This is a genomic window from Streptomyces colonosanans (genome assembly GCF_001866645.1).
In the GTDB taxonomy this organism is placed as follows: domain Bacteria; phylum Actinomycetota; class Actinomycetes; order Streptomycetales; family Streptomycetaceae; genus Streptomyces; species Streptomyces colonosanans.
This window is the reverse complement of sequence record NZ_MLYP01000050.1, coordinates 113,569-160,123: the sequence shown is the minus strand read 5'-3', so window position 1 is coordinate 160,123 and position 46,555 is coordinate 113,569. Positions and strand designations below refer to the sequence as shown.

Genomic DNA, 46,555 nt, shown 5'->3' with positions numbered 1-46,555 from the left:
GACTGTGGTTGGGCGAACTGGCCGGTGGAGGACTGTGGTTGGGCGAACTGGCCGGTGGAGGACTGTGGTTGGGCGAACTGGCCGGTGGAGGACTGTGGTTGGGCGAACTGGCCGGTGGAGGACTGAGGTTGCGCGAACTGGCCGGTGGAGGAGGGGTCCTGGTGGTGTCCGTACCCCGGGGCGGCGAACTGGCCCGTGCCGGAGCCGTCGTGGCCCTGCGTGGGGAACTGGCCGCGGGAGGAGGGGTTCTGACCCGGTCCGGGCTGCGCGAACTGCCCGGTGGACGACGGGTCCTGGACGTGTCCGGGGGCCGCGAACTGGCCGGTGGACGACGGGTCCTGGACCTGTCCGGGCTGCGCGAACTGACCGGTGTCCTGGAAGTGTCCAGGGGCCGCGAACTGACCGGTGTCCTGGCCGTGTCCGGCACCGGCGCCCGGATACCCGCCCGCCGGGCTGCCCGGGTGCGAGCCGCCGAAGCCGTCCTGGCGGGCGAACTGCCCACCGGCCGCGGGCACACCCGCACCGGGATGCGGGGCGTTGACGTCCAGGCGCGGGAACTCGGAGGTGGACCCGGGACCCTGGTGGTCGTCGATGCGGGGGATCTCGGCGGTCGAGCCCGGCCCCTGGCGGTCGTCGATCCGCGGCATGGGCGAGGTCGAGGACAGGGCGTTCGGCTCGTCGTGGCCGCGCGGAGCGTCCAGCGAGGCGCGCGGCACCGGGGGCTGCGCGTTCTCGTCGCTCCAGCTCGGCGTGCGCTGCTGGGGGCTGCCACCGGGCAGTTCGGCGCGCTGACCGCCACGCCCGGGAAGCTGCGGCCGACGCCGGCCGCGGCCTTCCTTGGGCTGCCGCTCCTGCGGTGCGGGCGCGGAGGCACCGTCGCCGAAGCCGCCCTGACGGAAGCCCGCGCCGCTGTCCTGGAAGGCCTGGCCCGCCTGCAGCCCCTGAGGAGCGCCCGGCGCACCCTGCCCGAAGGCACCGGCATTCGGCGGGGCCGGCCGGCCCTGCTGACGGGACGGAGGCGCCCCCTGCTCGGACGAAGCCGAGGGCATGGAGGCGGGAGCCTGCTGACCACGGGGAGCACCCGGGCCGCCGGGACGGCCACCCGGGGCGCTGCCGGGCAGTGCGGCGCGCGGCCCCTGACCGGCGCCCACCTGTCCGCGCTGCGGGGCGGCACCGAGTCCCGGCCCCCCGGAACGGCCGCCCTGCTGGGACTGGTGCCGGGCCGCGGCCGCGCCGACGGCGGCCTGTGCGGCGCCCGAACCACCGGACTGCGGGGCGCCCTGGCCGGGCTTGCCCCCGGCGGGCTTCTTGCCGCCCTGGGCGATGTCGACCGGGAGCATGACCAGCGCGGTCGTACCACCGGAGTCGGACGGGCGCAGCTGGATACGGATGCCGTGGCGCTGGGACAGACGGCCGACCACGAACAGACCCATGCGGCGGGAGACGGAGACGTCCACCGTGGGCGGCGCGGCGAGCCGCTCGTTGATCTGGGCGAGGTCCTCGGGGGACAGGCCGATGCCGGTGTCGTGGATCTCGATCAGTACACGCCCGTCGGGCAGCGCATGACCGGTGACCTTGACCTTGGTCTGCGGCGAGGAGAACGAGGTGGCGTTCTCCAGCAGCTCGGCGAGCAGGTGCACGAGGTCGTTGACCACGCGGCCGGCGACCTCGGTGGCCGGGACCGCGGCCAACTCGATGCGCTCGTACTGCTCCACCTCGGACGCGGCGGCGCGCAGCACGTCGACCAGCGGGACCGGGCGGGTCCAGCGGCGGCCGGGTTCCTCACCGGCGAGGACGAGCAGGTTCTCGCCGTTTCGGCGCATACGCGTCGCCAGGTGGTCGAGCTTGAACAGCGAGGAGAGCTGGTCCGGGTCGGCCTCGCGGGACTCCAGTTCGGAGATCAGCGACAGCTGGCGCTGGATCAGGCCCTGGGAGCGACGCGAGAGGTTGGTGAACATCGCGTTGACGTTGCCCCGCAGCAGGGCCTGCTCGGCGGCGAGGCGGACCGCCTCGCGGTGCACGTCGTCGAAGGCCGCGGCCACCTGGCCGATCTCGTCCCGGGAGTGCACACCGACCGACTCCACGGACGTGTCGACGTCCTGCGGGTCGGACTCGGACAGGTGCTTGACCAGCTCGGGCAGGCGCTCCTGGGCGACCTTGGTGGCGGTGTCCTGCAGCCGGCGCAGCGAGCGGATCATGGAGCGGGACACGACGAAGGCGCCGACGAGGGAGACGCCGAGGACGAGCAGGATCAGCGCACCGGAGATGATCGCCTCTTGCTGGGAGGCGTTCTTCAGCTCGCGGGCCTTCTGCTCCATCTCCTCCAGGAGCGAGCCCTCGATGCTCTTCATCTGCTGGAGCTTGGCCGAGTCATCGTCGACCCAGTCCTTGTACGAGCGCTTGGGCTGGGTCGCGAGGCCGGAGGTGCTCTTGAGGACACGGCCGGCGTAGGAGTCGGCGGCCTCGATCGTCGGGCTGCCCTGGTCGATCGGCTTGGTCAGGTCCTCGGCGCCGTCACCGTAGATGCTGCGGAAGCTGTCCAGCCCGGAGTCCTGGCTCTCCAGCGCGGAGAGGGCGTACAGGCGGTCGTTCTCGGAGAGCGTGCCGGACGTGCTGTTGTTCGCGGGCAGGGCCGCCGCGATGACCGCACGCTGAACGGACGCGTACTCCTTGGCGGTGGAGAAGGCCGACAGGGCGCGGGTGCGCTGGATCATCTCCGGGTTGCTGGTGGCCTGCGCCATGTCCTGGGACAGGCCGAGCAGCTGGGTGATCAGACGGTGGTAGGCCTCGACCGTCTGCGTGGAGTTCTTCGCGTCCTTGTAGGCGCTGGCCCGGATGGCGCTGAGGTTGTTCAGCTCGCTCGCGATACCGACGACGCTGTCGCGGACACCGGAGAGCTTGCCGCTGTCGGAGGCGTCGCCGATCTCCTGGGTGCCCTCCAGGAAGGCGGAGCGGGCGCGGTTGGTCCTCTCGCGGACGCCCTTGACCGTGTAGTCGTTCGCCGTCGCACCGTGGGCGAGCGGACCGGCGGACTGGTCACGCTCCTCCTGGAGTGCCGCCGCGAGCTGCGTCGCCTGCCTGGTCATGTCGGTCAGCAGCTTCATGTTGTCGAGCTGCTGCATCTGGTCCATGTTGTCGCTGATGCGCATCGCGCCGAGCGTGGTCGCGGCGACCACGGGGAGCGCGAGCAGCGACACCAGACGCGTGGAGATGCGCCAGTTGCGCAGGGCTACGCGTGAGCCCGAACCGACCGGAACGCTGCTCTGCGGCGCTGCGGGGGCCGCAGCCGCGTTCGCGCCGGTGCGGCCGGGGTGCTCAGCGCCTGCACCGGACGGCGCGGGTCCCGGGTTCTGAGCGTGCTGGGGCGAGGATCCGCGGTCGGTCCCGCCGTGCGGCTCCGACTCCGCCGAAGCACTGCCATCCCTCTTGAAACGTCCCTGCACTAGCGTCGCAACCTCTGGACCAGGCGTCCCTCCGCGAGCGGCGGGACGCTGTCGGCGTCGTGGGGGGCGCCCTGAATACGCCCCCCGGGTGGTCGTGAGTGACCGGCGCTGGCTCCCCCTCCCCGCCGCTGCCCGGCGCTGCGTTGCGCCCCTGAGCGCCGGTGCGGTCCCGCGGCGGTCCGTGGAATTCCAGCACAGTGCCGGATCTCCAACAAGGCCAACGAGCCAGTCCACGACAAGCGTGACCCGTCGTGAGGGCAGTGTTACGAAGCGTGGAAAATGATCTTGTACATAACGGACTTATATCCACGATCCATTGAGGCTCGCCTGGTGTCCCAGTCGCCATGTTCGGGGGCGGAATGCGAGCTTCAGTGGGCTGATGTCCGTTTCGCCGGAGTGGATCGGCGGCCGGAATTGACCCTTTTGCGTGCCGGTTCGTGATCAAACTCACATGAAGATCATGGCCCGTTCATGACTTCGGCGGGAATTGCATGTTTAGCCTGGCGCTTTACAGGGATGGCGAATCCGACAAACCCGCGCCCCGGCGGCAGCCCCCTTGAGGCCCACCCGGCGCCCGCAATGACAAGGTCGATGACACCAGTGAAGACCACGATGATGTTCCGCAACATAGCCAACCCGCGGCGGACGACGCTGGCGCACCTCGCCGACGCCGAGGCGCTGCAGGTGGCGGCGACGCCGGAACACTCCGTCGACCTTCCCACCCAGACCGCCAACCCCAAGCGCACGATCCTCATGGAGATCCCCGCGCAGGCATCCGCAGCGGAGTAGCACGCACACTGCGCGCCTCCCTTCACGGCGCGCCCGTGAACACGGCCTGACCGCCGACACAGGGTGGCCGGCCGCGGACCCGTGCGGCGGCCGTCTCCCCGCGGAGGTGGTCGGCCGGGTGTGCCCCCGCGGCGTCCGACGCCGTGCGCGGGGCACCCGCCCCCTGCCGCGTTAGCCTGGAGCGTCAGACTCCAGCCAGCTCAGTGAGGGGCGCAAGGATCCCGTGCGCATCGCCAGATTCTCCATCGACGGGAATGTCGCCTTCGGCGCGGTCGAGGGTGACAAGCCGGACGAGCTCGTCCTCGACATCATCAAGGGCGTCCCGTTCGCGGACTTCGAGCTTTCCGGCACGAAGGTGCCGCTGAGCAAGGTCAGGCTGCTGCCGCCGGTGCTCCCCAACAAGGTCGTGGCCTTCGGCCGCAACTATGCGGAGCACGCCAGGGAGCTGGGCAACGAGGTGCCCGAGGCCCCGTTCGCCTTCTTCAAGCCGTCCACCTCCGTGATCGGCCCCGGCGACGCGATCGCCTACCCCTCGTTCTCCCAGGAGCTGCACCACGAGGCCGAGCTGGCCGTGGTGATCGGCCGTATGTGCCGTGAGGTCCCGCGCGAGCGCGTGAAGGACGTGATCCTGGGCTACACCTGCGCCAACGACGTGACCGCGCGCGACGTCCAGCGGCGCGAGAAGCAGTGGGCCCGGGCGAAGGGCTTCGACTCCTCCTGCCCGCTCGGCCCCTGGGTGGAGACCGACGTCGACCCGAGCGACCTCACCATCCAGCTCACCGTCAACGGTGAGCAACGCCAGCTCGGCCGCACCAGCGAGATGATCCACCCCATCGAGGATCTGATCGTGAACATCACCGAGGCCATGACGCTGCTCCCCGGCGACGTGATCCTCACGGGCACCCCCGCGGGGGTCGGCCCCCTCAACGTCGGCGACGAGGTCGCCGTCACCATCGAAGGCATCGGCACTCTCACCAACAAGGTGATCAAGCGTGGCTAACGCGAACGTCCGCGTACGTTTCTGTCCGTCCCCGACCGGCAACCCCCATGTGGGCCTGGTCCGTACCGCCCTGTTCAACTGGGCGTTCGCCCGCCACACCGGCGGGACGTACGTCTTCCGCATCGAGGACACGGACGTGGCCCGCGACTCGGAGGAGTCCTACCTCCAGCTGCTGGACTCGCTGCGCTGGCTGGGCTTCGACTGGGACGAGGGCCCCGAGGTCGGCGGCCCCCACGTGCCGTACCGCCAGTCGCAGCGGATGGACATCTACCGGGACGTCGCCCGCAAGCTCGTGGACGGCGGATACGCCTACCACTGCTACTGCACGACGGAGGAGCTGGACGCCCGCCGCGACGCCGCCCGCGCCGCCGGCAAGCCCTCCGGGTACGACGGCCACTGCCGCGACCTGAGCGCCGAGCAGGTGGCGGCCTACGAGGCCGAGGGTCGTACGGCCATCGTCCGCTTCCGCATGCCCGACGAGACGATCACCTTCACGGACCTGGTCCGCGGCGAGCTGACGTTCACGCCGGAGAACGTGCCGGACTACGGGATCGTGCGAGCGAACGGGGCGCCCCTGTACACGCTCGTGAACCCGGTCGACGACGCCCTGATGGACATCACCCACGTCCTGCGCGGCGAGGACCTGCTCTCCTCCACACCCCGCCAGATCGCCCTCTACAAGGCGCTGATCGAGCTGGGCATCGCGAAGGCCGTGCCGGAGTTCGGTCATCTGCCGTACGTGATGGGCGAGGGCAACAAGAAGCTGTCCAAGCGCGACCCGCAGTCGGCGCTGAACCTCTACCGCGAGCGCGGCTTCCTGCCGGAGGGTCTGCTCAACTACCTCTCCCTGCTTGGCTGGTCGCTCGCGGCCGACCGCGACATCTTCAGCATCGAGGAGATGGTCGCCGCCTTCGACATCAAGGACGTGAACCCCAACCCGGCCCGTTTCGACCTGAAGAAGGCCGAGTCGATCAACGCCGACCACATCCGCCTGCTGGACGTGAAGGACTTCACTGAGCGCTGCCGGCCGTGGCTGAAGGCTCCGTTCGCCCCCTGGGCGCCCGAGGACTTCGACGAGGCGATGTGGGCGGCGATCGCCCCGCACGCGCAGACCCGCGTCAAGGTCCTGTCCGAGATCACCGACAACGTCGACTTCCTGTTCCTGCCGGAGCCGGTGTCCGACGAGGCGTCCTGGACCAAGGCCATGAAGGAGGGCAGCGACGCGCTGCTCCGCACGGCGAAGGAGAAGCTGGAGGCGGCCGACTGGACGTCCCCGGAGTCCCTGAAGGAGGCCGTCCTGAGCGCCGGCGAGGCCCACGGCCTCAAGCTCGGCAAGGCCCAGGCCCCCGTCCGCGTCGCCGTCACCGGCCGCACGGTCGGCCTGCCGCTCTTCGAGTCCCTGCAGGTCCTGGGCAAGGAGAAGACGCTGGCGCGCATCGACGCGGCGCTGGCGAAGTTGGCCGCCTGACCTGTCCGTACGTGAGGGGCGGCATCCGGACCACCGGGTGCCGCCCCTTCGTCGTAGGCGTCGTACCGCCGCCGCGGAAGCCGCCGACCCCCAGACGCGCCCGCGGCCCCCGCGTTACCGTCGGACCATGAGCATCAGCGCCGTGGTCTGGGACGTGGACGACACCCTCTTCGACTACACCACCGCGGACCGGGCCGGCATGCGCGGGCATCTGATCGCCGAGGATCTGCTCGACCGATACGGGAGCGCGGAGCGGGCGCTGGCGCGGTGGCGGGAGGTCACCGATCAGCAATGGGCGCGGTTCGCCGCGGGGGAGGCCGACTTCGAGACGCAGCGACGGGACCGGGTGCGGGCCTTCCTGGGCGAGGAACTGACCGATACCGGGGCCGACGCCTGGTACGACCGCTACAAGGCCCACTACGAGGCGGCCTGGGCCCTCTTCCCCGACGCCCTGCCCGCCCTGGACGCCCTCGCCACCAGCCACCGGCACGCGGTGCTCTCCAACTCCAGCATCCACGTCCAGGAGCGCAAGCTGCGGATCCTCGGCGTCCACGACCGCTTCGAGGCCGTTCTGTGCGCCGCGGAACTGGGCGTGTCCAAGCCGGAGGCCCGGGCCTTCCACGCCGCGTGCGAGGCCCTGGAACTCGCGCCGCACCAGGTCGCCTACGTCGGCGACCACCCGGAGATCGACGGGCGGGGCGCCGCCGAGGCCGGGCTGCTGTCCGTCTTGATCGACCGCGACGGTCTGTACGCGAGCGCCGACACGCCCGACGGCCCACACCGGATCTCCACCCTCGCCGAACTGCGCGCCGTGCTCGGCGCGAATACCCGTTTTGGAGCCAGGTCAACCTTCAGGTAATGTTCTTCCTGCGCCGCCGGGGAGCGGGCCGAAAGGCCGGGAACCGGAAGCGCAAACTAGAACAAAACCCCCTCAGGGGCTTGCGTTCCAGTGGCCTATGGTGTAATTGGCAGCACGACTGATTCTGGTTCAGTTAGTCTTGGTTCGAGTCCAGGTAGGCCAGCTCGCAGAGCTTATCTGCGCCGCGGATCTCATCCGCAAGCCCCCGTTGTGTAGCGGCCTAGCACGCTGCCCTCTCAAGGCAGTAGCGCCGGTTCGAATCCGGTCGGGGGTACAGATCCTTCCCGCGAGGACAGTTCGGGTAGCTCCCGCTGTCATCGATGCAGGATCGCTAGGGCCCCCGTTGTGTAGCGGCCTAGCACGCCGCCCTCTCAAGGCGGTAGCGCCGGTTCGAATCCGGTCGGGGGTACGGTCTGGTCTAAACCACATTGGTCTATGGTGTAATTGGCAGCACGACTGATTCTGGTTCAGTTAGTCTTGGTTCGAGTCCAGGTAGACCAGCTCGGATCTGCGGAAACGCAAGATCCTCGCCCCCGTTGTGTAGCGGCCTAGCACGCCGCCCTCTCAAGGCGGTAGCGCCGGTTCGAATCCGGTCGGGGGTACGAACAGGAAGGCCCTTCGCTTCGGCGGAGGGCCTTCGTCGCGCCCGGCGCCGGCTACCCGAAGCCGTACCACCGCGTCGACTCCTCCTCCTGGGCGAGCCGGTGCAGCGCCTGCAGCACCGGCTCGTTGAGGATCGCCCCCAGGACCGCGAACTCGACCCGCTCCGCCTCTGACGGGTGCGTCTCCATGTTGTCCAGGTCGAGGACGGCCGTCCGGTGCATCAACTCGGCGTATGGTGCGAGCTGTTCGGCTCCCCAGCCGTAGCCGAGCCGGCGGAACGCGGCCACCGCCACCACCAGCGAGCGGTACGCGGGGGAGATGGTCGCGAGCAGCTTGGCGTTCTCCCAGCCGAGCCGGTCCAGGAGCGCGGCGACCTCCTGGCGCGCGGCCTGGACGTACTCGTCGTCCTCGACCGGCTCCGGCACCTGCGGCAGTGCCCACGTCGCCGCGCCCAGGCGGATCGCGCGGCCCAGGGAGTCGTCGTCCACGTGCCCGAGCACCTCGCGCACCTTCGCCACCGGTACCTGGCCCACCTGGATCATCGCCCGCACCAGCCGCAGTCGGCGCAGATGCTCCTCGTCGTACTCGGCCGTCGTGGCGTTGACCTGGCGGCCCGGTGGCAGCAGCCTTTCGCGCAGGTAGTACTTGATCGTCGCCGTGGACACACCGCTGCGCTCGCTCAGCTCCGCCAGCCGCATCTCTTGCGCCTTTCCTTGGGAAGTGCCACTATCCAAGCTCGCCAGAAGGATAGTGGTGCTATCTGATGAGGGCGGTCGGCATGTTCGCGAAGCCTGTGCGGGGCAGTACGACCGCCGCGGCCGAGGATGACGTGGTGGTGCTGCTCATCGGCATGCGGATCAACCACTTCTGGGCGGTGCACCAGTGGCTGCCGGTCATGCTGTCGATGTTCCGCATGCTGGGGGAGCTTGGGCGGGACCATGACCGGGGGCTGCTGGGGCACGTGCTGCTGACGGCCTCGCCGCGTACGTACTACGTCGTCCAGTACTGGCAGTCCAAGGAGAAGCTGTACGCCTTCGCGACCTCGCCGGACATGTTTCACCATCGGGCCTGGGCGGTCATCAACCGCAAGAAGCGCCAAGGCAAGGCTCGCGGGCACGTGGGTCTGTGGCACGAGACGTACATCGCGCCCGAGGGCTCCTACGAGTCGATCTACTTCGACATGCCGGTCTTCGGCCTCGCGAAGGCGCACGGCCAGGTGCCCATCGAGCGGCGCGGCCGGTCTGCGAAGGACCGGTTCGCGCACCGGTCGGCGGGGGCGGCCGGCGAGGCGGGGTGACCTGAGGGGCAGCGGAGCACGGGGGCTCGGGGGAGCGGGGAGGGCCCGCCGCGGCGTTGAGGCGGGCCCTCCCCGGTGACGGACGAAGGTCAGCCGGAGCGGCGCAGGGCCTCCGAGAGCCGCATGGCGGCGTCGATGACCGCCTGGGCGTGCATACGGCCCGGGTGGCGCGTCAGGCGCTCGATCGGACCGGAGACGGACACCGCGGCCACCACACGGTTGGAGGGGCCGCGCACCGGCGCGGAGACGGAGGCGACACCCGGCTCGCGCTCCCCGATGGACTGGGCCCAGCCGCGGCGCCGCACGCCCGAGAGGGCCGTCGCCGTGAAGCGGGCTCCCTGCAGGCCGCGATGCAGGCGCTCGGGCTCCTCCCAGGCCAGCAGGATCTGCGCCGAGGAGCCCGCCTTCATCGTGAGGGTGGAGCCCACCGGGACCGTGTCCCGCAGGCCCGAGAGGCGCTCCGCGGCGGCGACGCAGATACGCATGTCCCCTTGGCGGCGATAGAGCTGCGCGCTCTCGCCCGTGACATCGCGGAGGTGGGTCAGCACCGGGCCCGCCGTGGCCAGCAGGCGGTCCTCGCCCGCCGCCGCGGCCAGCTCGGCCAGCCGGGGGCCGAGGATGAAACGGCCCTGCATGTCGCGCGCCACCAGGCGGTGGTGCTCCAGTGCCACGGCGAGGCGGTGTGCCGTGGGTCGTGCCAGTCCGGTGGCGCCGACCAGACCCGCGAGGGTGGCCGGACCGGACTCCAGGGCGCTCAGGACAAGGGCCGCCTTGTCCAGAACGCCGACGCCGCTACTGTTGTCCATGCAACGATACTTGCGTCTCACTCTGTGAAACGCAAGTTCAATTTTCCGTGGAACACGCCACTCTGGAAGTCACAGCGGCCCGCGGACCAGCGGGCCTGGCGGCAGACGCCCGGGAACAGCGCGCCGCTTCCTCAAGATCTCTAGTTGGGTCGGCGCACTCGCGCCGACCGGAGGGAAAGCGATGGGTAGGACACTCGCGGAGAAGGTCTGGGACGACCACGTCGTCCGGCGCGCCGAGGGCGAGCCCGACCTCCTCTACATCGATCTGCACCTGCTGCACGAGGTGACCAGCCCGCAGGCCTTCGACGGGCTGCGCAAGAGCGGTCGCCGGGTGCGCCGGCTCGACCTCACCATCGCGACCGAGGATCACAACACCCCCACCCTCGATATCGACAAGCCCATCGCGGACCCGGTCTCCCGCGCCCAGCTGGAGACCCTGCGCAAGAACTGCGCAGAGTTCGGTGTGCGGCTGCACCCGCTGGGCGACGTCGAGCAGGGCGTCGTGCACGTGGTCGGCCCGCAGTTGGGTCTGACCCAGCCGGGCACGACCGTCGTCTGCGGCGACTCCCACACATCCACGCACGGCGCGTTCGGCGCGCTCGCGTTCGGCATCGGCACCTCCCAGGTCGAGCACGTGCTGGCCACCCAGACGCTGCCGATGGCCCGCCCGAAGACCATGGCCATCACCGTCGACGGCGAGCTGCCCGAGGGCGTCACCGCCAAGGACCTGATCCTGGCGATCATCGCGAAGATCGGTACCGGCGGCGGTCAGGGCTACATCCTGGAGTACCGCGGCTCGGCCATCGAGAAGCTCTCGATGGAGGCCCGGATGACCATCTGCAACATGTCGATCGAGGCCGGTGCCCGTGCGGGCATGATCGCCCCGGACGAGACCACCTTCGCGTATCTCAAGGGCCGCCCGCACGCCCCCGAGGGCGCCGACTGGGACGCCGCGGTGGAGTACTGGAAGACTCTGCGCACCGACGACGACGCGGAATTCGACGCCGAGATCCGCATCGGCGCCGCCGAGCTCGCGCCGTTCGTCACCTGGGGCACCAACCCCGGCCAGGGCGCGCCGCTTTCGAGCTGCGTCCCCGACCCGGCTTCGTACGAGGACGCTTCGGAGCGCCTGGCCGCCGAAAAGGCCCTGGAATACATGGGGTTGGAGGCCGGTCAGCCGCTGAGGTCCGTCAAGGTGGACACCGTCTTCGTAGGTTCCTGCACCAACGGCCGCATCGAGGATCTGCGCGCGGCCGCCGCGATCATGAAGGACCGCAAAGTCGCCGACGGCGTACGGATGCTGATCGTCCCGGGCTCCGCGCGGGTGGGTCTGCAGGCCGTCTCCGAGGGCCTGGACGTCGTCTTCAAGGAGGCCGGCGCCGAATGGCGGCACGCGGGCTGCTCGATGTGCCTGGGCATGAACCCCGACCAGTTGGCCCCCGGCGAGCGTTCCGCGTCCACCTCCAACCGCAACTTCGAGGGCCGGCAGGGCAAGGGTGGCCGGACGCACCTGGTGTCGCCGCAGGTCGCCGCCGCCACCGCGGTCCTCGGCCACCTGGCCGCCCCGGCCGACCTGTCCGACGCCCCTACGCCCGCTGCAGTCTGAGAGTCGCTGAACGTCATGGAAGCATTCACCACGCACACCGGCCGGGCCGCCCCGCTGCGCCGCGGTAACGTCGACACCGACCAGATCATCCCCGCCCACTGGCTCAAGAAGGTGACCCGGGACGGGTTCGAGGACGGGCTGTTCGAGGCCTGGCGCAAGGACCCGGAGTTCGTGCTCAACCGCCCCGAGCGGCAGGGTGCCACGGTCCTGGTCGCGGGCCCCGACTTCGGCACCGGCTCCTCCCGTGAGCACGCCGTCTGGGCCCTGCAGAACTACGGCTTCAAGGCGGTCGTCTCCTCCCGCTTCGCCGATATCTTCCGTGGCAACTCGCTGAAGAACGGCCTGCTCACGGTGGTGCTGGAGCAGAAGACCGTGGACGCCCTGTGGGAGCTCACCGAGCGGGACCCCGAGGCCGAGGTCACGGTCGACCTGGTGGCGCGCGAGGTACGTGCCGAGGGCATCACCGCCGCCTTCGAGCTGGACGAGAACTCCCGCTGGCGGCTGCTGAACGGCCTCGACGACATCTCCATCACCCTCCAGAACGAGGCGGACATCTCCGCGTACGAGACGACGCGCCCCTCGCACAAGCCGCGGACCCAACAGGTCTGACCCCGGCCCGCAAGGGCGGGTTTCGGCCACCGCTGCACCTCTCTGTACCCCCAATCGTGGACGGTTGGGGGTACAGCCGTATCTGCCTCCGGGCGGGTCGCGCGCGCCGCTGCGAAGTCGCCAACTCGCGTATTTACAAAGGTCATTGCCTGTGTGCACACCTGTGGGCGGCGTGACGTGCCGAGGAGCCCGGATGGCTGCGGGGAGGCGGCAGTTGCCCCCAGCGCAGGCGACAACTCGCCCCAGATGGCACAATCTGTGCATGGACAACGACGGCCAACTCGAGCTCTATACGGCGGTCGCGGTCCAACTCAAGGAAGCGCACGCAAGAGTGCGCGCACTGCAAGTCCCGGAGGGCGTACGGATGGCGCTGACCCGGAAGCTGCTGGTCATTACGGCCGTGGCCAAACACGATCTCGCCGAAGCGGCCAGGCGTCTCGAGCGGTTCATGACCGACCTCGACGAGGAGCGAATCCCCGAAGAGGAACTCTGAGGCGGCCGAGTCCGTTGCGGCACAAGGGTGATTAGCCCGTTTCGTGTTTGATTTGCGGTATATATCTGCCTAACGTGCGAAAAAGCTTGAACACTTTCGTTCTGGTGATGTCTCCGAAGGGGAAGACGTGAACAAGGCGCAGCTCGTAGAAGCGATTGCCGACAAGATGGGTGGTCGCCAGCAGGCCGCCGATGCTGTCGACGCGGTCCTGGACGCCATCGTCCGCGCGGTCGTCGGAGGCGACCGGGTTTCGGTCACCGGCTTCGGTTCGTTCGAGAAGGTCGAGCGTCCGGCCCGGTACGCCCGTAACCCCCAGACGGGCGAGCGGGTCCGGGTCAAGAAGACCTCTGTGCCGCGCTTCCGTGCGGGACAGGGCTTCAAGGACCTGGTGAGCGGCACGAAGAAGCTCCCGCGCGGCGGCGAGGTCGCCGTCAAGAAGGCTCCCAAGGGCAGCCTCACCGGTGGCGCCGCGGTCACGGTCAAGAAGGCCGCGGCCAAGAAGGTCACCGCGAAGAAGGCGGCTGCGAAGAAGGTCACGGCGAAGAAGGCCGCGGCCAAGAAGGCGGCGCCCGCGAAGAAGGTCACGGCGAAGAAGGCGGCTGCGAAGAAGACCACCGCTGCGAAGACGGTCACGGCGAAGAAGGCCGCCGCCAAGAAGACCACCGCGAAGAAGGCTCCGGCGAAGAAGGCCCCCGCAAAGAAGTCCACGGCGCGCAAGACCACCGCCAAGAAGGCCACCGCCCGCCGTTGACCGAAGCGTACGGACACTCACGCGCCGGGCCGGGCTCCCAGCAGGAGCCCGGCCCGCGGTTTGTCCGGAGCGTCCTCAGAAGGTCTGCAGGGTCACCAGCGTGATCCGCCGGGCCTCACCCTCACCCTCGATCTCGATCCGTACCCGTTGCCCCGGGCGCAGCAGCCTGAGCCCGCCCGCGTCGAACGCGGGCGCGTCGAAGGGGAGAGGGGTGCCGTCGTCGAGCAGCACCTGGCCGGTGCGGGTCTCGGGGTCGTAGGTGTACGCGGTCGCCTGCATGGGGAAAGCCTATCGACCGGCCGCCGACCTCCGTGCCCCGTATCAGCCGCCGGGCTGTCCCGGGATGAGCAGGCGTGCGGCCGCCGCTGCCGTGCGGGGGCCGACGCCCAGGGTCAGGGCCGCGCGCAGGTCGTCGCCGGTGTCCACGTCCTGGCGTACGGAGTCCACCGCGTCGAGGGCGAGTTCCATGGCGCCCGAGGCGCGATGCCGCACCCGTGAATCCACGCCGAATGCCGGTCGCAATTCCCTGCCCCGGGTTGCGGACAGCAAGGTTGTGCCGATTCCGGCGGTATCGGGCAGAAATGCGCGCGGGAAATCGGCGGCCGCATCGAGTACCCGGGTCAACTCCCAGGGGCGCAGCGCCGGAAGATCGGCGTTGAGTGACGCCACGGCGCCGTCGGGGCGCAGCCGCCGTACGACCGCCGCCGCGTGCGCGAGCGCGGCGTTCAGGCCGCCCGCCTGCTCCTCCGGCACGATCCGGGCCCCCAGGGCCGCCAGCTCCCGCCCGGCGAGCGGGTCGTCCGTGACGACCGCCACATCACCGACCGCCGTGCAGGAGAGCGCGGCGGCCACCGTGTCCTGCGCGAAGGCGAGGGCGAGCCCCGGACGCAGCCCGTCCGTCGCGGTGTCCGAGAGCCTGCTCTTGGCCCGTGCAAGGGCTTTCACAGGTACGACCACAGTCCACTGCACGCGCGCTCCGTCCCGATCTTGTCGCGTCCATTGTCACCCGACCCACGCACAAGATCCCTGCGGCCCGTCCTGCGACTTGTGGTGAGGCGTACCGTGTTCTCGACAGACAGGCGGCCTGGGGCCACACTTGTGCGGCCCACAGCCCCCCGTGCCAGGCCCCGTGCCGGCTCCCTAGAGGAAGGTGTCCGCGTGCCCCGCCGCAGAATCGGCTTCTGGTACCGCTTCGCAGCGGTCCTCTGCAAACCGCCGCTGGTGGTTCTGCTCAAGCGGGACTGGCGCGGAATGGAGAACATTCCGGCCGAGGTCGGATTTATCACCGTGGTGAACCACAATTCCCATGTGGATCCTTTCGCCTACGCGCACTATCAGTACAACACCGGGCGTGTTCCGCGATTCCTCGCGAAGAGCGGCCTTTTCAAGAAGGGATTCGTGGGTGCCGCTATGCGCGGCACCGGTCAGATCCCCGTCTACCGCGAGAGCACGGACGCGCTCAGTGCGTTCCGAGCCGCCATCGACGCCGTGGAACGTGGCGAATGTGTCGCCTTCTACCCCGAGGGCACTCTCACCCGCGACCCGGCCGGCTGGCCCATGACGGGCAAGACCGGCGCCGCCCGCGTCGCCCTGCAGACCAAGTGCCCGGTGATCCCTGTCGCGCAGTGGGGCGCCAACGAGCTGCTGCCGCCGTACGCCAAGAAGCCCAACCTCCTTCCACGCAAGACCCACCACGTGCGCACGGGCCCGCCCGTGGACCTCACGCGCTTCTACGACAAGGAGATGACGCCCGAACTCCTGAAGGAGGCGACGGAGGTCATCATGGCCGCCATCACCCGCCAGCTGGAGGAGATCCGCGGCGCGAAGGCGCCCGAGAGGCGCTACGACCCGCGCGAGGTGCGCATCGAGCAGCGCCGGCGGAGCGCCCAACAGGAGAAGGCACGGCAGAAAGAGGGGCAGGGCCAGTGAACAAGCCGGTCAAGGTGGCTGTGTTCGGCACGGGATCGTGGGGGACGGCCTTCGGTATGGTCCTCGCCGACGCCGGATGCGAGGTCACCTTGTGGGCGCGCCGCCCTGAACTCGTCGAGGCGGTCAACTCCACCCGTACGAACCCGGACTACCTGCCGGGCGTCGAACTCCCCGAGAACCTGCGCGCCACCACGGACCCCGCCGAGGCCGCGCGCGCCGCCGACTTCGCGATACTCGCGATCCCCTCGCAGACCCTGCGCGGGAACCTCGCGGAGTGGACGCCCCTGCTGGCGCCCGACACGATCCTCGTCTCCCTGATGAAGGGCGTCGAACTCGGCTCCGCCATGCGGATGAGCGAGGTCATCGAGGACGTAGCCAAGGTCGGACCGGAACGCGTCGCCGTCGTCACCGGGCCCAATCTGGCCCGGGAGGTCGCCACCCGCATGCCGGCCGCCGCCGTGGTCGCCTGCACCGACGAGGCCGTCGCACGGCGGCTCCAGGCCGCCTGCCACACGCCGTACTTCCGGCCGTACACCAACACCGACGTCGTCGGCTGCGAACTCGGCGGCGCGGTCAAGAACGTCATCGGTCTGGCGGTCGGCATCGCGGACGGCATGGGCCTGGGCGACAACGCCAAGGGCTCGCTCATCACGCGCGGACTCGCCGAGACCACCCGCCTCGGACTCGCCATGGGCGCCGACCCGCTGACCTTCTCCGGGCTCGCGGGCCTCGGCGACCTGGTGGCGACCTGTTCGTCGCCGCTGTCGCGCAACCACACCTTCGGTACCAACCTCGGCAAGGGCATGACCCTCCAGGAGACCATCGCGGTCACCAAGCAGACCGCGGAAGGCGTCAAGTCCTGCGAGTCCGTGCTGGATCTGGCCCGTCGGTACGGCGTCGACATGCCCATCACGGAGACGGTGGTCGGTATCGTCCACGAGGGCAAGCCGCCTCTGGTCGCGCTCAAGGAGCTGATGTCGCGCAGCGCGAAGCCGGAACGACGCTGAGCGACCGCGCCCGCGGCGCCCGGTTCGCCTCAGGGGTGCCAAGGGGGCGCTCCCGAGAAGCGATCGCCCGGCCCCTCGGTACCGGCCTGTCCCCGCGGCTCACTCGGGTGCCCCTCGGCGCTGTCTCCCCGCAGTACCACCGGGTACGCTCAACGCGATATGAGCACCGAGAACCTCCCCCAAAGCCCTGAGCAGCCGCTTCGCAAGCCGCGCGTTGCCGTCGTCTTCGGCGGCCGCAGCTCCGAACACGGGATCTCCACGGTCACCGCCGGCGCCGTGCTGCGTGCCATCGACCGGACCAAGTACGACGTCCTGCCGATCGGTATCACCCGGGAGGGCCGTTGGGCGCTCACTGCCGACGCCCCCGAGCGCATGGCGATCACCGACCGCCGTACGCCGAACGTCGAGGACCTCGCCGAGTCGCACGAGGGCGCCGTGGTGCTGCCCGTCGACCCCTCCAGCCGCGAAGTCGTCTACAGCGAGCCCGGTTCGGTGCCCAAGGCGCTGGGCGAGGTCGACGTGGTCTTTCCCGTACTGCACGGCCCGTACGGCGAGGACGGCACTCTTCAGGGCCTCCTGGAACTGTCCGGCGTTCCGTACGTGGGCGCGGGTGTGCTCGCCTCGGCCGTCGGCCAGGACAAGGAGTACATGAAGCGGGTGTTCACCTCGTTCGGGCTCAAGGTCGGCCCGTACGTGGTGATCCGGCCGCGCGAGTGGGAGCGTGACGAGTCCGCCGCGCGCAAGAAGATCATCGACTTCGCGGGCGAGCACGGCTGGCCGTTGTTCGTGAAGCCCGCGCGCGCGGGTTCGTCGATCGGCATCACCAAGGTCGACGACCTTGCGGGCCTCGACGAGGCGATCGCGGAAGCCCAGCGGCACGACCCGAAGATCATCGTGGAGGCCGCGGTGCGCGGCCGCGAGATCGAGTGCGGCGTCCTGGAGTTCGAGGACGGGCCGCGCGCCTCGGTGCCCGCCGAGATCCCGCCGCCGGACGCGCACGCGTACTACGACTTCGAGGCCAAGTACATCGACTCCACGCCCGGCATCGTGCCCGCGCCGCTGACCGACGAGCAGACCGCCGAGGTCCGGCGGCTCGCGGTGGAGGCGTTCGAGGCCACGTCCTGCGAGGGGTTGGTGCGCGCGGACTTCTTCCTCGCCGAGGACGGGGAGTTCGTGATCAACGAGATCAACACCATGCCCGGCTTCACGCCGATCTCGATGTACCCGCAGATGTGGCAGGCGACCGGGGTCACCTACGGTGAGCTGGTGGACCGCCTGATCCAGGCGGCGCTGCGGCGTTCAACGGGCCTGCGCTAGCAGGTCCGCGCGGTGCTCAGGAGGCGATCCCCTTGGGGATCGCCTCCTTGATGGCGGGAGCCAGACCGACGAGCGGCGCCATGCCGTCGTCCGTGCGCGCCTTGGGCAGGCTCACCTCGACGTACGCCGTGCGCAGCGTCGTGGTGAAGCGGAACGAGCCGTCGTTCTGCTTCTGCAGGAGCCAGCCGACGCCGTTCACCTCCACGCCGTCCGCCTTCGGATCGTCCATCTCCGCAGGCTTCGCCACCCCGCAGCGCAGTATGATCGCCGGGCTTCCCCAGCCCGCCGTGAGCGCGGACCGGGGCTCGGGATCGTTCCGGTCGAGGCCGACCACCGTGCGCGGCAGCACCTTGTCCAGGTTCTGGCACAGCTTCGTGACCTTCGGGCCCGGGCTGGGAACCGCGGTCGGGGGGCTGCCGTCACTTGAGGAACAGCCCGTCACGGTGATCAGCAGGGCGAGAACGGGCAGACCGAGCGGTCGGTGGCGGAAGAAGTTCACCGGCCAAGCGTAGACGGGGGCTACAGATGCACGACCGGGCAGGTCAGGGTGCGGGTGATCCCGTCCACTTGCTGGACTTTCGCCACCACCATGCGACCGAGTGCGTCGACGGTGTCGGCTTGGGCGCGCACGATGACGTCGTAGGGGCCCGTGACGTCCTCGGCCTGGACGACCCCAGGGATCTTGCTGATCGTCTCGGCGACGGTCGACGCCTTGCCGACCTCCGTCTGGATCAGGATGTACGCCTTTACCACGGAACCTCCAAGGCGGCCACGAGGATCATGTGGGGAGAAGAGACGCCACGGTATCGCGTCGCCGCATGCCGCGGGGAGACCCACGGGGGCTGTGGCGTGAGTGCCGGGGAACACCGGCAGCACAAGTTGACGGTCGACTCGTATCCACCGAGGACCGTACCCAGAACGATGACAGCTCGCGACCGGGCGCGGCAGGCGAGAGAAGGGGACGAACGACGATGAAGGGCACCGTGGGCGAGCTGGGCGAGTTCGGGCTCATCAGGGAGCTCACCTCCCGGCTCACCACCACCCCGGCGGTCCGGCTCGGCCCCGGCGACGACGCCGCGGTGGTGGCCGCACCCGACCGCAGGGTGGTGGCGAGCACCGACATCCTGCTGGAGGGCCGGCACTTCCGCCGTGACTGGTCCACGGCGTACGACGTCGGGCGCAAGGCGGCCGCGCAGAACCTCGCGGACATCGCCGCGATGGGCGCCGTGCCGACCGCACTGCTGCTCGGTCTCGTCGTTCCGGCCGACCTGCCCGTGGCCTGGCCCACCGAGCTGATGGACGGCCTGCGCGACGAGTGCCAGGTCGCGGGCGCGGCCGTGGTCGGGGGCGACGTCGTAGGCGGCGACACGATCATGATCTCGATCACCGCGCTCGGTGATCTGCGCAACCACGAGCCCGTCACCCGGGCCGGCGCCCAGCCCGGCGACGTGGTCGCCGTCACCGGCTGGCTGGGCTGGTCCGCGGCCGGGCACGCGGTGCTCTCCCGCGGTTTCCGCTCGCCCCGTGCGTTCGTCGAGGCGCACCGGCGCCCCGAGCCGCCCTACCACGCGGGTCCGGCCGCCGCCGGGCTCGGCGCGACCGCGATGTGCGACGTCAGCGACGGGCTCATCGCCGACCTCGGGCATATCGCGGAGGCGAGCAAGGTCCGGATCGACATCCGCTCGGGCGCCATCGACATCCCGTCCCAGATGAACGACATCGGGCAGGCCGTGGGCGTCGATCCGATCCAGTGGGTGCTCACGGGGGGAGAGGACCACGCGATCGTGGCGACCTTCCCGCCGGACGTGAAGCTGCCGGCGCGCTGGAAGGTGATCGGCGAGGTGCTCAACCCGTCGGCGCTGCCCCAGGTGACGGTCGACGGGGCGCCGTGGACCAGCAAGGGCGGCTGGGATCACTTCGGGGGCATCGAGTCGTAGGACGCCGAAGAGGGACGCCGCGGGCGGGGCGCGGCGTCAGCGGTCTGCGCGAAGGGGGCTGCGAGCGGTGGTGCCGTGCTCCTGGCGGTGCCGTCGCGCGGACACAGCAAAAAGCCGGTCCACACTCGGTGGACCGGCTTAGTGCAGCGAACCAGCGTGGCCGCGCGCTTAACTGGACGTCAGCGCGAGACCTTGCCGGCCTTGATGCACGAGGTGCAAGCGTTCACGCGCTTCGGCGTCCCGCCCACCACGGTACGCACACGCTGGATGTTCGGGTTCCAGCGGCGGGACGTACGGCGGTGCGAGTGCGAGATGTTGTTGCCGAAGCCCGGCCCCTTGCCGCAGACGTCGCAGTTGGCAGCCACGGGTCACTCCAAAGACTTCAGATGCACTTACGGTTGATCCCGGCATGCCGGGATCGAGATCGTAGGATCTGAGTGGCACTGCCAGGGGGAAATGCCCGATCTGGATCGGGCAACCGGGGCAGCATACAACGACTGCGCCCGTAGAACGAAACTACCACGGCCGCCCCGGACCCCGCTCCGGCCCCCGGACGAGTCCCGGAGCCTTCGGCGGGGCGTCCGCCCGGCCCACCTCCAGCCCGGACCCGCCCCTGGGTCTACGCTGCCTGACACGTCCAGCAGCTCAAGGAGGCACAGGTGGCGCAGGTGCCGCAGCCATTGGATGCTCTCGCGGTGCGCACCTGGTGCGGTCTCGCGCTTCGGGCGTTGGGACGGGCCCGCGAGGAGATCGACGCGATCAACGTCTATCCCGTGGCCGACGGCGACACCGGCACCAACCTCTATCTGACCGTGGAGTCGGCCGCCGCGGCCGTCGAGGCGGTATTCGAAGGTCACGAGGCGGGCGCCGAGGCCGGTGCGCAGCGGCCGACGCTCGCCGACGCGGTCCAGGCCATGGCACACGGCGCGCTCATCGGGGCGCGCGGGAACTCCGGGACGATCCTCGCCCAGCTGCTGCGGGGCATGGCCCAGGTGCTCGCCGCCGACGCCGGGAGCGCCCACACCGACGCACAGGGACTGCGGCTCGCCCTCCGGCAGGCGGCCGACTCCGCGCGGCAGGCCGTCGCACACCCCGTGGAGGGCACCGTCCTGAGCGTCGCCTCGGCCGCTGCGGACGCGATCATCGGCACCGAGGGCGACTGCGGCGCCGTCGCACGGGCGGCGTACGAGGGGGCGAAGGCGGCCCTCGCGGCGACACCTGGGCAGCTCGCGGCCCTGAAGCGGGCCGGTGTGGTCGACGCGGGCGGCCTCGGGCTGGTGGAGGTGCTCGCGGCGCTGGTGGAGACGTTCACGGGAGAGGTGCCGCGGCTGCCCGAGGGGTCGAGGCAGAACGTCCACGCGCGCGTGGACGGCGTCACGCCTGCCGCTGCCCAGGAGCGCGCGGACACCTGTGCGGAGGAAGGCGGTCCCGCGTACGAGGTGATCTACCTCCTGGAGGCCGGCGACGCGGCCGTGACGCGGCTGCGGGAGCGGCTCGACGCGCTCGGGGACTCACTCGTTGTGGTCGGCGGGGACGGGCTGTGGAACGTCCATGTGCACGTCGACGACGCAGGCGCCGCCGTCGAGGCGGGGGTCGAGGCCGGGCGGCCGTACCGGATCCGGATCACGCACTTCGCCGCCGGGGACGTGCACACCGCGGGCGCCGGACGGCCGCCGCGCGAGCGCGCCCAGCGTGCCGTGGTGGCCGTGGTGCCGGGGGAGGGGCTGGCCGGGCTCTACCGGGAGGCCGGGGCGACCACCGTGCTCGCCCGGGCCGGGGAGCCGCCGGCCAGCGGGGAGCTGGTGGCGGCGGTGCGGCGGGCGCACGCGCGCGAGGTGGTGCTGCTGCCCAACGACGCGGACCTGCGCCACACGGCCGCCGCGGCGGCCGAGCAGGCACGGGCGGAGGGCGTCCGTGTGGCGCTGATCCCGACCCGGTCCGCGGTCCAGGGCATCGCGGCGCTGGCCGTGCACGAACCGGATCGACGCTTCGACGAGGACGTCGTGGCCATGACGTCGGCGGCCGGCGCGACGAGGTACGCCGAAGTCGCGGTCGCGGAACGGCAGTCCTGGACGATGGCCGGCGTCTGCCAGGCGGGCGACGTCCTCGGCCTGATCGACGGCGATGTCGCGGTCATCGGCTCGGACGTCACGGCGACCGCCGAGACGGTCCTGGACCGCATGCTCGCGTCCGGCGGCGAGATGGTCACCCTGGTCCTCGGCGACGAGGCCCCCGAGGCCGTCGCGGCGCACCTGGAGGCCCGGGTGCGCGAGTCGTATTTGGCGGTCGACACCGTGGTGTACCGCGGCGGCCGGCAGGGGCCGCTGCTGCTGATCGGCGTGGAGTGAAACGGTGCCGTCGGCTCCCGGCCCGGTCCCGGTGGCGCGATGACCGTCGAAGGCGGACCGCCCTGGGCTGCGAACAATGCGTCTGACCAGCGGATTTGCAGGACGCCTACGGCGTTGTCGGTGTTGTGGTGTGCAATGGATCCCGTGCCCGCACTGCAAGAACCACTGAAGAAGGTGCTCGGCCCCGCCACCGCGAAGGTGATGGCCGAGCACCTCGGCCTGCACACGGTCGGAGACCTGCTCCACCACTATCCGCGCAGATACGAGGAGCGCGGGCAGCTCACCCACCTTGCCGACCTCCCCATGGACGAGCACGTCACGGTGGTGGCCCAGGTCGCCGACGCCCGCCTGCACACCTTCGCCTCGGCCAGGGCCCCGCGCGGCAAGGGCCAGCGGCTGGAGGTCACCATCACCGACGGCAGCGGCCGCCTTCAGCTCGTCTTCTTCGGCAACGGGGTGCACAAGCCTCACAAGGAGCTCCTGCCGGGCACCCGCGCGCTCTTCGCGGGAAAGGTCTCCGTCTTCAACCGCAAACTCCAACTGGCCCATCCAGCATACGAGTTGCTGCGCGGCGAGGATGTGACGGAGACGGTGGACAGCTGGGCGGGCGCCCTGATCCCCCTCTACCCCGCCACGGCCAAGCTGGAGTCCTGGAAGATCGCCAAGGCGGTGCAGACCGTGCTGCCGAGCGCCCAGGAGGCCATCGACCCGCTGCCGGACTCCCTCCGTGGCGGAAGGGGCCTGGTGTCCCTGCCCGAAGCCCTCCTGAAGATCCACCGTCCGCACACCAAGGCGGACATCGCCGAGGCCCGCTCCCGTCTCAAGTGGGACGAGGCATTCGTCCTCCAGGTCGCCCTTGCCCGCCGCCGCCACGCCGACGCCCTGCTTCCGGCGGTGGCCCGCGTCCCGGGCCCGGACGGCCTGCTGAAAGCCTTCGACGCCCGACTTCCCTTCACCCTCACCGAGGGGCAGCAGAAGGTCTCCCAGGAGATCTTCGACGGCCTGGCCACCGAGCATCCGATGCACCGGCTCCTGCAGGGGGAGGTGGGTTCGGGAAAGACGATGGTCGCCCTGCGCGCCATGCTCGCGGTGGTGGACGCGGGCGGGCAGGCCGCCATGCTCGCTCCCACCGAGGTGCTCGCCCAGCAGCACCACCGGTCGATCGTCGAGATGATGGGAGAGCTGGCCGAGGGAGGCATGCTGGGCGGTGCCGAGCAGGCCACCAAGGTGGTGCTGCTCACCGGCTCCATGGGTGCGGCCGCGCGGCGGCAGGCGCTGCTCGATCTCGTCACCGGAGAGGCCGGAATCGTGATCGGCACGCACGCGCTGATCGAGGACAAGGTGCAGTTCCACGACCTCGGGCTGGTCGTGGTCGACGAGCAGCACCGGTTCGGGGTGGAGCAGCGGGACGCGCTGCGTGGCAAGGGGAAGCAGCCGCCCCACCTGCTCGTCATGACGGCCACACCCATCCCGCGCACGGTCGCCATGACCGTCTTCGGTGACCTGGAGACCTCCGTCCTCGACCAGCTCCCGGCCGGGCGCAGCCCGATCGCCAGCCATGTGGTCCAGGCCGCGGACAAGCCGCACTTCCTGGCCCGCGCCTGGGAGCGGGTGTGCGAGGAGGTGGCGAGCGGGCACCAGGCCTACGTCGTCTGCCCGCGCATCGGGGACGAGGACGAGGCGCCGAAGAAGAAGTCCCCCGAGGATGAAGCCGAGAAGCGCCCGCCGCTCGCGGTCCTCGACATGGCCGAGCAACTCGCCAAGGGGCCCCTCCAGGGGCTCCGGGTGGAGGTCCTGCACGGGCGTATGCAGCCGGACGACAAGGACGCGGTGATGCGCCGGTTCGCCGCCGGCGAGACGGACGTCCTGGTCGCGACAACGGTCATCGAGGTCGGCGTCAACGTGCCCAACGCCACCGTGATGGTGATCATGGACGCCGACCGTTTCGGGGTCTCGCAGCTCCACCAGTTGCGCGGCCGTGTCGGCCGGGGCTCGGCGCCGGGGCTGTGCCTCCTGGTCACCGAGATGCCCGAGGCGAGCGCGGCACGCCAGAGACTGGGCGCCGTGGCGTCCACCCTCGACGGCTTCGAGCTGTCACGTATCGATCTGGAGCAGCGGCGCGAGGGCGATGTCCTCGGCCAGGCCCAGTCCGGTGCCCGCTCCTCGCTCCGCGTGCTCGCGGTCATCGACGACGAGGAGATCATCGCAGAGGCACGGGAGGAGGCCACCGCGGTGGTCGCCGCTGATCCGGACCTGGAACACCTCCCCGGCCTGCGCACGGCACTCGAGGCACTCCTGGACGAGGAGCGGGAGCAGTACCTGGACAAGGGGTGAGCGAGGCGATCAGGAGGAGCATGGAGGGCAGGTGCGCTCCGCGGTGCTTTCGGCTGAGAGACTGGAGGCGTCACCGCACGCGCACACCGACAAGGACCGAAGAGATGACCCGCGTGATCGCCGGCCGAGCCGGCGGGCGCCGTCTGGCCGTCCCGCCGGGGAACGGCACCCGTCCCACTTCCGACCGGGCGCGCGAGGGGCTCTTCTCCACCTGGCAGTCCCTCCTCGGCGGCCCGCTCGACGGCGAGCGGGTCCTCGACCTGTACGCGGGCTCGGGCGCCGTCGGTCTGGAGGCCCTGTCCCGCGGGGCCGGGCACACCCTCCTCGTCGAGGCCGATGCCCGGGCCGCCCGGACCGTCCGTGAGAACGTCAGGGCGCTCGGCCTCCCCGGTGCCGAGGTCCGGGCGGGCAAAGCGGAACAGATCGCCCAGTCGCCGGCACCGGCCCAGCCGTACGACATCGTCTTCCTGGACCCGCCGTACGCGGTCTCCGACGACGATCTTCGCGAGATTCTGCTCACACTCCGTACCGGGGGCTGGCTCGCGGCCGAGGCCCTCGTCACCGTGGAGCGCAGCACCAGAGGCGGAGAATTCCCGTGGCCGGACGGCTTCGACGCGATCCGGGCCCGTCGCTACGGCGAGGGGACGTTTTGGTACGGTCGCGCCGCCTCTACGTGCGAAGACGCACGATGACCGGACCGGAGAGCGAGGGATCACAAGTGCGCCGCGCCGTTTGCCCCGGGTCGTTCGACCCGATCACCAACGGACACCTCGACATCATCGCCCGTGCTTCCAAGTTGTACGACGAGGTGTACGTCGCCGTGATGGTGAACCAGTCCAAGAAGGGCCTCTTCGGCATCGAGGAGCGGATGGACCTGATCCGCCAGGTCACCGCCGCGTACGAGAACGTCGTCGTGGAAGCCCACCACGGCCTCCTCGTCGACTTCTGCAAGCAACGCGACATCCCCGCCATCGTCAAGGGCCTGCGCGCCGTCAGCGACTTCGACTACGAACTGCAAATGGCGCAGATGAACAACGGCCTCTCCGGTGTGGAGACCCTCTTCGTCCCCACCAACCCCACCTACAGCTTCCTGTCCTCCTCGCTGGTGAAGGAGGTCGCGGCCTGGGGCGGCGACGTCTCCCACCTGGTGCCGCCGGTCGTCCTGGAGGCCCTCAACAGGCGCCTGAGCAAGGGCTGAACGAGCCCGCGCCGGACCCCTCGGAACCTGACAGTCCGTCACCCGGTGTCGGGCTGGGCGGGAGTGGTCGTACAGTCGACCCGACCGTCTCCAACCCAGCTGTAGAGAGTGGCGAGCACACGGTGGACGTGCAGAACAAGCTCGACGAGATCGTCGCGATGGTCTCCAGCGCCCGGGCCATGCCCATGTCGGCCTCGTGCGTGGTCAACCGCGCCGTACTGCTCTCGATGCTCGAGGAGGTACGCGCGGCGCTGCCCGACTCCCTGGCCCAGGCCCAGGAGATGATCGGCGACCGTGAGCACATGGTCGAGCGGGCCCGTCAGGAGGCCGAGCGGATCATCGAGAACGCGCACACCGAGCGCGGCTCCCTGATCTCCGACACGGAGGTCGCCCGCCGCTCCCAGGGCGAGGCCGACCGCATCCTCACCGAGGCCCGTCAGGAGGCCGAGGAGGTCCGCGTGGAGGCCGACGACTACGTCGACTCCAAACTCGCCAACTTCGAGGTCGTCCTCACCAAGACCCTCGGCTCGGTCGGCCGCGGCCGCGAGAAGCTCCTCGGCACCGGTCCCGGCCTCGACGAGCAGGGCCGCGAGGACGAGGACGCCCCGGAGCGCAGCCACGACCCCGAGACCCTGCGCCGCGACGCCGACGCGTACGTGGACGCCAAGCTCGGCGCCTTCGAGGCCGTTCTCGCCAAGACCCTGGAGGCCGTCGGCAAGGGCCGCCAGAAGCTGCAGGGCCGTATCGCCACCGATGACCTCGGCGCGCTCGCCGACGACACGACGACCATCCAGCACTCCAGCGACGCCGACTACCTCGCCGATCTCGCGGCCCTCGCCGATCCCCCGGCCCGGACCCCCGCCGCCCCGGCCCAGCAGATTCAGCCGGCCTACGCGCAGCAGCAGGACCCGTACGCGTACCAGCAGGCCGACCAGTACGGCTATCAGCAGCCGTACGGCCAGCAGGACGCGTACGGCTACCAGCAGGCCGACCCGTACGCCGTCTACCCGCAGGCGCAGCCGTACGACCAGCAGGCCGCGTACGACCAGGGGCAGGGGCAGCAGCAATACGCCCAGGACAACAGCCTCGACGAGACCAGCCTCTTCGACACCAGCATGATCAGCGCCGAGCAGCTACGGGAGTACGAACAGGGACGCGGCGGTCACTGAGCGTCCCGGACGCGCGGGGCTCCGGCCCTCCGGGTGCACCGGATTGGGCCGAGAGCAAAAGGTCCAGTATCCTGGCTCTTCGGTCGCGCGTACCCTCCGCGATCAGCGCTGCCCGGAACACCGCGGGACGGCGTCCCTCTGCGAGTTTTGAAGACCGAAAGCAGGAATGGCCCTGAACGCCCACCTTGACCACCGCAACCCCTTCGTGTTCGACACGCACGAGCTGGGTCGGCGTCCTGGTGCGCTGCAGCGCCTGAACCGCACGGTCGACGCCCCGAAGAACTTCGGTATCCAAGGGGTCGTCGGAGTGCCCGAAGGCGCACCGGTGGAGCTCGAACTCCGACTCGAGTCGGTCATGGAAGGGGTGCTCGTCACGGGTACCGCCCGTGCATCGGCCGAGGGGGAGTGCGTAAGGTGTCTGGAGCCGCTGGAGCTGGAGCTCGACGCGGACTTCCAGGAGATGTTCTCGTACCCTGACGCCGACGACCGGGGCCGTCCTGTGACGGAACCCGGCGACGACGCCGAGGACGACGAGGGCAGGCTCTTTCTCGAGGACGGCCTGTTCGACCTCGAACCTCTGCTGCGCGATGCGGTGGTGCTCGCACTGCCGATGCAGCCGGTGTGCCGGGAGGACTGCCCGGGCCTGTGTTCCCAGTGCGGGGCACGGCTCGCGGACGACCCGGACCACCACCACGACGCCGTCGACATCCGTTGGGCGGCACTGCAGGGACTCGCCACTTCACTCGAAGCAGGCGATAAGGACGAGATGAGCGGCGCCGAAGCGGGCGTCGACGAGAAGCAGGAGAAGTAGCCGTGGCTGTTCCGAAGCGGAAGATGTCGCGCAGCAACACGCGCCACCGCCGGTCGCAGTGGAAGGCTGCGGTCCCCACCCTGGTTGCGTGCGAGCGCTGCCACGAGCCCAAGCAGCAGCACATCGCGTGCCCCTCGTGCGGCACGTACAACAAGCGTCAGGTCCTCGAGGTCTGAGCGGCTGGTGAGAGGTCTGATGTCTGACGCCAAAAGCAGTCCCCGCAGCGGGGGTCCGGCGGACAACATGGCCTCGTCCCACACGCTTCTGGAAGGGCGGCTCGGCTACAAGGTCGAGTCCGCCCTTCTGGTGCGTGCGCTGACTCACCGTTCCTACGCATACGAGAACGGCGGTCTGCCGACGAACGAGCGCCTGGAGTTCCTCGGGGACTCCGTCCTCGGCCTCGTCGTCACCGACACGCTGTACCGCACCCACCCCGATCTGCCCGAAGGCCAGCTGGCCAAGCTGCGGGCCGCGGTGGTCAACTCGCGTGCGCTGGCGGAGGTGAGCCGCGGGCTCGACCTCGGCGCCTTCATCCGGCTCGGCCGGGGTGAAGAGGGCACGGGCGGCCGGGACAAGGCATCCATCCTTGCCGACACCCTCGAAGCGGTGATCGGCGCTGTCTATCTCGACCAGGGACTGGACGCGGCGGCGGAGCTGGTGCACCGCCTGTTCGACCCGCTGATCGAGAAGTCCTCGAATCTCGGTGCCGGCCTGGACTGGAAGACCAGCCTCCAGGAGCTGACCGCGACGGAGGGGCTCGGCGTGCCCGAGTACCTGGTCACGGAGACCGGCCCGGACCACGAGAAGACCTTTACTGCTGCCGCCCGCGTCGGAGGCGTCTCGTACGGCACCGGCACCGGCCGCAGCAAGAAGGAGGCGGAGCAGCAGGCCGCGGAGTCGGCCTGGCGCTCCATCCGCGCCGCCGCGGACGAGCGCGCGAAGGCGGCGGCCGAGGCGGAGAAGTCCCCGAACGGGGGCGTCGGCACCGCTTCGGCCCCGACGAGCGGCCCGGCCACGGCCTGAATCCTTCACTTTGGACCCCGCCCCGGCGACCGCGCCGGGGCGGGGTCCGTTTCATGAGGTGAGCGAACCTGGTCTGCCGCTGCCGCCCGGTCCACCACTTCGGCCTCACCTGGTGGGGAGGTACCCTGCGCTCGTCGGCCCCCGTTCACCCCTCCGAAGGAGCCCCGTGCCCGAGTTGCCCGAGGTCGAAGTCGTGCGGCGTGGTCTGGAGCGCTGGGTCGCCCACCGGACCGTCTCTGACGTCGAGGTGCTTCACCCGCGCGCCGTCCGCCGGCACATCGCGGGCGCCGAGGACTTCACGCACCGGCTGAAGGGGGAGTGCCTCGGCACCCCGAGCCGCCGCGGCAAATACCTCTGGATCCCGGTCGAAACCACCGGTACGGCGATCCTGGCCCACCTCGGCATGAGCGGTCAGCTCCTCGTCCAGCCGCACGACGCCCCCGACGAGAAGCACCTGCGCATCCGTGTCCGCTTCGACGACGACCTGGGCACCGAACTCCGCTTCGTCGACCAGCGCACCTTCGGCGGTCTCTCGCTCCACGACACCGCCCCCGACGGACTGCCCGACGTCATCGCGCACATCGCCCGCGACCCCCTCGACCCGTCCTTCGACGACGAGGCCTTCCATCAGGCGCTGCGCCGCAAGCGCACGACCATCAAACGGGCCCTGCTCGACCAGTCGTTGATCAGCGGCGTCGGCAACATCTACGCGGACGAGGCCCTGTGGCGCGCCCGCGTGCACTACGAGCGCCCGACCGCGAACTTCACGCGTCCGCGCACGGCCGAACTCCTCGGCCACGTAAGGGATGTGATGAATGCCGCGCTTTCCGTCGGCGGTACCAGCTTCGACAGCCTCTACGTCAACGTCAACGGGGAGTCGGGCTACTTCGACCGGTCGCTGGACGCGTACGGCCGCGAAGGACTGCCCTGCCGACGCTGTGCCACGCCCATGCGCCGCCGCTCCTGGATGAACCGGTCCAGCTACTTCTGCCCGAAGTGCCAGCGGGCGTCGCGCATCACGCCGTAGGGCGCTGGGCGGGCGTCCCGCCCTGCCGCGTGCACTTGCCGCCGGCGGCCTGCCCGCTCGGCGGCTCCTCCTCGTCAGTAACCGAAGTCCTGCGTCCACCAGGGGCCGCCGGTCTCGAAGTGCACCCCGACACCCAGCGTCGTGAAGTCGCAGTTCAGTATGTTCGCCCGGTGGCCGGGGCTGTGCATCCAGGCGTCCATCACGCTCTGGGCGGTTGCCTGGCCGCGGGCTATGTTCTCGCCGCCCAGGCCGGTGATGCCGCGTGCCTTCGCACGGTCCCAGGGGTCGTTGCCGCTGGGGTCGGTGTGGTCGAAGAAGTCCCGCGCGGCCATGTCCGCGCTGAACGCCTCTGCCAGTCTGGTCAGGTCGCCGTCCGCGGACACCGGGCGGCAGCCCACCTTGGCCCGCTCCTGGTTGACCTGCATGATCACCTGGCCCTCGACCGTGGTCGCGGCGGACGACCTCCCCGTCGGGACGGTCTTCGGCTTCTTCGTGGCCGCCTGCGTCGGCGGTGCGCTCGTCGTCTTCGATGCCGTCGAAGACGGGGTCCGCGAGTGCCTCTGCGCCGGTATCGCCGGGGAGGCCGAGGCCGAGGCCGAACTCGAGGCCGACATCGACGGGGTCGCGGTTGGCGTGGCCGTACGGCCGGAGTGACGGCTGGTGGACGTGGACCCGCGGTCGTCCGCGGTGCCGTTCGTGCCGCCCTGCTCGGTCTCGGAACCCGACGCGGTGATGCCCCCGGCCCGTGTGTGGCCGGGGTCGCCGCTCACCTTGAAGTGGTTGCCGCCGGGCAGCACGCCGGTGGCGACCGCCACCGTGCCCAGCGCGACGGCCGCGGAGACGCCCAGCAGACCCGTGCGCACCGGGGCGGCGGCCTTCTTCCTGCGGCGCGAGCGGGTCGCGCGCCGCTCGTCCTCCAGGACCGCGGCGAAACCGTAGAGATTCTCGGGTCCGTAGCGCTCCGTAGAAGTGTCACGCTTCTGCGTGCCCCCCTCGGCGCGGCCTGCGTCGGCGCGTCGGTGGCGTCCCATCTGCCGGCCTTCCTGGTCTTGCGATCAGCGCCACTCACTCGATCGAGTGAGTTCCCCTATGAGATGTATGGGTCGGGACGGTACCGCATGACGCAGGGGGAGGAAGTGCCCGCAGGCGCATTGGCCGGTTAGCGTGCAGCCATGAACGACGATGCACGGCTCGTCGCGTGGGTACGCGGATGTGTTCAAGGTGTGGGCTTCCGCTGGTTCACACGGGCCAAGGCGCTGGAGATCGGCGGCCTGTGTGGTTTCGCTCTCAACTTGGACGACGGACGGGTCCAGGTGGTCGCCGAGGGCTCCCGGGAGGGATGTGAGGGGCTGCTGGAGTGGCTCCAGGGCGACGACACACCCGGGCGGGTGGATGGAGTCACTGAGATTTGGGGCACGCCTCGCGGCGGTTACGACGGTTTCGGGGTCCGCTGAGCCGGGGCCGTGACGCCGTCCCGCGGAGGCGGAGGGGCATGCCGTCGGCACCTGCCCGGATCGGAAAGGCCCTGGTGGTTGCCAAGAACAGCTCGTCATGGAAGGCTCCGCGGGTACGGATGATCCCCACGCCCGCAGGAGTCGCAGCGCCGCCCGTCCAGGGCCGCGTGCCCCCGGGCCGCCCGCCCACACAGGGCGTGATCGTGTTGACCGTCAAACTTTTTGGTGAGACGCTGAAAGCCCCGCGCACCTTAGCTGTTTGGCATGTGAGAACGGCGGCAAGAACCCAAGAGTGCCAAGCACCGCGGGTGCGAATCCCTCACGACCCACACCGCTTCGGTCGGTCACTCAGTGTGGAGGACCATCCATCATGGCAAAGGCGCTTCTCGGTTACGTCGGCGGCTCCGACCCGCGACTCCTCGCCGAGATGCGACGGCTCCAGCAGCGCGTTCAGGAACTCGAATCCGAGCTCGTACGGATCCAGGCGGAGAACGACGCGCTGACGGCTGCCGCTTCTCACGACAGGATCATGGAGAGCATCGACGCACACCAGGCGGAGCCTGCGCTCACCTGATCACTGCATCGCTCCACGACAACAGAACAAGCAGTGGTTGGGCTGCCCGTATCAACCGCTCAGTTGTCAGAGTTGCAAGGGACGCCTCGGCGTCCCTTCTTTCTTGCCCCCGCGCACCCCTCCTCCTTAACGGATGGTGTGCCCTGCACGTTCATGGGCGAAACCGCGGGGTTGCCGGGGTTCACAGTGCGAGACAGGGGTGGGAGGTAGAGTCCAGCCGCGTGCACCTCAAGGCTCTGACCCTCCGCGGGTTCAAGTCGTTCGCCTCGGCGACCACACTCCGGTTCGAGCCGGGGATCACCTGCGTCGTGGGGCCGAACGGCTCGGGCAAGTCCAATGTCGTGGACGCGCTCAGCTGGGTCATGGGCGAGCAGGGGGCCAAGTCGCTGCGCGGCGGCAAGATGGAGGACGTCATCTTCGCCGGCACCACCGGACGCCCGCCGCTCGGCCGCGCCGAGGTGTCCCTCACCATCGACAACAGCGACGGCGCACTGCCCATCGAGTACGCCGAGGTCACCATCACGCGGATCATGTTCCGCAACGGCGGCAGCGAGTACCAGATCAACGGCGACACCTGCCGCCTCCTCGACATCCAGGAACTCCTCTCCGACTCCGGCATCGGTCGCGAGATGCATGTGATCGTCGGCCAGGGTCAGCTCGACTCCGTCCTGCACGCCGACCCCATGGGCCGCCGCGCCTTCATCGAAGAGGCCGCGGGCGTGCTGAAGCACCGCAAGCGCAAGGAGAAAGCGCTGCGGAAGCTGGACGCCATGCAGGCGAACCTCGCCCGCGTCCAGGACCTGACCGACGAACTGCGCCGCCAGCTCAAGCCGCTGGGACGGCAGGCGGCGGTCGCCCGCCGGGCGGCCGTCATCCAGGCCGACCTCCGGGACTCGCGACTGCGCCTGCTCGCCGACGACCTCGTACGGCTGCGCGAGGCACTCCGGGCCGAGATCGCGGACGAGGCCGCGCTCAAGGAGCGTAAGGAAACCGCCGAGGCCGACCTGAAGAAGGCCCTGCAACGCGAGGCGCTCCTGGAGGACGAGGTGCGGCAGCTGACGCCGCGTCTTCAGCGAGCCCAGCAGACCTGGTACGAGCTGTCGCAGCTCGCCGAGCGGGTACGCGGCACGATCTCGCTGGCCGACGCGCGCGTGAAGAGCGCCACCTCCGCACCCCCGGAGGAACCGCGTGGGCGCGAACCCGAGGACCTGGAGCGCGAGGCCGCCCGCATTCGCGAGCAAGAGGCCGAACTGGAGGCCGCTCTGGAGGCGGCCGAGCGCGCGCTGGAGGACACCGTCGCGCACCGGGCGGAGCTGGAGCGCGAACTGGCGGTCGAGGAGCGGCGGCTGAAGGACGTGGCCCGTGCCATCGCCGACCGCCGAGAGGGCTTGGCCCGGCTGAAAGGGCAGGTGGGCGCCGCCCGCTCCCGCGCCGCCTCCGCCCAGGCCGAGATCGACCGGCTCGCCGCAGCCCGGGACGCGGCGCAGGAGCGTGCCGCCCTGGCCCAGGAGGAGTACGAGGCTCTCAAGGCCGAGGTCGACGGACTGGACGAGGGAGAAGCGGACCTCACCGAGCAGCACGAGGCGGCGAAACGGGACCTGGCCGGCGCCGAGGCGGCCCTGTCGGCGGCCCGGGAGGCGGCCACCGCCGCCGAGCGCCGGCGCGCCGCGGTCGCGGCCCGGCACGAGGCCCTCGCGCTGGGCCTGCGCCGTAAGGACGGCACGGGTGTGTTGCTGGGAGCGACGGATCGTCTCTCCGGCCTCCTGGGCCCGGCGGCCGAGCTGCTGTCGGTGGCCCCCGGCTACGAGGTTGCGCTGGCCGCGGCCTTCGGCGTAGCCGCGGACGCCATTGCCGTGACGGACCCGTCCTCGGCGGCCGACGCGATCCGGTTGCTGCGCAAGCAGGACGCGGGGCGCGCGGCACTGCTGCTGGCGGGGCCGCCGGAGAGCGAGTCCCGGTCCGGTGGCCTCGGCGTGGTCGTCCCCTCGGGGGCCGAGGTGTCCGAGGTGGCCGAGGACCTGCGGGGGCGCGGGTCCGGCGACGGGCGGGACGCCGCGCCTGCCGGGGGGCAGACGTTCGGTCCCGGCGGGCGGCCCTGGGTCGCGACGCGTGACGGCGAGCCCGCGCAGACACCGGACCCTGTGGGCAGCGCTCTCCGGTGGTCCCGTTCCGGCGTGCCCCTGTTCGCCTCCGACCTGGTCCGCGGTCCCGAAGAGCTGATGCCCGCCGTCCGGCGGCTGCTGCGCGGCATCGTCGTGGTCGGCGCGCTCGAAGACGCCGAGGAACTCGTCGATGCGCGCCCCGACCTGACCGCCGTCACCGCCGAGGGCGATCTCCTCGGGGCGCACTTCGCGCACGGCGGGTCCGCCGGGGTGCCGAGCCTGCTCGAAGTACAGGCCTCCGTTGACGAGGCCGCCGCCGAGCTGCAGGAACTCGCCGTACGCTGCGAGGAGTTGACGGATTCCCAGCGGCGGGCGGGCGAGCGTCGCACGGAGTGCGCCGCGCTCGTCGAGGAGCTGGGAGAGCGGCGAAGGGCGACCGAGCGGGAGAAGTCCGCGGTCGCACAGCAACTGGGACGGCTGGCCGGGCAGGCGCGGGGCGCGGCCGGGGAGGCCGAGCGCTCCACCGTCGCCGCGGCCCGTGCCCAGGAGGCCCTGGACAAGGCGGTCCTGGAGGCCGAGGAACTGGCCGAGCGGCTCGTCGTCGCCGAGGAGATGCCGGTCGAGGAGGAGCCGGACACCTCCGTACGCGACCGGCTCGCGGCCGACGGGGCGAACGCGCGGCAGACCGAGATGGAGGCCAGGCTCCAGGTCCGTACGCACGAGGAGCGGGTCAAGGGGCTGGCCGGACGCGCCGACTCGCTCGACCGGGCCGCCCGCGCCGAACGTGAGGCACGCGTGCGTGCCGAGCAGCGGCAGGCCAGGCTGCGGCATGAGGCCGCCGTCGCCGAGGCGGTCGCCTCCGGTGCCCGGCAGTTGCTCGCCCATGTGGGGGTGTCCCTGGGGCGGGCGGACGAGGAGCGCACCGCGGCCGAGGCCGTCAAGGCGCGCCGTGAACAGGAACTCGCCGCGGCCCGCACCGAGGGCCGCGATCTCAAGGCGGAGCTCGACAAGCTCACGGACTCGGTTCACCGCGGGGAGGTGCTCGGCGCCGAGAAGCGGCTGCGTATCGAGCAGCTGGAGACCAGGGCGCTGGAGGAACTCGGGGTCGAACCGGCGGGACTGATCGCCGAGTACGGCCCCGATCAGCCGGTGCCGCCTTCCCCGCCCGCCGAGGGCGAGGAACTCCCCGAGGATCCCGAACACCCGCGCAACCAGCCCCGGGCGTTCGACCGGGCCGAGCAGGAGAAGCGGCTCAGGGCCGCCGAGCGGGCCTACCAGAAGCTCGGGAAGGTCAACCCGCTCGCCCTGGAGGAGTTCGCGGCGCTGGAGGAGCGTCACAAGTTCCTCAGTGAGCAGCTGGAGGACCTGAAGAAGACGCGTGCCGATCTGCTGCAGGTGGTGAAGGAGGTCGACGAGCGCGTCGAGCAGGTCTTCACGGAGGCGTACCGGGACACGGCCCGCGAGTTCGAGGGCGTCTTCAGCCGGTTGTTTCCGGGGGGCGACGGGAGGCTCGTACTCACCGACCCCGACAACATGCTCACCACGGGTGTGGACGTCGAGGCACGTCCACCGGGCAAGAAGGTCAAGCGGCTGTCCCTGCTCTCCGGCGGGGAGCGGTCGCTGACCGCCGTGGCGCTGCTCGTGTCGATCTTCAAGGCGCGGCCCAGTCCGTTCTACGTCATGGACGAGGTCGAGGCGGCGCTCGACGACACCAACCTGCAGCGGCTGATCCGGATCATGCAAGAACTGCAGGAGGCCTCGCAGCTGATCGTGATCACGCACCAGAAGCGGACGATGGAGGTGGCCGACGCGCTGTACGGCGTCTCCATGCAGGGCGACGGTGTGTCGAAGGTCATCTCGCAGCGCCTCCGCTAGATATCCGCCGGGTACACCGGCCACGACCTGCATATATCCAAGATTTCAATTCTTGAATTCAAACCCTGGAGCTTCGGGTGGCTGGGGCGCTGCAAAGGTCAAATTGACTTCGGAACTTGAAGGCATAGTCTCGGCAACATTGCTTTTACCTTCAGGGGTGAGCGGTGTGCGCGGTGTGCCATCGGACCGTCGGGCGCACCCGCCCACCTGAAAGGGCTCACCCCCACGCGGCAGCGCTGCCGTAGCCCCAGGAGTTACATGTGACCAGCACAGTGCAGGCACCTCAGTCAGGAGCCAGGACGGCTCCGCCCGAACATCTCGGGCATGTCATCTTCATCGCGGCGGCGGCCGCGATGGGCGGCTTCCTCTTCGGCTACGACAGCTCCGTGATCAACGGTGCCGTCGAGGCCATCCGGGACCGCTACGACATCGGCTCCGCTGCGCTGGCCCAGGTCATCGCCATAGCCCTGGTCGGGTGTGCCCTCGGTGCCGCCACCGCCGGCCGCATAGCCGACCGCATCGGTCGCATCCGGTGCATGCAGACCGCCGCGGTCCTCTTCAGCATCAGCGCGGTCGGCTCCGCTCTGCCGTTCAGCCTGTGGGACCTCGCCTTCTGGCGCGTCGTCGGTGGCTTCGCCATCGGCATGGCCTCCGTGATCGGCCCTGCCTACATCGCCGAGGTCGCCCCGCCCGCCTACCGTGGCCGGCTCGGCTCCTTCCAGCAGGCCGCGATCGTCGTCGGCATCGCCATCTCGCAGCTGGTCAACTGGGGTCTCCTCAACGCCGCGGGCGGCGACCAGCGCGGCCACCTGATGGGCCTGGAGGTCTGGCAGGTCATGCTCGGCGTGATGGTCGTCCCGGCCGTCCTCTACGGTCTGCTCTCCTTCGCCATCCCCGAGTCCCCCCGCTTCCTGCTCTCCGTCGGCAAGCGTGAGCGCGCCCGCGAGATCCTCGCCGAGGTCGAGGGCGAGGGTGTCGACCTGGACACCCGCGTCGCCGAGATCGAGCACGCGATGAAGAGCGAGCACAAGTCGACGTTCAAGGGCCTGCTCGGCGGCGGCTTCTTCTTCAAGCCGATCGTCTGGATCGGCATCGGCCTGTCGGTCTTCCAGCAGTTCGTCGGCATCAACGTCGCGTTCTACTACTCTTCGACCCTGTGGCAGTCGGTCGGTATCAACCCGTCGGACTCCTTCTTCTACTCGTTCACGACGTCGATCATCAACATCGTCGGCACCGTGATCGCGATGATCTTCGTGGACCGCATCGGCCGCAAGCCGCTCGCGGTCATCGGTTCGGTCGGTATGGTGATCGGCCTCGCGCTGGAGGCCTGGGCGTTCTCGTATCACCTGGTCGACGGCAAGCTGCCGAGCACCCAGGGCTGGGTCGCCCTGATCGCCGCCCATGTGTTCGTCCTCTTCTTCGCCCTGTCCTGGGGCGTGGTCGTCTGGGTCATGCTCGGCGAGATGTTCCCGAACAAGATCCGCGCCGCCGCCCTGGGAGTGGCCGCCTCCGCCCAGTGGATCGCCAACTGGGCCATCACCGCGAGCTTCCCGTCGCTGTCCGACTGGAACCTCTCCGCGACCTACGTGATCTACGCGGTCTTTGCCGCGCTCTCCGTCCCCTTCGTCCTGAAGTTCGTGAAGGAGACGAAGGGCAAGGCGCTGGAGGAGATGGGCTGATCCGCCCGTCCGGGCTCGAGGGAGAGGGGTCGCGTCCCTCTCCGCGGATCCCGCCGCCCGGCACGACGTCCCCCTTCGCCTTCGCCTGACGGAAGCGAAGGGGGACGTCGGCTGCGCGGGGCGTCGGACAATAGGGGTGCGCGGTCGTGTCACGACCCCTTCATGAGTCGTGGCACACCTCGGGACGCTGCTCTGCGTACCCGACAAACCCAGTCATACCTGACCCGTTGTGACTCCACCCCGAGGGGCTTTCGGCCGACACGAGGCCGGATCGCGCCGGCCCGGCGGGGCGGCGCGATCCGCGCGTACAACGAACGGCCGAGCGGCGGGTCACGCCATACTTGAGGCGTTATGGAAATTGTCATCCTTGCTGTAGTCATCGCCGTGGTGGTGATCGGCGTGCTCGGCGGGCTCATCGTCGGCAGTCGCCGGAAGCGGCCGCTGCCCCCGGCCCCGCCCACACCACCCGACATCACCGCCCCTCCGGCCGAGCCGCACGTCGGCGACGAGGCCGAGACACCGCGCGACGAGGAGCGCCGGACGATCGAGGAGGTGGATCTTCCCGACGGCCCCGCCGTAGTGGTCGTCGAGGAGCCGCCGACCGTCGAAGCGCCCCCGATCGAGATCCCCGAGCCCACCGCCGGTCGTCTGATCCGTCTGCGCACCCGCCTCTCCCGCTCGCAGAACGCCCTTGGCAAGGGGCTGCTCACGCTCCTGTCCCGCGAGCACCTCGACGACGAGACCTGGGAGGAGATCGAGGACACTCTGCTCACCGCCGACGTCGGTGTGCAGCCCACGCAGGAGCTGGTCGAGCGGCTGCGCGAGCGTGTGAAGGTGCTCGGCACCCGTACCCCCGAGGAGCTGCGCGCTCTGCTGCGCGACGAACTGCTTCAGCTGGTCGGTACCTCCATGGACCGCACCGTCCGCACCGAGCCCGAGACCAGCAAGCCGGGCATCGTGATGGTCGTCGGTGTCAACGGCACCGGCAAGACCACCACCACCGGCAAGCTCGCCCGTGTCCTTGTGGCCGACGGCCGCACGGTCGTCCTCGGCGCCGCCGACACCTTCCGCGCCGCCGCCGCCGACCAGCTGCAGACCTGGGGCGAGCGGGTCGGCGCGCACACCGTGCGCGGACCCGAGGCCGGCGACCCCGCCTCCGTCGCCTTCGACGCGGTCAAGGAGGGCAAGGAGATGGGTGCCGACGTCGTGCTCATCGACACGGCGGGCCGCCTGCACACCAAGACCGGCCTCATGGACGAGCTGGGCAAGGTCAAGCGCGTCGTCGAGAAGCACGCCCCGCTGGACGAGGTGCTGCTCGTCCTCGACGCCACGACCGGGCAGAACGGTCTCGTCCAGGCCCGTGTCTTCGCCGAGGTCGTGGACATCAGCGGCATCGTGCTCACCAAGCTCGACGGCACGGCGAAGGGCGGCATCGTGGTCGCGGTCCAGCGCGAGCTGGGCGTGCCGGTGAAGCTGGTCGGTCTCGGCGAGGGCGCCGACGACCTTGCCCCCTTCGAGCCGGAAGCGTTCGTGGATGCGCTTATCGGCGACTGACGCACCACACGAGGCGTACGGCGTCCCCGGCGGCGTACGCGCAGAAGGGCCCCATCACATGCGGATGTGAGAGGGGCCCTTCGCCGTGCTGTCCAGCGGGGCTATGCGCGTGAGCGGTGGGCCACGTAGGCCAGCGTGCCGATCAGCAGGCGGGCCGCCGGCGGTTTCGTCGCCGAGTCGAGGGCGGGGGAGCGCAGCCAGCGGACCGGGCCCAGGCCGCCGCGGTTCGAGGGCGGGGCCGTGATGTAGCTGCCCGGGCCCAGGGCGTGCAGATCGAGGGACGTGTCGTCCCACGCCATCCGGTACAGCAGGTCGGGCAGCTCGGCCGCGGAGCCCGGGGCGACGAAGAAGTGGGCGCGGCCGTCAGGGGTGGCCGTCACCGGGCCGAGCGGCAGCCCCATGCGCTCCAGCCGGGCCAGTGCGAGCCGTCCGGTCGCCTCGGCAACCTCGATCACGTCGAACGCGTGGCCGACCGGCAGCATCACCGCGGCACCCGGGACCTCGGCCCAGGCTCCGGTCGCCTCGCCGAGCGTGGCACCCGCACGCACGATGGGCGTGTGGTCCAGTGGATGCGCGCCGGGCGCCGCGCAGTCCGTCCTGCCACACGAGCATGCCCCTGCAACCGCCCGGGCACCGGGCACCACGTCCCAGCCCCACAGGCCGGTGTACTCGGCCACGGCGGTGTACTCCGACGAGCGGCCCCGGCGCCGTGCGCCGGGCCGGATTTCGCGGATCCCCCGCGTGACGCCGATCGTGAAGCCCATGCCCCCTCCAACGGGTCCAGCGCGCCCGTAGTTACGCAAAGGGAGCGCGAAGTGACCTTGTGTTCCCTTCCTGTTGGCGGTCGCCGCGGCGTTCGTGCGGCGCCCGGTTGCGTCCGGGGTGGTGCGTATGGCGATGTGCGCCGGTGAGTGCACCGCTCCATCTGCTGCCGGTTGTCGTGTGTCAAGTGAATCGTGCGGAGACGGCTGTGGGTTCATTCGAAGGGGTGGCGAATGGTGGCGTTTCTGGAAACGCCATGGCTGGACCCGCGATCTTAGGATTACTTTGAGTGCACGAGTCCTGGAGGTGCGTGCACTCGTGGGTATGCCGGAGGCATGTCGGGTTCTCGTTCGAAGGGTGAGGACCGTCGGACGCAGGTCGTACTCACCGGCATTCTGGTAGGGCTTGGCGCACATAGCGCACAAGTGGTTTCAGGGATGGGGGCGTTCCAGTGGGCGGCAACGGCGGAAGCGGGACGAACGCTGACAAGCGCCCCAATGAGCTGCTCAGCTCGTGGTTCGTGCGTAGTGGCTGGTCGAAGGGCGAGCTGGCGCGTCAAGTGAACCGCAGGGCCCGCCAGTTGGGCGCCAACCACATCTCGACGGACACGTCGCGGGTGCGCCGCTGGCTGGACGGGGAGAACCCGCGCGAGCCGATCCCGCGGATCCTCTCGGAGCTGTTCTCGGAGCGCTTCGGCTGTGTGGTCGCCATTGAGGACCTGGGGCTGCGCGCCGCTCACCAGTCACCCTCCGTGTCCGGGATCGACCTTCCCTGGACCGGCCCGCAGACGGTGGCGCTGCTCAGCGAGTTCTCGCGCAGCGACCTCATGCTGGCGCGGCGCGGCTTTCTCGGGGCCTCGCTGGGCCTGTCGGCCGGCCCGACCCTCATCGAGCCCATGCAGCGCTGGCTGGTGCCTGGCCCCACCTCGCCACGCGGGGAGTCCGAACCCTCGCTCGCCGCGCGCCGCGGCGGCCGGCTCTCCAGGCCCGAGATGGACCTCCTGGAGGCCACCATCGTGATGTTCCGGCAGTGGGACGCCCAGTGCGGCGGCGGCCTGCGCCGCAAGGCGGTCGTCGGTCAGCTGCACGAGGTCACCGACCTGCTCCAGGAGCCCCAGCCCGAGGCCACCACCAGGCGCCTCTTCAAGGTCGCCGCCGAGCTGGCCCAACTGGCCGGTTGGATGAGCTACGACGTCGGACTGCAGCCCACCGCGCAGAAGTACTTCGTCCTCGCGCTGCACGCCGCCAAGGAGGCCGGCGACAAGCCGCTCGGCTCGTACATCCTCTCCAGCATGAGCCGTCAGATGATCCACCTCGACCGGCCCGAGGACGCCCTGGAACTCATCCACCTCGCCCAGTACGGCAGCAGGGACTGCGCGAGCCCGCGTACCCAGTCGATGCTGTACGCGATGGAGGCGCGCGCGTACGCGAACATGGGGCAGCCCAGCAGATGCAAGCGCGCCGTGAGGATGGCCGAGGACACCTTCGCCGACGCGCTCGAGTTCGACGAGCCCGAGCCCGACTGGATCCGTTTCTACTCCGAGGCCGAGCTGCACGCCGAGAACTCCCACTCCTTCCGCGACCTCGCCTATGTCGCGGGCCGCAGCCCCACCTACGCTTCCCTCGCCGAGCCCCTGATGCAGAAGGCCGTCGACCTCTTCTCCGAGGACGCGGAGCACCAGCGGTCGTACGCACTCAACCTCATCGGCATGGCCACCGTGCACCTGCTGCAGCGCGAGCCGGAACAGAGCACGACGTTGGCCAAGAAGGCCATGGAGATCGCCGGAAAGGTGCGCTCCGAACGGGTCAACACGCGTATTCGAAAGACCGTCGACACCGCCGTTCGCGATTTCGGTGATCTTGCCGAGGTCATCGACCTGACCGACCACCTCGCCACCCACCTGCCCGAGACCGCCGAGGCGGTCTGACCCCTCCGGGCCCGGAACCCAAGGGCCCGCCCCATGGACCCCGGCCGCGGCCGCCATCCCGAACTGCCCGACTCGGCTCCCCCACGCCAGGTCATCGGATGGCCGCCGCGGCCGGACCCGTCTTTCGCGCCCGAAGAGCCGCCGTTCACCCGGGCCCGGCCGGCCTTCGTCGGAAGTCCCCGGCCGGCGGTTGAGATGCCCTTCACCGAAGGGTGCGCCACCATGACGATGACCGCGGACGGCATCCGGTAGTTCATCCACGCGTAACACGCCCGGCGCCTTCGTCACCGAGGTGAAACGTCGAGGGGCGTCCCCCGAAACCGTGCTGCGTCAGTCTCATGGCGCACAACCGGCCCACCCCTCATGACCGGACCGCTCAGGCTTCGCCCCCACGGGGCCGTACCAATCGACGAGGAGACGCCGATGGCACCAGCCATCATGCTTGCGGCGGATGCCCCCAAGCTGTCGTCCGCCGACACAGGCTTCATGCTCATCTGCTCCGCCCTGGTGATGCTCATGACCCCGGGCCTGGCCTTCTTCTACGGAGGCATGGTCCGCGTCAAGAGCACCCTGAACATGCTGATGATGAGCTTCATCAGCCTGGGGATCGTCACCGTTCTGTGGGTGCTGTACGGCTTCTCCATGGCCTTCGGCACCGACGCGGGCTCGATCGTCGGCTGGACCTCCGACTTCGTCGGCTTCAGCGGTATAGGCAAGATGGACCTCTGGCCCGGCCACACCATCCCGGTCTTCGTCTTCGCGGTCTTCCAGCTGATGTTCGCGATCATCACACCGGCCCTGATCAGCGGTGCGCTGGCGGACCGCGTGAAGTTCAGTGCCTGGTCCCTCTTCCTGGTGCTGTGGGTCACGGTCGTGTACTTTCCCGTCGCCCACTGGGTCTGGGGCACCGGCGGCTGGGCCTATGAGCTGGGCGTGATCGACTTCGCCGGTGGCACAGCGGTCCACATCAACGCGGGCGCCGCGGCGCTCGGTGTGATCCTCGTCATCGGCAAGCGCGTCGGCTTCAAGAAGGACCCGATGCGTCCGCACAGTCTCCCGCTGGTCATGCTCGGCGCCGGTCTGCTGTGGTTCGGCTGGTTCGGCTTCAATGCCGGATCCTGGCTCGGCAACGAGGACGGCGTCGGCCCGCTGATGTTCGTCAACACACAGGTCGCCACCGGTGCCGCCATGCTGGCGTGGCTCGCCTACGAGAAGATCCGCCACGGCGCGTTCACCACGCTGGGCGCCGCCTCGGGTGCCGTCGCCGGTCTGGTCGCGATCACCCCGTCCGGTGGCGCGGTCGCCCCGCTCGGCGCGATCGCCGTCGGGGGTATCGCCGGTGTCCTGTGCGCCATGGCCGTCGGCCTGAAGTACACGTTCGGTTACGACGACTCCCTCGATGTCGTCGGCGTCCATATGGTCGGCGGTGTCGTCGGCTCCCTGCTCGTCGGCCTCTTCGCCAGCGGCCGGGGCCAGTCCGACGTCAAGGGCCTCTTCTACGGCGGCGGCCTGGACCAGTTCTGGAAGCAGTGCGTCGGTGTCTTCGGGGTCCTGGCCTACTCCCTCGCCGTCTCCGCGGTCCTCGCCTTCCTGCTCGACAAGACGATCGGCATGCGGGTCGGCGAGGACGAGGAGATCTCCGGCATCGACCGGGCGGAGCACGCCGAGACCGCATACGACTTCAGCGGCGCGGGCGGCGGTTCCGTCGGTACCGCCGCTTCGGCCCTCGCCACGCCGCAGACCAAGAAGGTGCACGCATGAAGCTGATCACCGCCGTCGTGAAGCCCCACCGACTCGACGAGATCAAGGAGGCCCTCCAGTCCTTCGGGGTGCAGGGCCTGACGGTCACCGAGGCGAGCGGATACGGCCGGCAGAGGGGACACACTGAGATCTACCGCGGCGCCGAGTACACGGTCGACCTCGTCCCCAAGATCCGTATCGAGGTGCTGGCCGAGGACGACGACGCCGAACAGCTCATCGACACCATCGTCAAGGCGGCCCGCACCGGCAAGATCGGAGACGGCAAGGTCTGGTCCCTCCCGGTCGAGACGGCCGTCCGGGTCCGGACCGGCGAGCGCGGGCCCGACGCGCTGTAAGGCACGGACGGAACAGGAGCCGCCGGGTGACGGGTACGGACGAGCACACGCAAGCGGAGGCCTCGGGACCCGGTGGTTACGCGGCGGCCCGACTGCGACTTCTCACGCAGGGGGCGCGGTCCGGGTCGCCGCGCCGTACGGCCTTGGTCGAACTGACGGACGGGTGGCTGGCCGACCTGTTCACCGCGGGCACCGAGGGGCTGCGCGGCGTCTGCCTTGTCGCGGTCGGCGGATACGGCCACGGAGAGCTGTCCCCGCGCAGCGACCTCGATCTGCTCCTGCTGCACGACGACGGCGACAGCAAGGCGGTCGCCGCCCTCGCCGACCGCATCTGGTACCCCGTCTGGGACCTCGGTCTGGCCCTCGACCACTCCGTCCGTACGCCGTCGCAGGCCCGCAAGGCCGCCGGTGACGATCTCAAGGTGCAGCTCGGCCTGCTGGACGCACGGCACCTGGTCGGCGACGCCGGGCTGACCCAGGACCTGAGGGCGGCCGTCCTGGCCGACTGGCGCGACCAGGCCCCGAAACGCCTGCCGGAACTCCAGGACCTGTGCACCGAACGGGCGCAGCGCCATGGCGAACTGCGGTACCTGCTGGAACCGGACCTCAAGGAGGCACGGGGCGGGCTGCGCGACGCCACGGTGCTGCGCGCGGTCGCCGCCTCCTGGCTCGCCGACGCCCCGCGCGAGGGACTGGCGGAGGCCCGGCGCGGGCTCCTGGACGTACGCGACGCACTGCATCTGGCCACCGGGCGTGCCACCGACCGCCTGACCCTGCAGGAACAGGACCAGATCGCCGCCGAGCTCGGCCTGCCGGACGCCGACGCACTGCTGCGCCAGGTCTATGAGGCGGCACGCGTGATCTCGTACGCGAGCGATGTGACATGGCGCGAGGTGGGGCGCGTCCTGCGATCACGCACCGTGCGGCCACGGCTGCGGACACGGGCGAGGGAGCGAAGCGCCTTCTTCAGCAGGTTGGTGGGGGCGCCCGGCGGGGGCTCACCGGTCACCGAGCGGTCTCCGCTGGCGGAAGGGGCGGTGCAGCAGGACGGCGAGGTGGTACTTGCTCGCACCGCGCGCCCGGAGCGCGACCCCGTGCTCCCTTTGCGCGCCGCCGCAGCGGCCGCCCAGGCGGGCCTCCCGCTCTCCTCGCACGCGGTACGGCGCATGGCATCCGCTGCGCGCCCCCTGCCGACGCCCTGGCCTGTCGAGGCGCGCGAGCAGCTGGTGACCCTGCTGGGTTCCGGCCGCCCGGCCGTCGAGGTCTGGGAGGCGCTCGAGGCCGAGGGGCTGATCACCCGCCTGCTGCCCGACTGGGAGTATGTGCGCTGCCGCCCGCAGCGCAATGCCGTGCACATCTGGACCGTCGACCGGCACCTGATCGAGACGGCCGTGCGCGCCTCGGGACTGACCCGCCAGGTCGGCCGCCCCGACCTCCTCCTGGTCGCCGCGCTCCTGCACGACATCGGCAAGGGCCGGCCCGGCGACCACTGCGTCGTGGGCGAGACCATCGCGCGGGACGTGGCGGGCCGCATCGGCTTCGGCCGTGACGACGTCGCCGTTCTCGCCACGCTCGTACGCCACCATCTGCTGCTCGTCGAGACGGCGACCCGGCGCGACCTGCAGGACCCGGCCACGGTGCGCGCGGTCGCCGAGGCGGTCGGCTCGCAGGGCACGCTGGACCTGCTGCACGCGCTGACCGAGGCGGACGCGTCGGCCACCGGGCCCGCGGCTTGGTCGTCCTGGCGCAGCGCGCTGGTGACCGACCTGGTCAAGCGGGTGTCGGCGCTGCTGGCCGGCGACGAGCCCGCCGACGTGGAGCCCGCCGTGCCCACCGCCGAGCAGGAGCGGCTCGCCCTCGAGGCCTTCCGCACGGGCGGCCCGGTCCTGGTGCTGCGTGCCCGGCCCGAGCCGCCGGCCGAGGAGCCGTCCGGCGAACCGGAGCCCCCCGGCGTGGAGCTGATCGTCGCCGTACCGGACCAACCCGGCGTGCTCCCAGCCGTGGCGGGCGTGCTGGCCGTGCACCGCCTCACGGTCCGTACGGCGGAACTACGGGCCCTGGACCTCCCGGACGGCGTCCCCGGCGCCCCGGTCCTGCTGCTCGACTGGCGGGTCGTGGCGGAGTACGGCTCGCTGCCGCAGGCGGCCAGGCTGCGCGCCGATCTCGTACGGGCCCTGGACAGCTCCCTGGACATCGCGGCACGCCTGACGGAACGGGACGCGGCCTACCCCCGCCGCCGGGGTGTGCAGGCACCCCCGCCGCGTGTGACGGTCGCCCCGGCGGCCTCCCGGCACGCGACCGTGATCGAGGTGCGCGCCCAGGACGCGCCGGGGCTGCTGTTCCGGATCGGGCAGGCTCTGGAGAAGTCGGGCGTACGGGTACGCAGTGCGCACATCAGTACGCTGGGCGCGAACGCGGTGGACGCCTTCTATGTGACGACGGGCGCGGGCGCGCCGCTGTCCGGGGAGGAGGCGGCGTCGGTGGCACGGGCGCTGGAGGAGACGCTGCGGGCGTGACCGTGTGGTCATGTCATGTGTGCACGTGACGGGGTCTTCGTAGCCGAGGGGCTGTTCCGGGCCGTCTCCTCGAGGCCGAGAGGGACGCAGGCTGTGCCCCGCGTCCGCAGGGTGGACGTCCCTTCCCGCTCGGCTCGGCGGGCGGGGACGAATTGCTTGCGCGGCCGGATACCCTGGAGGCAGCCCGAAACG

Annotated in this window: 41 protein-coding genes and 5 tRNA genes; 36 read left to right on the top strand and 10 right to left on the bottom strand. The window is 70.5% G+C overall.

Annotation, left to right across the window (positions count from 1 at the left end):
- A partial coding sequence (locus BIV24_RS20305; protein WP_079168404.1) for a sensor histidine kinase occupies nt 1–3,443 on the bottom strand: 3,443 nt, incomplete at its 3' end.
- Nucleotides 3,444–4,043: 600 nt separating this feature from the next.
- Between BIV24_RS20305 and BIV24_RS20300 the strand changes: the two genes are divergently transcribed.
- From BIV24_RS20300 to BIV24_RS20260, 9 genes are all read left to right on the top strand, one after another.
- The gene (locus BIV24_RS20300; protein ID WP_071367786.1) at nt 4,044–4,232 is read left to right on the top strand and encodes a hypothetical protein; all 189 of its coding nucleotides are present in this window, start codon (nt 4,044–4,046) and stop codon (nt 4,230–4,232) included.
- A 223-nt stretch (nt 4,233–4,455) separates the two neighbouring features.
- Nucleotides 4,456–5,232: a fumarylacetoacetate hydrolase family protein gene (locus tag BIV24_RS20295; protein ID WP_071367785.1), complete on the top strand. Its 777-nt coding sequence runs from the start codon at nt 4,456–4,458 to the stop codon at nt 5,230–5,232.
- A complete protein-coding gene (gene gltX, locus BIV24_RS20290; protein ID WP_071367784.1) occupies nt 5,225–6,700 on the top strand; it encodes a glutamate--tRNA ligase in 1,476 nt (491 codons plus the stop codon). The genes BIV24_RS20295 and gltX overlap by 8 nt, the downstream gene beginning before the upstream one ends.
- Before the next feature lie 127 nt (nt 6,701–6,827).
- Nucleotides 6,828–7,559 carry an HAD family hydrolase gene (locus BIV24_RS20285; protein ID WP_071367783.1) on the top strand — a complete coding sequence of 244 codons (732 nt, stop codon included), beginning with the start codon at nt 6,828–6,830 and terminating at the stop codon, nt 7,557–7,559.
- Between the two features lie 91 nt (nt 7,560–7,650).
- Nucleotides 7,651–7,722 (top strand) — tRNA-Gln (locus BIV24_RS20280).
- A gap of 38 nt (nt 7,723–7,760) precedes the next feature.
- Nucleotides 7,761–7,833: transfer RNA gene (locus tag BIV24_RS20275), tRNA-Glu, on the top strand.
- A gap of 62 nt (nt 7,834–7,895) precedes the next feature.
- A tRNA-Glu gene (locus BIV24_RS20270) sits at nt 7,896–7,968 on the top strand.
- A 20-nt stretch (nt 7,969–7,988) separates the two neighbouring features.
- Nucleotides 7,989–8,060, top strand: a tRNA-Gln gene (locus BIV24_RS20265).
- 28 nt (nt 8,061–8,088) lie between these two features.
- Nucleotides 8,089–8,161 (top strand) — tRNA-Glu (locus tag BIV24_RS20260).
- Nucleotides 8,162–8,215: 54 nt separating this feature from the next.
- Here the strand turns inward: BIV24_RS20260 and BIV24_RS20255 are convergent.
- Entirely contained in the window at nt 8,216–8,860 is a 645-nt protein-coding gene (locus BIV24_RS20255; RefSeq protein WP_071367782.1) for a MerR family transcriptional regulator, read from the bottom strand.
- An 80-nt stretch (nt 8,861–8,940) separates the two neighbouring features.
- Between BIV24_RS20255 and BIV24_RS20250 the strand changes: the two genes are divergently transcribed.
- The gene (locus tag BIV24_RS20250; RefSeq protein WP_071367797.1) at nt 8,941–9,459 is read left to right on the top strand and encodes a DUF4188 domain-containing protein; all 519 of its coding nucleotides are present in this window, start codon (nt 8,941–8,943) and stop codon (nt 9,457–9,459) included.
- A gap of 89 nt (nt 9,460–9,548) precedes the next feature.
- Here BIV24_RS20250 and ndgR read toward each other — a convergent pair whose 3' ends face one another.
- Nucleotides 9,549–10,265, bottom strand: coding sequence for an IclR family transcriptional regulator NdgR (gene ndgR, locus BIV24_RS20245; protein ID WP_071367781.1), 717 nt, complete (start codon nt 10,263–10,265; stop codon nt 9,549–9,551).
- 181 nt (nt 10,266–10,446) lie between these two features.
- On the opposite strand from ndgR, the gene leuC reads away from it, so the two are divergent.
- From leuC to BIV24_RS20225, 4 genes are all read left to right on the top strand, one after another.
- Nucleotides 10,447–11,871 carry a 3-isopropylmalate dehydratase large subunit gene (leuC, locus tag BIV24_RS20240; protein WP_071367780.1) on the top strand — a complete coding sequence of 475 codons (1,425 nt, stop codon included), beginning with the start codon at nt 10,447–10,449 and terminating at the stop codon, nt 11,869–11,871.
- Nucleotides 11,872–11,886: 15 nt separating this feature from the next.
- Nucleotides 11,887–12,480: a 3-isopropylmalate dehydratase small subunit gene (leuD, locus tag BIV24_RS20235; protein WP_071367779.1), complete on the top strand. Its 594-nt coding sequence runs from the start codon at nt 11,887–11,889 to the stop codon at nt 12,478–12,480.
- Nucleotides 12,481–12,742: 262 nt separating this feature from the next.
- Nucleotides 12,743–12,973: an SCO5555 family protein gene (locus tag BIV24_RS20230; RefSeq protein ID WP_071367778.1), complete on the top strand. Its 231-nt coding sequence runs from the start codon at nt 12,743–12,745 to the stop codon at nt 12,971–12,973.
- A 127-nt stretch (nt 12,974–13,100) separates the two neighbouring features.
- Complete coding sequence (locus tag BIV24_RS20225; RefSeq protein WP_071367777.1) at nt 13,101–13,724, top strand: HU family DNA-binding protein; 624 nt, start codon at nt 13,101–13,103, stop codon at nt 13,722–13,724.
- A 75-nt stretch (nt 13,725–13,799) separates the two neighbouring features.
- On the opposite strand, the gene BIV24_RS20220 is transcribed toward BIV24_RS20225, so the two are convergent.
- Both BIV24_RS20220 and cofC read right to left on the bottom strand, forming a co-directional pair.
- Nucleotides 13,800–14,003 carry a hypothetical protein gene (locus tag BIV24_RS20220; protein ID WP_071367776.1) on the bottom strand — a complete coding sequence of 68 codons (204 nt, stop codon included), beginning with the start codon at nt 14,001–14,003 and terminating at the stop codon, nt 13,800–13,802.
- Between the two features lie 42 nt (nt 14,004–14,045).
- Complete coding sequence (gene cofC / locus BIV24_RS20215) at nt 14,046–14,693, bottom strand: 2-phospho-L-lactate guanylyltransferase (protein ID WP_071367775.1); 648 nt, start codon at nt 14,691–14,693, stop codon at nt 14,046–14,048.
- 189 nt (nt 14,694–14,882) lie between these two features.
- Here cofC and BIV24_RS20210 point away from each other — a divergent pair, with 189 nt between their 5' ends.
- From BIV24_RS20210 to BIV24_RS20200, 3 genes are all read left to right on the top strand, one after another.
- On the top strand, nt 14,883–15,653 hold the full coding sequence (locus BIV24_RS20210; protein ID WP_071367774.1) for a lysophospholipid acyltransferase family protein: 771 nt from the start codon (nt 14,883–14,885) through the stop codon (nt 15,651–15,653).
- Nucleotides 15,650–16,660: an NAD(P)H-dependent glycerol-3-phosphate dehydrogenase gene (locus BIV24_RS20205; RefSeq protein ID WP_071367773.1), complete on the top strand. Its 1,011-nt coding sequence runs from the start codon at nt 15,650–15,652 to the stop codon at nt 16,658–16,660. Before BIV24_RS20210 ends, BIV24_RS20205 begins: the two co-directional genes overlap by 4 nt.
- 159 nt (nt 16,661–16,819) lie before the next feature.
- Entirely contained in the window at nt 16,820–17,977 is a 1,158-nt protein-coding gene (locus tag BIV24_RS20200) for a D-alanine--D-alanine ligase family protein (RefSeq protein WP_071367772.1), read from the top strand.
- A 16-nt stretch (nt 17,978–17,993) separates the two neighbouring features.
- On the opposite strand, the gene BIV24_RS20195 is transcribed toward BIV24_RS20200, so the two are convergent.
- Complete coding sequence (locus tag BIV24_RS20195) at nt 17,994–18,476, bottom strand: DUF3515 domain-containing protein (protein ID WP_071367771.1); 483 nt, start codon at nt 18,474–18,476, stop codon at nt 17,994–17,996.
- A gap of 20 nt (nt 18,477–18,496) precedes the next feature.
- A complete protein-coding gene (locus BIV24_RS20190; protein WP_071367770.1) occupies nt 18,497–18,730 on the bottom strand; it encodes an Lrp/AsnC family transcriptional regulator in 234 nt (77 codons plus the stop codon).
- Between the two features lie 218 nt (nt 18,731–18,948).
- Between BIV24_RS20190 and BIV24_RS20185 the strand changes: the two genes are divergently transcribed.
- Nucleotides 18,949–19,914: a thiamine-phosphate kinase gene (locus BIV24_RS20185; RefSeq protein ID WP_071367769.1), complete on the top strand. Its 966-nt coding sequence runs from the start codon at nt 18,949–18,951 to the stop codon at nt 19,912–19,914.
- Nucleotides 19,915–20,093: 179 nt separating this feature from the next.
- Here BIV24_RS20185 and rpmB read toward each other — a convergent pair whose 3' ends face one another.
- A complete protein-coding gene (gene rpmB / locus BIV24_RS20180) occupies nt 20,094–20,279 on the bottom strand; it encodes a 50S ribosomal protein L28 (RefSeq protein ID WP_003993230.1) in 186 nt (61 codons plus the stop codon).
- 294 nt (nt 20,280–20,573) lie between these two features.
- Between rpmB and BIV24_RS20175 the strand changes: the two genes are divergently transcribed.
- The 9 genes from BIV24_RS20175 to mutM all read left to right on the top strand — a co-directional run bounded on the left by BIV24_RS20175 (nt 20,574) and on the right by mutM (nt 29,824).
- Nucleotides 20,574–22,262 carry a DAK2 domain-containing protein gene (locus BIV24_RS20175; protein WP_071367768.1) on the top strand — a complete coding sequence of 563 codons (1,689 nt, stop codon included), beginning with the start codon at nt 20,574–20,576 and terminating at the stop codon, nt 22,260–22,262.
- Nucleotides 22,263–22,397: 135 nt separating this feature from the next.
- Nucleotides 22,398–24,596, top strand: a complete 2,199-nt coding sequence (gene recG / locus BIV24_RS20170; RefSeq protein ID WP_071367767.1) for an ATP-dependent DNA helicase RecG — start codon at nt 22,398–22,400, stop codon at nt 24,594–24,596.
- A gap of 104 nt (nt 24,597–24,700) precedes the next feature.
- Complete coding sequence (rsmD, locus tag BIV24_RS20165) at nt 24,701–25,288, top strand: 16S rRNA (guanine(966)-N(2))-methyltransferase RsmD (RefSeq protein WP_071367766.1); 588 nt, start codon at nt 24,701–24,703, stop codon at nt 25,286–25,288.
- Nucleotides 25,285–25,794, top strand: a complete 510-nt coding sequence (coaD, locus tag BIV24_RS20160) for a pantetheine-phosphate adenylyltransferase (RefSeq protein WP_071367765.1) — start codon at nt 25,285–25,287, stop codon at nt 25,792–25,794. The genes rsmD and coaD overlap by 4 nt, the downstream gene beginning before the upstream one ends.
- 122 nt (nt 25,795–25,916) lie before the next feature.
- The gene (locus BIV24_RS20155) at nt 25,917–26,963 is read left to right on the top strand and encodes a cell division initiation protein (RefSeq protein WP_071367764.1); all 1,047 of its coding nucleotides are present in this window, start codon (nt 25,917–25,919) and stop codon (nt 26,961–26,963) included.
- A 166-nt stretch (nt 26,964–27,129) separates the two neighbouring features.
- On the top strand, nt 27,130–27,774 hold the full coding sequence (locus BIV24_RS20150) for a YceD family protein (protein ID WP_071367763.1): 645 nt from the start codon (nt 27,130–27,132) through the stop codon (nt 27,772–27,774).
- Between the two features lie 2 nt (nt 27,775–27,776).
- A complete protein-coding gene (gene rpmF / locus BIV24_RS20145; protein WP_003951102.1) occupies nt 27,777–27,950 on the top strand; it encodes a 50S ribosomal protein L32 in 174 nt (57 codons plus the stop codon).
- Nucleotides 27,951–27,969: 19 nt separating this feature from the next.
- Entirely contained in the window at nt 27,970–28,797 is an 828-nt protein-coding gene (rnc, locus tag BIV24_RS20140) for a ribonuclease III (protein WP_071367762.1), read from the top strand.
- 166 nt (nt 28,798–28,963) lie between these two features.
- Nucleotides 28,964–29,824, top strand: a complete 861-nt coding sequence (gene mutM / locus BIV24_RS20135; protein WP_071367761.1) for a bifunctional DNA-formamidopyrimidine glycosylase/DNA-(apurinic or apyrimidinic site) lyase — start codon at nt 28,964–28,966, stop codon at nt 29,822–29,824.
- 74 nt (nt 29,825–29,898) lie between these two features.
- Here the strand turns inward: mutM and BIV24_RS20130 are convergent, their stop codons facing one another.
- Nucleotides 29,899–30,855, bottom strand: coding sequence for a CAP domain-containing protein (locus tag BIV24_RS20130; protein WP_071367760.1), 957 nt, complete (start codon nt 30,853–30,855; stop codon nt 29,899–29,901).
- 141 nt (nt 30,856–30,996) lie between these two features.
- Here BIV24_RS20130 and BIV24_RS20125 point away from each other — a divergent pair, with 141 nt between their 5' ends.
- The 5 genes from BIV24_RS20125 to ftsY all read left to right on the top strand — a co-directional run bounded on the left by BIV24_RS20125 (nt 30,997) and on the right by ftsY (nt 39,062).
- On the top strand, nt 30,997–31,278 hold the full coding sequence (locus BIV24_RS20125; RefSeq protein WP_079168403.1) for an acylphosphatase: 282 nt from the start codon (nt 30,997–30,999) through the stop codon (nt 31,276–31,278).
- A 370-nt stretch (nt 31,279–31,648) separates the two neighbouring features.
- On the top strand, nt 31,649–31,852 hold the full coding sequence (locus BIV24_RS20120) for a hypothetical protein (RefSeq protein ID WP_043444185.1): 204 nt from the start codon (nt 31,649–31,651) through the stop codon (nt 31,850–31,852).
- Nucleotides 31,853–32,073: 221 nt separating this feature from the next.
- Complete coding sequence (locus BIV24_RS20115) at nt 32,074–35,829, top strand: AAA family ATPase (protein WP_071367758.1); 3,756 nt, start codon at nt 32,074–32,076, stop codon at nt 35,827–35,829.
- A 260-nt stretch (nt 35,830–36,089) separates the two neighbouring features.
- The gene (locus BIV24_RS20110) at nt 36,090–37,508 is read left to right on the top strand and encodes a sugar porter family MFS transporter (protein ID WP_071367757.1); all 1,419 of its coding nucleotides are present in this window, start codon (nt 36,090–36,092) and stop codon (nt 37,506–37,508) included.
- Nucleotides 37,509–37,859: 351 nt separating this feature from the next.
- Nucleotides 37,860–39,062, top strand: coding sequence for a signal recognition particle-docking protein FtsY (ftsY, locus tag BIV24_RS20105; protein ID WP_071367756.1), 1,203 nt, complete (start codon nt 37,860–37,862; stop codon nt 39,060–39,062).
- 101 nt (nt 39,063–39,163) lie between these two features.
- Here ftsY and BIV24_RS20100 read toward each other — a convergent pair whose 3' ends face one another.
- A complete protein-coding gene (locus tag BIV24_RS20100) occupies nt 39,164–39,826 on the bottom strand; it encodes a bifunctional DNA primase/polymerase (RefSeq protein ID WP_071367755.1) in 663 nt (220 codons plus the stop codon).
- 449 nt (nt 39,827–40,275) lie between these two features.
- Between BIV24_RS20100 and nsdA the strand changes: the two genes are divergently transcribed.
- The 4 genes from nsdA (at nt 40,276) to BIV24_RS20075 (ending at nt 46,363) form a co-directional block, all read left to right on the top strand.
- Nucleotides 40,276–41,751: a transcriptional repressor NsdA gene (gene nsdA, locus BIV24_RS20095; protein WP_071367754.1), complete on the top strand. Its 1,476-nt coding sequence runs from the start codon at nt 40,276–40,278 to the stop codon at nt 41,749–41,751.
- 423 nt (nt 41,752–42,174) lie between these two features.
- Nucleotides 42,175–43,512 (top strand): ammonium transporter, encoded by a 1,338-nt coding sequence (locus tag BIV24_RS20085; protein ID WP_071367752.1) that lies wholly within the window; start codon nt 42,175–42,177, stop codon nt 43,510–43,512.
- Entirely contained in the window at nt 43,509–43,847 is a 339-nt protein-coding gene (locus BIV24_RS20080; RefSeq protein WP_071367751.1) for a P-II family nitrogen regulator, read from the top strand. The genes BIV24_RS20085 and BIV24_RS20080 overlap by 4 nt, the downstream gene beginning before the upstream one ends.
- 26 nt (nt 43,848–43,873) lie before the next feature.
- Nucleotides 43,874–46,363: a [protein-PII] uridylyltransferase gene (locus BIV24_RS20075; protein ID WP_071367750.1), complete on the top strand. Its 2,490-nt coding sequence runs from the start codon at nt 43,874–43,876 to the stop codon at nt 46,361–46,363.
- The last annotated feature ends 192 nt before the right edge of the window (nt 46,364–46,555 follow it).

Excerpts from the sequence above, each read along its gene's own strand:
- BIV24_RS20150 (WP_071367763.1), top strand. The coding sequence starts at position 27,130 with ATGGCCCTGAACGCCCACCTTGACCACCGCAACCCCTTCGTGTTCGAC.
- leuD (WP_071367779.1), top strand. The coding sequence starts at position 11,887 with ATGGAAGCATTCACCACGCACACCGGCCGGGCCGCCCCGCTGCGCCGC.
- BIV24_RS20080 (WP_071367751.1), top strand. The coding sequence starts at position 43,509 with ATGAAGCTGATCACCGCCGTCGTGAAGCCCCACCGACTCGACGAGATC.
- BIV24_RS20230 (WP_071367778.1), top strand. The coding sequence starts at position 12,743 with ATGGACAACGACGGCCAACTCGAGCTCTATACGGCGGTCGCGGTCCAA.
- BIV24_RS20100 (WP_071367755.1), bottom strand. The coding sequence starts at position 39,826 with ATGGGCTTCACGATCGGCGTCACGCGGGGGATCCGCGAAATCCGGCCC.
- ndgR (WP_071367781.1), bottom strand. The coding sequence starts at position 10,265 with ATGGACAACAGTAGCGGCGTCGGCGTTCTGGACAAGGCGGCCCTTGTC.
- BIV24_RS20085 (WP_071367752.1), top strand. The coding sequence starts at position 42,175 with ATGGCACCAGCCATCATGCTTGCGGCGGATGCCCCCAAGCTGTCGTCC.
- BIV24_RS20125 (WP_079168403.1), top strand. The coding sequence starts at position 30,997 with ATGAACGACGATGCACGGCTCGTCGCGTGGGTACGCGGATGTGTTCAA.
- BIV24_RS20200 (WP_071367772.1), top strand. The coding sequence starts at position 16,820 with ATGAGCACCGAGAACCTCCCCCAAAGCCCTGAGCAGCCGCTTCGCAAG.
- BIV24_RS20130 (WP_071367760.1), bottom strand. The coding sequence starts at position 30,855 with ATGGGACGCCACCGACGCGCCGACGCAGGCCGCGCCGAGGGGGGCACG.
- recG (WP_071367767.1), top strand. The coding sequence starts at position 22,398 with ATGGATCCCGTGCCCGCACTGCAAGAACCACTGAAGAAGGTGCTCGGC.
- ftsY (WP_071367756.1), top strand. The coding sequence starts at position 37,860 with ATGGAAATTGTCATCCTTGCTGTAGTCATCGCCGTGGTGGTGATCGGC.
- BIV24_RS20255 (WP_071367782.1), bottom strand. The coding sequence starts at position 8,860 with ATGCGGCTGGCGGAGCTGAGCGAGCGCAGCGGTGTGTCCACGGCGACG.
- leuC (WP_071367780.1), top strand. The coding sequence starts at position 10,447 with ATGGGTAGGACACTCGCGGAGAAGGTCTGGGACGACCACGTCGTCCGG.
- BIV24_RS20185 (WP_071367769.1), top strand. The coding sequence starts at position 18,949 with ATGAAGGGCACCGTGGGCGAGCTGGGCGAGTTCGGGCTCATCAGGGAG.
- BIV24_RS20220 (WP_071367776.1), bottom strand. The coding sequence starts at position 14,003 with ATGCAGGCGACCGCGTACACCTACGACCCCGAGACCCGCACCGGCCAG.
- rnc (WP_071367762.1), top strand. The coding sequence starts at position 27,970 with ATGTCTGACGCCAAAAGCAGTCCCCGCAGCGGGGGTCCGGCGGACAAC.
- rsmD (WP_071367766.1), top strand. The coding sequence starts at position 24,701 with ATGACCCGCGTGATCGCCGGCCGAGCCGGCGGGCGCCGTCTGGCCGTC.
- BIV24_RS20120 (WP_043444185.1), top strand. The coding sequence starts at position 31,649 with ATGGCAAAGGCGCTTCTCGGTTACGTCGGCGGCTCCGACCCGCGACTC.
- coaD (WP_071367765.1), top strand. The coding sequence starts at position 25,285 with ATGACCGGACCGGAGAGCGAGGGATCACAAGTGCGCCGCGCCGTTTGC.
- BIV24_RS20285 (WP_071367783.1), top strand. The coding sequence starts at position 6,828 with ATGAGCATCAGCGCCGTGGTCTGGGACGTGGACGACACCCTCTTCGAC.
- BIV24_RS20250 (WP_071367797.1), top strand. The coding sequence starts at position 8,941 with ATGTTCGCGAAGCCTGTGCGGGGCAGTACGACCGCCGCGGCCGAGGAT.